Origin of the sequence: Azospirillum tabaci, assembly GCF_014596085.1 — a bacterium.
Taxonomy (GTDB): domain Bacteria; phylum Pseudomonadota; class Alphaproteobacteria; order Azospirillales; family Azospirillaceae; genus Azospirillum; species Azospirillum tabaci.
On record NZ_JACCJY010000017.1, the window covers coordinates 113362 to 155026 of the forward strand.

Below are 41665 nucleotides of genomic sequence, written 5' to 3' on the forward strand. Positions count from 1 at the left end.
GGAGCGGCTGCGCCAGAACCTCGCCACGCTGCCGCGCGACAGCGATCTGTTCAAGCGGACCATCGCGAAGATGGGCGAGCAGGAAACCCGCCTGGACGGCCTGTCCCGTGAGCTGGCCACCGCCCGCAAGGAGGCCGAGACCGCCCGCAACACGCTGCGCGATCAGGTGCGCGGCATGACCTTCTGATAGGATGCGGCCTGAACTCCGGCGGGTTGACGGACCGTCACCAGGGCAGCGGCGACACGCCGAATAGCATCCGGTGCAGGTGCAGCAGCCCGCCATAGGCCACCAGAGCCACCGCCGGGCGCCACCAGCCGATCTCCTTCCAGACAAGGCTTTGGCGCCCGGCCAGGATCGCCGCGAAGGGCAGGTTGGAGGTGCGCGCGGCGTAGCGGTCCCACTCCGCCCCCAGCCGCCGCGCCAGCTTCGCGTCGATCAGGACGCTGCCGCCCAGCGCCAGCAGGGCGAGGGTGCCGAACAGGATCAGCGAGGCGAGATCGCCGTTCGGCACCATATGGGCGACCGCCCACAGCCCGACGCCCCACAGGAACGGGTTCCGCGTCACCCGCAGGATGCCGCGGACCGGCTCCCGGTCTCCGGTCAGCAGCGTCTCCTGCCCGACCGAGGTCGGATTCGGGGTGGTGAGCCCGGCGACGAGCAGGACCAGCGCGACCGGCACCAGCAGGACCGCCACCCAGGCCAGCCCGCCGGCGGGCGGCCACAACGGCACATGGGGCGCCGCGTTGTAGGCCGCCACCAGCCACCAGAAGGCCAGCGCGGAAACCACCGAATAGAGGCCGAGATAGGGCTTCTCGCCCAGCCGTCCGACCAGCGCGGCGCGCAGCGGCGTGCTGGAAATGCCGAAATGCGTCAGCAGCAGGAACAGCCCCGCGGCGGACAGATGGGCGATGGTGCCGGTCATGCGCGGTCTCCCGGTCGCGAAGCCTCTCGTCAGGCGCCCTTGTCCAGCGTCGTGCCGCTGCAATAGGCCCAATCGTCGCCGTGCAGGCCGAAGAACAGGGCCACCGGCTGCTTGCCAGAGCGGTCGATCACCACACGGAAGCGGTTGCCGGTGCAGGCGCCTGCCGCCTGCTTCTGGTAGGGCAGCTTGACGCTCTTGGATTTCAGGCAAGAATCGGCGGCCTTGGGCGGGTTGGCCGAGGCGTCGACGCGCTTGCCGTTCAGCACCATGTAGTAGTTGGTCGCCTGCCCGCCCTTCACCTCGGCCTTCACCTCGATCTTGCCGAATCGGGACTTGTAGAGGCCGGCGTCGGTTTCGCCGTCCGGCGCGCCGGGGGCGATGGCGCGGAAGGACACGGCACCGCAAGCCGGCGGCTCCTTCTTCTGGGCGAAGGCCGGCTGGGCCAGGGCGACGGTGGCGGCGCTCGCGATCAACGCGGCACCGAAAAGACGCGACAGCGGCATGCGAACCTCCTGGATCGGATGGAAGGGGTTGGGGTGGGTCAGGCGGGGGCTTGGCAGAACAGGGTCTGCTGCATGATGGCGCAATCCTTCTCCACCCCGCCATCGAGCATCGAAATCTCGACGCTGGTGACGGTCAGGGTGCGGCCCGGCTTCAACACGCGGGCGCGGGCGATCATCACCTCGCCCTTGGCCGGCGACATCAGATTGACCTTGAACTCCACCGCCAGGACCTCGCTGCCCGCCGGCATCAGCGTGTATCCGGCGTAGCCTCCGGCGTTGTCGGCCAGCGTGCTGACCATGCCCGCGTGGAAGAAGCCGTGCTGCTGCGTCAGGTCGGCACGGAACGGCAGGCGCATCTCGCAGAAGCCGGGCTCCAGCCGCGTCAGCTCGATCCCCAGCGTCTTGCAGATCGGCTGGCGTTCGAAGCCGGCGCGGCAGCGCGCCTCCCAGTCCGGATCGCGCGGTTCGAAGGTCTTGGGCACGTCTCGGGTCTCTCTGATTGTGTTCAGGCGGCCCTTACCCTGCGCCAGCCTTACGTTCCGATCAAGCCGAGCTGCGGGCTCGACGCCTCCGCGAAGGCCCGTTTCGGCATGCGCCCGGCCAGACGGGCCGCCCGCCCCGCCGCCACCGCATCGCGCATCGCCGCGGCCATGCGCACCGGATCGCGCGCCTTCGACACCGCGGTGTTCAGCAGCACGGCGGCGCAGCCCAGCTCCATCGCCAGGGCGGCGTCCGACGCCGTGCCGATCCCGGCGTCCAGGACCACCGGCACCGGGCTGCGCGCGCAGATCGTCTCGATGGCGTGCGGGTTGCGGATGCCCAGGCCAGAGCCGATGAAGGCGCCCAGCGGCATCACCGCCGCGGCGCCCAGATCGGCCAGCTTGCGGCAGGTCACCGGATCGTCGTTGCAGTAGGGCAGAACGGTGAAGCCGTCGGCCACCAGCTCCTCGGTCGCGCGCAGCAGCTCCTCGACGTCGGGATAGAGCAGCTCGCGGTCGCCGATGACCTCCAGCTTGATCCAGTCCACGCCCAGCGCCTCGCGGGCGAGCTGGGCGGTCAGCACCGCCTCCTTGGCGGTCAGGCAGCCGGCGGTGTTGGGCAGCAGCCCGGCGCGGTCGCCGATGACGTCGACGAGGCTCTCCGAATAGCCGTCCAGGCTGATCCGCCGGATGGCCAGGGTGACCAGCTCGCTGCCGCTGGCCTCCAGCGCGTCCAGCATGACCTGCTGGTTCGGGTAGCCGGCGGTGCCGAGAAACAGGCGCGAGCGGAACTCACGGCCCGCTATGGTGAGCGTGTCGTTCATGGATGTTTCCTTGGATGTCGGACCCGCGCTTCGGCGGGTGGGAAGCTCAGCCGCCCTGCGCTCAACCGCCCTGCACGGGGCGAATGATCTCCAGGGCGTCGCCCGCGGACAGGGGCGTCTCGTCCCAGCGGCGGGAGGGCAGAACGGCGCCGTTGAGGGCAACGGCAACCCCGCGCGTGCCCGCGGCGATTCCTCGCCCGGCCAGCAGAGCGGCGACGGTGGGGGCGGCGAGATCCTCCTCCCGCCCGTTCACGCGGATGCGGGCGCTCATGCCGCGGCTCCCTTCGGTTGGGCGAAGCGGTCGAGCGCGAAGGGGCGGATCACCGGATCGGCCTCCCCGGTCAGGACCAGACGCGCCATCGACTCCGCGGTGACCGGGGTCAGCAGGATGCCGTTGCGGTGGTGCCCGGTGGCGTAGACCAGACCTTCCACCTCCGAGAGGCCGAGGATCGGGGCGTCGTCGCGGGTGCCGGGGCGGAAGCCGGCCCACGCCTCCTCGATGGGCAGTTCGGCGATCCCCGGCAGGGCGCGCCACGCCCCTTCCAGCAGGGCGAACTGGCCCCCGGCGGTTAGCCGGTCGTCGAATCCGCGCTCCTCCGTCGTGGCGCCGACCAGCAGCCGCCCGTCCAGCCGCGGGATCAGGTAGGTGCCGGGGGTCCACACCACATGGCGCAGCAGCGGCAGGCGGGCGTCCATGCGCAGGCAGAGCATCTGCCCCTTCACCGGGCGCACGGGCGGACGCACCGTCGGGGACAGCCCGTCGATCCAGCCCGACCAAGCCCCGGCGGCCAGAACCACCCGGTCGGCCTCGACCAAACGGTCGCCAACCTGGACGCCGACGGCCCGGCCACCGCGGATCTCGATGCGGGAAACCTCGGCGTACTCGTGCACCACGGCACCGGCCCGCAAAGTGGCGGTGTGCAGGGCGGCGGCGACCTTGCGGTTGTCCACCTGATGATCGCCGGCGCAGAACAGCGCGCCGGCCACGCCCGGCTGGAGATAGGGCTCGCGCCGCCGCACCTCCGCCCCGCTCAGCCATTCCACCGGCAGGCCGAGCTTGGTTTGAAAGTCGTGCAGGAAGCGCACCTTGGCCGCGTCGTCGGCGTTCAGCGCGATGACCATCGTGCCTTCGCCGCGCAGGTCCACCGCCATGCCGGAGGCGGCCTCCAGCTCCGCCGCGAAGGCGGGCCACATATCCTGCGAGGCGCGGGTCAGCGGCAGAAGGCTCTCTTCACCGGGTTCGGTCTCCACGCAGGCGGCGAGCATGCCGCCCGCGGCGTGGCTGGCGCCCCGGCCGGCGGCGCCGCGGTCGAAGACCTCGACCCGACAGCCGGCGGCGGCCAGCCTCCAGGCGATGGACAGGCCGATCACCCCGGCGCCGATCACGGCGATGGAGGGCTTCTTGGATTCAGAATGGAATAAGGGCGCGGATACCATGCGGCGGCTCCCTTCGCTGGCATTATCCAGACAGGTTCGATGGGTGTGATCTCAGCCGCGCGGGCTCATCCCGCACGGCACCCCAGCCAATGCCCGGATCATCCGGAAGAGGACCGCCTTTGGCAAGTCCCTTTTCGTTGGTCACAACAACAAAAGCGATGCCAGCCCCAGGAAGGACAGGAACCCGATGACGTCGGTCATGGTGGTCAGGAAGACCGAACTCGCCACCGCCGGATCGACGCCCAGCCGGTCCAGCCCGATGGGGATCAGCACCCCGCACAGCCCGGCGACGAACAGGTTGATGACCATGGCGCAGCCGATCACCAAGCCGATCATCGGCTCGAACCACGTCGCGGCGATGGCCCCCACCAGCGTCGCGAAGACGGCGCCGTTGAGCAGCCCGACCAGCACCTCCTTCCCCACCACGCGGGCGGCGTTGGAGGACGACAGCTCGCGCGTCGCCAGGGCGCGCACCGCCACGGTCAGCGTCTGGGTCCCGGCGTTGCCGCCCATCGAGGCGGTGATCGGCATCAGCACGGCCAGCGCGACGATCTGTTCGATGGTCGCCTCGAACAGCGAGATGACTCCCGCCGCCGCGAAGGCGGTGAACAGGTTCACGCCCAGCCAGGAAATGCGCGAGCGCGAGGTTTCCAGCACCGAGCGGTAGATCGAGGTGTCGCCGACGCCGCCCAGCTTGCCGATGTCGTCCTCGGCCTCCTCGTCGATGATGTGGACCACGTCGTCGACGGTGATGACGCCGATCAGCCGCCCGCCGGCGTCCACCACGGGGGCGGAAACCAAGGCGTATTGGCGGAACAGGTTCGCCACCTCCTCCTGGTCCATGGTGGCGGGGATGGTGTCCACCTCCTCCGTCACCAGATCGGCGATGCGGACGGACCGCTTCTGGCGCAGCAGGCGCGACAGCGGCACCGCGCCGACCACCCGGTGCATCGGATCGACGACGAAGATGTCGTAGAAGTCCTCCGGCAGCTCGTCGGTGGCGGCGCGGACGTAATCGATGGTCTTGCCCACCGTCCAGAACTGCGGCACCGCCACCAGATCGCGCTGCATCAGGCGGCCGGCGGTATACTCGTCGTAGGTCAGATTCTCCTGGACCAGCGCGCGGTCGGCGGCCGGCAGATTCTCCAGAACCTCGCGCCGGGTGTCCTCGTCCAGATCCTCGATCACGTCGACGGCGTCGTCGGTGTCCAGCTCCGCGACGGCGGCGGCCAGCTCCTTCGGCTCGAACAGCTCGACGATCTCCTCGCGGAGATCCGGGTTGAGGTAGCTCAGCACCTCGCCGTCGAAGTCGGGGCGCAGAATGCCGACCAGCGCCTCCCGGTCATCGTGGCCGAGCTGCTCGATCAGGTCCGCGACGTCGGCGGGGTGCAGCCTGTCCAGCTCGGCGCGCAGATCGTCGCGCCGCCCAGCGTGCAGCCGTTCGACGATCTCCTCCACGAACTCCGGCTCCACACCATAGGCGCGCTCCTCCTCGCCGTCCTCGCGGGGCGGGTCGGGGCGTTCGGCCGGGTGCGGCACATCGTCCTGGATACGATCCGGTTCCTGGCGGTCGGTGTGCATGGCGGCACCCTCCCTTCACGATGGCAATGCGGCGTGACGGCATGGTCCTGCGATCGGCCGACCATGGCGCACCGGCGTTTGCGGGTTGGTGGGGAGCCCTCGCGGGTTCCCGCCGGGGCGCCCACCGAATATAGGTGTGCCGCCGTTTTGTCCAGCGCGGCGGTCCGGGGCCTCCAGTTCTGCGCGCAATTGCTTGCGTGGGCTGCACAATTCGTGCACCCATAATGTGCGCGGGGCTTTTCACCTCGCGCAGCCCGAGAAGAACCGACACCACCGGCCAGCGGATGTGACGATGGAGTACGCCTACACCGACATCGACGGTCAGGAGGGGATCATGCTGTCGGGGCGTTTCACCTACGACGACAGCCGCAAGTTCCACGACCTGCTGGCGGACTGGGACATCGGCGCGCGGCCCGACGTGCGGCTGGACCTGCGCTATCTGACTTTTCTCGACTCCGCGGCGATCGGCATGCTGTTCGTCCTCGCCAACCGCTGCCGCGACGCAAAGGGGCTGGTGACGGTGCACAACGCGCAGCCTTACATCGTGCAGACCATGCGCCGCGTGGCGCTCGACCAGTATGTGGAGTTCCGCTGAGGGGGACCGTCCTGGTTGCTTTGGCCCGAAAACGAAAAAGCCCGCTGTGGTCCGACGGACCGGCGGGCTTTTCGTTTGTTTGCCTGATCCCCCGGATCAGAGGGGATGGTGCGGTCGAGAAGACTCGAACTTCCACGGCATCTCTGCCACAGCGACCTCAACGCTGCGCGTCTACCAATTCCGCCACGACCGCACAAGGCTGGTAGAACCGACGGCGGGATCGCTCCCGTCATCGGGTGGAGCGGGGGAATAGCAGATCCCCAACGCCCGATCAAGCGGCGTCTCGCGTTTTTGCCAAAGAAAGTTCATAACGTCGGCATGACCGACCTCACAGCCCCCATTCCGCCGTCCGCCGATGCCGCTCCCGCCGTTCCCACCCCTGCCCGGGCTGTGGAATGGCGCATCAGCGACACGCCCGTCCCCTACCCCGACGCGCTGGCCGAGATGGAAGCGCGCGTCGAGGCCATCCGCGCCGGCACCGCGCCGGAGCTGGTCTGGCTGCTGGAGCATCCGCCCCTCTACACCGCCGGCACCAGCGCGCGGGAGGAGGACCTGCTGGAGCCGGGCCGCTTCCCCGTCTATCAGGCCGGGCGCGGCGGGCAGTTCACCTATCACGGGCCGGGGCAGCGCGTGGCCTATGTGATGCTCGACCTGAAGACGCGCGGCGCCGACATCCGCGCCTTCGTCCACGACCTGGAGGAATGGCTGATCCGCACGCTGGCCGCCTTCAACATCCGCGGCGAGCGGCGGGAGGGCCGCGTCGGCATCTGGGTGGACAAGCAGCCCTACGGCGGCGCCCCCGACCAGGAGGACAAGATCGCCGCCATCGGCGTGCGGGTGCGCCGCTGGGTCAGCTTCCACGGCGTTGCCCTGAACGTCGAGCCGGACCTGTCCCACTTCGCCGGCATCGTCCCCTGCGGCATCAGCGAGCATGGGGTGACCTCCATCGTGGCACTCGGCCATCTCGTCGCCATGGAGGATGTGGACGCCGCCCTGATCGCCAGCTTCGCGGAGGTCTTCGGCGGCGGCCCGGACGGGGAATGACGGCTACCGCTTTGGTGACCCGGCGGGCTGCGCGTCGTTGAGGACGCGCAGATCCTCGTTGGTGATCGACACGATGGTGCAGCCGGTGCTGTCGCCGTTGCGGAACAGGTAGATCAGCTTGCGGTTCGCCTGCTTCTTCGGGTCGTGCAGGTTCAGGCCGTGACCGAAGGCGACGCCCAGAACCTCGCCCTTGAAGATGGCGCGGTAGCGCATGGGCATCTGCTCGCGGAACTGGCGGGAGGCGCAGGCCTTGCTCAGCTCTTTTTCGAAGGTGCCGGCGTGCCGCCAGTCCTGGGTGGAGCGGATGGTCACCCATTGCGGCGGCAAGGGGTACTGGACCACCGGCGGCGCCAGCGGCAGGTCGTAGCCGCCGGGCGGCACCGGCGACAGGTGCCCCGGCTCCGTCCGGTCGAGCGGTCCCTTGGCCCAGGCGGCTCCTGTCGTCAGCAAGCCGAGCGACAGAAGCGTGCCGCGCAGGAGCCGGAGCGCTGATTTTGGCCTTTTGCCGCTCATCCCGACCCGAGTGCCCCCTCCCTAACCCTCCCCCGCTTCGCAGGGGAGGGGACCATCCTCCCTCCCCTGCGAAGCGGGGGAGGGCCGGGGTGGGGGCAAGGCGATCCGCCCCTCATCCACACCGGTCAGCCTAGCCCCCGCATGGCTAACAGAACGCTAACCATCGCGCCCGGCCATCCCACCCGCGTCACTGCGTCGAGCGCTGCTCGAACACGCCCGGGCCGGGATCGCGGGTCGGTTCGACGGCGATGTCGCTGACGATGGCGGCGGAGGGGCCGCGGCGGCAGGCCTCCAGCATACGGTCCACGGCGTCCGCCGGGCCGGCGAACAGCGCCTCCACCGTGCCGTCGCCGCGGTTGCGCACCCAGCCGTCCAGCCCCAGCCGGTTCGCCGTGTCCACCGTCCAGCCACGGTACCACACGCCCTGCACCTTGCCATGAATGCGGGCCAGCACGGCCTTGCGGTCTTCCTTTTCCGCCATTCCCATCCCCGGTGTCGTCTCCATACGGTCAGAACAATAGGACAAGCGCCGGTTCCGGAAAACCCGGCGTCGCCCTGCGCCCTCCCCTCCCCCAATGAACAATCCCGCCGACCATTCGTCGGCGTATCATCCTTGCATGGCGGGGCGCGGGAACTCCTGTGACCGTCGGGCCGCGACAGCGAAGGCCGCGACCGGGCACGGGCGGGCTCGCGCACCCTGAACGAACGGTTCGGGAGGAACGGACATGACCATCCGAAACCCTGCGGAATGGGGAGCGGCCCATTTCAAATCCTGGTCCCATGGCTTGGCCGAAGCGGGCCACGCCATCGCCCCGCCGGCGCAGGAACGGGCGGCGCTGGAGCCGACCGTGCGGCGCATCCGCAGCGACGACCTGCGCGACGCGCTGAGGAAAGGGCTCCATGATTTCATGGCCTGCCGCACCGACGTCCTCTTCATCGCCCTGATCTACCCGCTGGTCGGGCTGCTGCTGGCCGAGGTGGTGTTCGACGAGAACGCGCTGCACCTGCTGTTCCCGCTGGCCTCCGGTTTCGTGCTGATCGGCCCCTTCGCCGCGGTCGGCCTCTATGAGATGAGCCGCCGGCGCGAGCGGGGCGACCCCGTGTCCTGGGTGGATGCCTTCGGCGTGGCCCGCTCCCCGGCCTTCGGGGCGATCCTGGCGATGGGGGCGATCCTCACGGCGGTGTTCCTGCTGTGGCTCGTGGCGGCGCAGCTCATCTACATGGCGACCCTTGCCCCACTGGCGCCGGAGGGCTGGAGCGCCTTCGTCCAGGCGCTGTTCACCACCCGCGCTGGCTGGGCGATGATTGTGCTGGGAATGGGTGTTGGCTTCCTGTTCGCCGTTCTGGCGCTGGCGATCAGCGTGGTCAGCTTCCCGCTCCTCATGGACCGCCGGGTCGGCGTGGCGACGGCCATCCGCACCTCCGTCCGTGCCACGCTGAGGAATCCGGAGCCCATGGCGCTCTGGGGCCTGATCGTGGCGGGCGGGCTGCTGCTCGGCTCGTTGCCCGCCTTCGTCGGGCTGGTGATCGTCATGCCGGTGCTCGGCCACGCCACATGGCATCTCTACCGACGCCTGATCCCGGAATGAGACAGCCGGGTTAGCCGCAGGCCGGTACCTGCAGGGCAGGAAGCCCGTTCCAGAGGATGGCGACCAGCGATCCCGCGGCGGCGAGCCCGGTGAACAGGCGGATGAAGCGCCGCGGGTCCTCGCTGGTCCGCCGGCCCGGAGCGGCGCCCCACAGCGCTGCCGCCAGGACACCCGCGGCCAGCAGCAGGGCGACTCCCGTGGCGCCGAGGATCAGAACCACCGCGACGGGGTGGCCGTACAACTCCACCCCGTCCCATGCACGGGCGCAGATCAGGCCGTTGATGCCGTAGACCGCCGCGAAATGGACCGCCCAGATCAGGAAGGCCGACATCATCCCGGTGAAGGTCGCGGTGAACGCCGTTTTCTCCATGGCACGCCTCACACGGCCAGACGCGGGAACAGATACACCAGCAGGAGCGACACCACCCCCTGCCCGCAGGTGTAGAGCCACACCAGCATCACGTTGTCGAAGGTGACCCGGCGCTGCGCGTGCAGCAGCCCGGCGAAGGAGCGCGCCAACGCGTAGCCGGTCATCAGCAGCAGGATCACGACGTGGAAGACCTGCCAGGAGGCCAGCATGTAGACGATGGCGCCATAGGCGCTCTCCGACGCCACGAGGCCGCTGCCGATGTGGTTGTAGGGCTCGGCCGCCGCGGCGGCCATCATCAGCAGGAGACCAACAAGCAGGGCGCCCCGCATCGTCCAGGAGCGGTTATGGGCCACGGCGCGGCTCGCCAGCAGCATCGCCCCCGCCGCCACGATCCAGAGCCCCGCCTCGCCGAACAGCCACCCGAGCCCCGGCAGGGCGTCGGTGCCCGTCGGCCAGACGTCCGGGCTGACCGTCCACAGAAAGACGTAGGTGAAGCACAGGCAGGCGAAGGCCGTCCCGTCCACCAGCAGCAGGACCGCCGTCCCCCACCAGGAGTGATTCTCCGATCCCTGAAGATAGACCGGCACGCGCCACCCGCCGCCGACGTCCTGCGGCGGATGGTCGGCCCCCTTGTCCAGGCCCCACACCCACCAGAAGACCGACGCGATGGCCAGCACCCCCGGCACCAGCGACACCCAGTAGAGCTGCACCGCCAAACAGATGAAGTGGGCGGCGGTGAACAGCCCGGCCAGGAAATGGCTCCAGTGCGGGCCGGGCATCGGCATCAGATACTGGGGCTTGGCCTCGATCGGGCTGGTCACGATGGTCTCGCGCCGGCGGGTCGGCGCGCCGGGCAGGTAGTGGGCGCCCTCCTGCACCTCGCGCGACAGGTTCGGGTTGTCCCACAGCGGGTAGAGCGAGCGGACGTGCGGGATGCTGCGCGTCGCGTAGTTGTCGTTCGGAATCCACTCCAGCGTCCCCGCCTTCCACGGATTCTCAGCCGCCGGACGCCCCCGGCCGAAGGCGTCGCGCGCCATGTCGATCAGCACCAGCAGGACGCCGAAGGCCATCACGAAGGCCCCGACGGTCGAGATCATGTTCAGGACGTTCCAGCCGAGATCCCCCGGGTAGGTGTAGACCCGCCGCGGCATGCCCATCAGCCCGCTGACATGCATGGGGAAGAAGGCGACGTTGAAGCCGATGAACATCATCCAGAAGGCCCAGCGCCCCAGACGCTCCGACAGCATGGTGCCCTTCAGCGTCGGCCACCAGTGATACAGCCCGGCGAAGACCGGGAAGACCATGCCGCCGATCAGCACGTAATGCAGGTGCGCCACCACGAAGTAGCTGTCATGCGCCTGCCAGTCGAAGGGAATGACCGCCACCATCACGCCGGTCAGGCCGCCGGCCACGAAGATGAACAGGAAGCCCAGCAGGAACCACGTCGCCACCGTCCATTGCAGCCGCCCCTTGCCCAGCGTGGCGATCCAGGCGAAGACCTGGATTCCGGCGGGTACCGACACGGCCATGCTGGCGGCGGAGAAGAAGCTGAGGCTCAGCGGCGGGATGCCGGTGGCGAACATGTGGTGCACCCACAGGCCGAAGCTGAAGAAGCCCGTGCCGACCAGCGCCACCACCACCCAGTCGTGGCCGACCAGCGGCCGCTGCGCCAGCGTCGGCACCATCATCGACACCAGCCCCGCCGCCGGCAGGAAGATGATGTAGACCTCCGGATGGCCGAAGAACCAGAACAGGTGCTGCCAGAGCAGCGGGTCGCCCCCCCGCTCCGCGATGAAGAAGGGCCAGTCGAAGGCGCGCTCGATCTCCAGCAGCGCGGTCGCGATGATCACCGCCGGGAAGGCGAAGACGATCATCCCCGCCATGACCAGCATCGACCAGCAATAGACCGGGATCTTGTCCAGCGTCATGCCGGGCGGGCGGGTGCGCAGGATGCCGACGATGATCTCGATGGCCCCGGCGATGGCCGAGATCTCGATGAAGCCGATCCCCAGCAGCCAGAAATCGGCGTTGATGCCGGGCGAGAACTTCATGCTGGTCAGCGGCGGGTACATGAACCAGCCGCCGTCCGGCGCCACCTCGAAGATCAGCGAGCAGAAGAAGGCCAGCCCGCCGAACAGATAGGCCCAGAAGGCGAAGGCCGACAGCCGCGGAAAGGGCAGGTCGCGCGCCGCCAGCATGGACGGCAGCAGGAAGACGCCGATGGCCTCGACGATGGGCACGGCGAACAGGAACATCATGCCCGTGCCGTGCACGGTGAAGAACTGATTGTAGAGGCTGTGCCCCAGCACGTCGTTCTCCGGCACGGCGAGCTGCGTCCGCATGACGAGCGCCAGCGTGCCCGAGATGACGAAGAACAGCAGCGCCGTGCCGATGTACATCACGCCGATGATGTTGTTGTTCACCTCCTTCAGCAGACCGAGACCGGAGGTCGGCTTCCAGGCCCGGTTCAGCGTCTCCAGCTCTTCCTTCGGGCGCGGCAGGCGGTTGGGCAGGGCGGCATCGTCGAGTGGTGGGGTCATTTCAGGCTCTCCAGCCAAACGGCGATGGCGTGCAGATCGTCGCCGCCCAGGATCGGGAAGGACGGCATGCGGTTCTCCGGCTTGATGTGCTGCGCCCCGGCGATCCAGCCGGCCAGGGCCTCCGGCGTGTTGGGCAGCGTCCCGGCGGCCAGCGCGCCGCGCCCGCCGACATGGGTCAGGTCCGGCCCCGCCGCCCCGTTGGCCGGCGTCCCGCGCACCGTGTGGCAGGACCCGCAGCCGGCGCGCAGGAAGGCGTCGCGCCCGGCGGCTTGCTGCGGCCCGTTGGGTTCGGCGGCGGGGCGGCTCTCGGCGGCCAGCCATTCCTCGAAGCGGTCGGGCGGCTCCACCACCACGTCGAAGGCCATCAGCGCGTGCTGGGCGCCGCAGTACTCGGCGCACTGGCCGCGGTAGGTGCCGGGCCGCTCCCCGACCAGGATCAGCCGGTTCTCGTGGCCGGGGATCATGTCCATCTTGCCGCCCAGGCTGGGCACCCAGAAGCTGTGGATCACGTCCGCGGCGGTCACCACCACCTCCACCGGCCGCCCGGCCGGGATGACGAGGCGATTGGCGGTGCGCAAGACCTCCCCGCCCTCCCCGGCGCCCCCCACCCTCACGTCGGGATAGCGGACCTCCCACCACCACATATAGCCGGTGACCTCGACGCGCAGCGGCTCCACCCCGCCGGTGTCCGACAGCTGCCGGGCCACGGCGAACTCGTAGACCTGAAGCGCGGTCAGCGTGACGATGGGAAAGACGACGCCGCCGCCGATGATCCAGGCGCGGCTTCCGGGAAAGCGTTCCGGCCGGGCGATGACGGCGTACCCCGCCAGCGCCATGACGAAAAGAAAGATGACTCCGCCCCCGGCGACCAGGATCAGCGTCAGGTCGAGGATCGCCTCCGCGTTGCGCCCGGCGGGGTGGAGCGCGGATTGCGGACCCCGCTCGCAGGCCGCCAGGAGCCCCAGTCCGCCGGCCAGGGCCGCCCCCCGCCAATCCCGTCTGCGTCCTTCGCTGCGGCCAGACCTGCGGTCCATGCACCCCCCTCGCGGCGTTGGCCCGCGGCAGCGGGCGGCGTCGTTGCACGGCTAAACTCACGGCATCGCCACAGGTTCCGCCGGAACTCCGGTCATCGGGTGAGCATTCATTCGGGGGAGATCACTCACAACCGCCGGAGCGTCCCATCCATGCGCAGAGTTCTGACGATCATCGGGCTGGTTCTGGGCGCCCAAGCGGTGGGGGGCTTCCTGTTCGCCTGGTCGGGGCTCTACAGCATCGCCGCCAGCAAGGAGCACTGGCCGCCGGTCCACTGGTTCTTCAGCATGGCGATGCGCAGCTCCATCGAGACGCACGCCGCCTTCGTGAGCGATCCGCCCGACCTGGACGACCCGGCGCTGATCCGGCGCGGCGCCGGCCATTACGAGGACGGCTGCGCCCCCTGCCACGGCGCGCCGGATGCCGGGCGCAACCCGATCTCGCGCCACATGCTGCCCACCCCGCCCTTCCTGCCGGGCCATGCCGGGGACTGGACGGACAAGCAGCTCTACTGGATCACCTACAACGGCATCAAATACGCCGGCATGCCCGCCTGGCCGGCGCAGGCGCGCGATGACGAGCCGTGGGCCGTGGCCGCCTTCCTGCGCCGGCTGGACGGCATGAGCGCCGAGGAGTACCGCCGCCTCGCCTTCGGGGGGACGCCGCCGGACGGCGACCGATCGACGCTGGCCGATCTGCAGATGCTGGACGATTCCGCCCGCGAAGTGCTGGACAACTGCGCCCGCTGCCACGGCTATGACGGCGCCGGGGGCGGCCCCGCGGACAGCACCGCCGCCTTCCCCCGCCTGTCCGGCCAGAACGCCGAGTATCTCTTCCACGCGCTGAAGGCCTACGCCGAGGGCGGGCGACACAGCGGCATCATGCAGCCGGTGGCTGCCGGGCTGGACGATTCGATCCTGCGCCGTCTGGCCGACCACTATGCGGGGCAGACGACGGCGCCCTACCCGCCCCCGCCCGCCGACGCCGATCCGGCCCTGCTGGAGCTGGGCGCCCGGCTGGCCGACTCCGGCGACCGCGACACCGGGGTGCCGGCCTGTTCCGGCTGCCACGGCGAGGACCGCGACCCGCGCTACCCCCGCCTCGATGGCCAGCACGCGAGCTACATCGCCGACCAGCTCCGCCTCTGGCAGAGGGATGCGCACGGCGACACGCCGTTGTCCAGGATCATGGGCGCCGCGGTGCGCAACCTGACGGAGGAGCAGATCCGCGCCCTGGCGCTGCATTACGCGCAGAGCCGTCCGCGGGAGACGGCGAGCGAGGAGGGGCGGCGCTGAGCTCCGCCCGGGCATGGCCCTGGAGGACATTTAACAAGTCATAATGACTGTATGTGCATTTTCACAGATTCAATTCACTTTCCGCCTTGACCGAATGCCCACCATCATTGTAGATAAAAACCCGGACGCCCAAGGGGGGCGCCCCGCGGCAATTTGATCGCCAGCTTGCGCCGCGTCACCAAACGCTAAAGCGCCACGATACCGGTCGTGGAACTCTGGAAGGAGTGACCGGAATGACCATGATGACCCTCCCCTCCCCAGCCGATCGGACCGGCACCGTGACGGGCCTGTGTTGCCGAATGCGCAACGCCTCGTGTCGCCGCTGACCTCAGCGCGCCAAGCCGTCCAGCCCAGCATCCGATCCGCATGAAACCCGCGCGCCGCAGCGCCGCGGGCCGAGGGAGAACACGTCATGAGCACCTCCAACGCCTACGCCATCGAGGTCCAGGGCCGGTCTGCCGGCATCGTCGTCGCCGGCCAGGGCGGCTTCACCTTCTTCGTGTCCGACTGGTCCTTCAAGGACCTCGACCGCCAGACCTTCCGCAACGTCGGACAGGCCGAGCGCGCCGCCCATCAACTGGCAGCCCGGCGCTCCGGCGTGCGGCGGCGCTGATCCCGCACCCGCATTTCACATGCCCCCGTCGCTCGACAAAGCCATTCCACACCGCGCATAGAGGACCCGTTCCGTGAAAGCCTTTCTGACGTCCATTGTCACCGCCGCCCTGCTCACCGTCTCCAGCGGCGCCGGCGCCGCGGCCCTCAAGCTCGGCGTGTCCGCCGGCCCCTATGGCGAGATCCTGGAATACACGGCGAAGATCGCCGCCAAGGAGGGCCTGAAGGCGGAGGTGATCGAGTTCACCGACTGGAACATGCCCAACGCAGCCCTCCAGTCCGGCGACATCGACGCCAACAACTTCCAGCACCAGCCCTTCCTGGACAACCAGATCAAGCAGCGCGGCTACGACATCGTGCCGGTCGCCAAGAGCATCGTGGTGCCCATGGGCATCTACGCGAAGAAGGTGCAGTCGCTGGCCGACCTGAAGGAGGGAGCCAGCGTCTCCATCCCCAACGACCCGACCAACGGGGCCCGCGCGCTGTTCCTTCTGGCCAAGGCGGGGGTGATCGGGCTGAAGGACGGGGCGGGCCTGAACACCAGCATCGCCGACATCGCGTCCAACCCGAAGAAGATCAAGCTGGTGGAGCTGGACGCCGCCCAGCTTCCCCGCTCGTTGGACGACGTGGACGCCTCGGTCATCACGCTGAACTACGCGGTCCTGGCCGGGTTGAGCCCGAAGACCGCCCTGGTTCTGGAGGACGACCAGTCGAAATGGCACCTCGTCTGGGCCGTCCGCAAGGACCGTGCCGAGGACCCGGCGATCAAGCGCTTCATCGAGCTGTACCGCTCCGCCGAGGTGCGCGACTTCATCAACACGCGCTTCAACGGCACCATCATCCCGACCTGGTGATTGCCCTCTGCCCATCCCCTCTCCCCGCCTGAAGGGGAGAGGGGCCTTTCTTTTCAGGAAGCTCCGTCATGACCGGCCCGTTCAGCCGCACCGCCTCGATCTTCGACCGCGGCCTCGCCCCCGACCCCGCGAACCACGTCCCGCTCAGCCCGCTCAGCTTCCTGAAACGCGCGGCGAAGGTCTATCCGGACAAGCCGGCCATCCGCCACGGCCACCGGACCATCACCTACGCGCAGTTCCTCGACCGGGTGCGGCGCTTCGCCGGAGCGCTGCTCCGGGCCGGGGTGGGACGCGGCGACACGGTGTCGGTGCTGGCGCCCAACGTCCCGGCGCTGCTGGAGTCCCATTACGCGGTGCCGCTGGCCGGCGCGGTCCTGAACGCGCTGAACACGCGGCTGGACGCCGCGGCCATCGCCTTCATCCTGGACCACAGCGAGACGAAGCTGCTGATCGTGGACCGCGAGCTGTCGCCGGTCGCCAAGGCCGCGCTCGCCCGGACCGAACGCCCCATCACGCTGGTGGAGATCGCCGACGATCAGGTTCCCGACGCGCCATCGCTGGGTGCCGTGGAGTATGAGGACTTCCTCGCCGCCGCCGACCCGGCCCCCTGGCGCGGGCCGGACGACGAGTGGCAGGCCATCGCGCTGAACTACACGAGCGGCACCACCGGCAACCCCAAGGGCGTCGTCTACCACCACCGCGGCGCCTATCTGAACGCGCTGGGCAACGCCTTCACCCTGAACGTCCGGCCCGAGAGCGTCTTCCTGTGGACGCTGCCGATGTTCCATTGCAACGGCTGGACCTACAGCTGGGCGGTCACCGCCGCGGGCGGCACCCACGTCTGCCTGCGCCGGGTGGAGCCGGCGGCGATCTTCGACGCCATCGCCGAACTGGGCGTCACCCATCTGTGCGGTGCGCCGATCGTGCTGAACATGCTGATCCACGCCCCGGCAGCGGTGCGACGGGCCGCCCCCCGCCGGGTGATCGTGGGCACCGGCGGCGCCGCCCCACCGTCGGCCGTCCTGGCCGGCATGGCGGCGCTGGGCTTCGAGGTGGTGCACATGTACGGGCTGACGGAATGCTACGGTCCGGCCACCGTCTGCGCGCCCCAGGACGGCTGGGAGGATCTCGACGCCGACGGGCTGGCCCTGCAATTCGCGCGGCAGGGGGTGAACCACGTCGCGGTGGAGGACGCCACCGTGCTCGACCGCGAAACCGGCAGGCCGGTGCCCGCCGACGCCCAGACCATCGGCGAGATCGCGCTGCGCGGCAACACGGTGATGAAGGGCTATCTGAAGAACCCCGCGGCGACCAAGGAGGCGCTGAAGGACGGCTGGTTCCGCACCGGGGATCTGGGCGTGCTGCACCCCGACGGCTATATCGAGGTGAAAGACCGCAGCAAGGACATCATCATATCCGGCGGCGAGAACATCTCGTCCCTGGAGGTGGAGGAAGCGTTGTACCGGCATCCCGCCGTTCTGGAGGCCGCCGTGGTCGCCCGCCCCGACGACCGTTGGGGCGAGAGCCCCTGCGCCTTCGTGACGGTGAAGCCCGGCGCGGCGCGCCCCTCTGAGTCCGACATAATTCAATGGTGCCGGGACCGCATTGCGCACTACAAGGTGCCGCGCACCGTTGTGTTCAGCGATCTGCCGAAGACATCGACCGGCAAAATCCAGAAGACCGTCCTGCGCGACGCGGCCCGCGATCTGGGCGCACGTCGGGAGGCCAAGAGCGTATGATAACCTTCGAACAGCTTCAGAAAACCTACCCGTCCCGCGGCACCGGCCAGCCGGTCCAGGCGCTCGCCGACATCGATTTGACCATCGGGCGCGGCGAGATCTACGGAATCATCGGGCGTTCGGGCGCCGGCAAATCCACGCTGCTGCGCACCGTGAACCTGCTGGAGAAGCCGACATCGGGCCGCGTGCTGGTCGACGGGGTGGACGTCACCGCCCTGTCATCGCGCGAGCTGCGCGCGGCACGGCACAGCATCGGCATGATCTTCCAGCACTTCAACCTGCTGTCCTCGCGCACGGTGTTCGACAACGTCGCCCTGCCGCTGGAGCTGGCTGGGGTGGCGAAGGCGCAGATCCGCGCGACGGTGGAGCCGCTGCTCGACCTCGTCGGCCTCACCGACAAGCGCGACCGCTACCCGGCGGAGCTGTCGGGCGGGCAGAAGCAGCGCGTCGGCATCGCCCGCGCGCTGGCCAGCAAGCCCAAGGTGCTGCTGTCGGACGAGGCGACCTCCGCCCTCGATCCGGAAACGACGACCCAGATCCTCCATCTGCTGGCCGACATCAACAAGCGGCTGGGGCTGACCATCGTCCTCATCACCCACGAGATCGCCGTCATCAAGGAAATCTGCCACAAGGTGGCGGTGATGGAGAACGGGCGGATCATCGAGCAGGGGCCGGTCTTCGACATCTTCGCGCACCCCAAGCACGAGACGACGAAGACCTTCGTCGATCCGGTCATCAACCGCGGCATCCCGGACTCCTTGCGCGCCCGCCTGTCGGCGACGCCGGTTCCGGGGTCGAACATGGTGCTGCGCATCACCTTCACGGGGGAACGCGCGACCTCCCCGGTGATCAGCGCGATCAGCCGCAAGCTGAACCTGGACCTGAACATCTGGCACGGCCAGATCGACGAGATCCAGGGCGCGCCCTTCGGAACGCTGGTGGTGGAGGCCATCGGCAATCCGCAGTCCATCGAGGCGGCCATCAGCCTCCTGAACGTCAACAAGCTCGGTGTCGAGGTGCTCGGTCATGCTGTCCCCGGAAATCTACGCGCTGCTGTTTAAGGCGCTTCTCGACACGCTCTACATGGTGGCGGTGTCGGGCCTTCTGGGCACGGCGCTGGGCCTTCCGCTGGGCGTGCTCCTGGCCGTCACCGGCCGGGGGGAGCTGCTGCAGAACCTCGCCTTCAACCGGGTCGCCGGCGTGCTGGTGAACATGACGCGCTCCACCCCCTTCATCATCCTGGTGGTGGCGATCATCCCCTTCACCCGCCTGATCGCCGGCACCTCCATCGGCACCGCGGCGGCCATCGTGCCGCTGACGGTCGCCGCCGTGCCCTTCATCGCCCGCATCGTCGAGGGCGCCGTGCGCGAGGTCGACCGCGGCCTGATCGAGGCGGCGCAGTCCATGGGCGCCACGCCCTTCCAGATCATCCGCAAGGTCCTGCTGCCGGAGGCGATGCCCGCCATCGCGCTGGGCCTGACGCTGTCGGTGGTCAGCCTGATCGGCTATTCGGCCATGGTCGGTGCGGTCGGCGGCGGGGGCCTGGGCGACCTCGGCATCCGCTACGGCTACCAGCGCTTCCTGCCGGAGGTCATGCTGGCGGTGGTGATCGTGCTGATCGTGCTGGTGCAGATCGTTCAATCGACGGGCGACTGGATCGCCCGCCGCGTCAACAAACGCAACCTGAAGTCCTGAGGAGTTGGAGATGTTCCGTACCCGTGTGCTCGGCGCGGCCTTTGGTCTGGTGGCCGGCATCGCGACCCTGGCGACCGCCGTCGGCGCGTCGGCCGAAGCCCTGAAGATCGGCGTCACCCCCGGCCCGCACGGCCAGATCCTGGAGAAGGTGAAGCCACTGGCCGCCAAGGAAGGCCTCGACCTGACGGTTCTGGAGTTCTCCGACTACGTCATCCCGAACCAGGCGCTGGCTCAGGGCGACCTGAACGCCAACTCCTTCCAGCACCAGCCCTACCTGGACAACCAGGTGAAGGACCGCGGCTACGAGCTGGTCAGCGTCGCCAAGACGGTGATCTTCCCGATGGGCGTCTACTCGAAGAAGGTGAAGAGCCTGGACGAGCTGCCCGACGGTGCCAAGATCTCCATCCCCAACGACCCGACCAATGGCGGCCGCGCCCTGCTGCTGCTCCAGGCCAAGGGGCTGATCAAGGTGAAGGAAAGCGCCGGCCTGAAGGCCTCGCCGCTCGACATCTCCGACAACCCGAAGAAGCTGCAGATCCTGGAGCTGGACGCCGCCCAGCTCCCGCGCTCGCTGGACGACGTGACCGTGGCGGTCATCAACACCAACTTCGCCATGGAATCCGGCCTGGACCCGAACAAGGACGCCATCGCCCGCGAGGCCAGCGAGAGCCCCTACGCCAACGTCATCGCCGTCCGCAAGGCCGACCAGGGCAAGCCGTGGGTCGCCACGCTGGTCAAGGTGTACCAGAGCGACGAGGTGAAGCAGTTCATCCTCGACCGCTTCAAGGGCGCGGTGGTCCCGGCTTGGTAACCGCCGGATAGGACAGTCCCTTCCTGCGTCTTGGAAGAGGCCCGGCCCGGTCGACGGGCCGGGCCTCTTCCGTTCTGGGTTTCCCCATCGGGCACAGGCACTCCGCCTGCGGCAAAAACGCCCGCCTTGGCCATGGCCCCGGATTGCCCTTTCGCCTGGAAAACTGATATATTAATATATCCGATATCCTTCCGGCATCCTCCGGTCCAAGGGGCACCCACGCCATGACGCCTTATGCCGACCTCCTGCGCGAGGATTTCCGCGCCACCATCGACGGCACGCCGACCGACCTGTTCACCCTGCGAAACAGCCGGGGCATGGCCGTCCGCATCACCAATTACGGCTGCAAGATCGTCCAGATCCTGGCACCCGACCGCGACGGCGCCCTCGGCGACGTGGTGCAGGGCTACGAGACGCTGGAGCAAACGATGGCCGGCCAGCCCTCCATGGGCTCCTTCATCGGGCGCTATTGCGGGCGCATCGGCGGCGGACGCTTCACGCTGGACGGAGTGGAGCACCGCACCGCCGTCAACGCGCCGCCCAACACGCTGCACGGCGGCCAGCGCGGCTCGCGCTTCCGCACCTTCGCCGCCCGGCAACTGGACGAGACGAGCCTGGAGCTGACCTACGTCTTCCAGGACGGAGAGGAGGGCTTTCCCGGCACCCTGCCCGTCCGGCTGGTCTATGCGCTGGACGAGGACAACGCCCTGACCATCGCCTGGACCGCCGTGGCGGCGGACAGGGCGACCGTGGCGAACTTCACCGACCACACCTTCTTCAACCTGTCGGGCGACGCCGGGTCCTGCATCCTCGACCATGTGGCGACGGTCAACGGCGGTCGCTATCTGGCGCTCGACGCCACCGCCGTCCCCACCGGGGAGCTGGTGGACGTGACCGGCACGCCCCTCGATTTCCGCAGCCCCGCCGCCTTCGGCGCGCGAATCGGCGCCGACCACCCGATGCTGGCGCTCGGCAAGGGCTACGACCTGCATTACGCGGTGGACAAGCCGGAGGATGCGCTGGGGCTGCACGCCCGCGTGGTCCATCCGGGCAGCGGGCGCATGCTGGAGGTCCTCTCCACGGAACCCGGCCTGCAGGTCTACACCGGCAATTTCCTCGACGGCCAGACGCCGCGCGACCTCGGCAAGGGCGGCACGCTCTACACCCGGCACAGCGCCTTCTGCCTGGAGCCGTCGCACTTCCCCAACGCCGTCAACATCCCGTCCTTCCCCTCCACCACGCTGGCCCCCGGCCAGTGGTATGCGGGCCGCATCGTCTACCGCTTCGGCGTCGCCTGAACTCCGATTCCCAAAGGACCTTCCGTCATGCCTCATCTTTCCCGTGAATCGCTCGCCGCCGGCGCCTTCGATGTGGCGCACACGGCGGGCGCCCCGCGGCTGCCCGTCACCGTCCTTCAGATCGGCGACGGCAACTTCCTGCGCGGCTTCGTCGATTGGATGGTGGACGTCGCCAACGGCGCCGGGCTGATGAGCGCTGGCGTCGCCGTCGCCCAGCCGCTGGACCAGGGCGTCGCCGGCCTGCTGAACGCGCAGGAGGGGCTCTACACCGTCCTGCTGCGCGGCATCGAGCAGGGCAAGGAGGTCGAATCCCGCCGGGTGGTCAGCTGCGTGTCCGACGCGCTGAACCCCCACGCGGAGTGGGACCGCATGCTGGCCCTCGCCACCGCTCCGGCGCTGCGCTTCCTGGTGTCCAACACGACGGAGGCCGGCATTGCCGACGTGGCGGAGCCCTACACCCCCGGCACCTGCCAACAGAGCTTCCCGGCCAAGGTCGCGGCGCTGCTGCACGCCCGCTTCACCGCGCTGGGCGGCACGCCGGACAGCGGCCTCGTCCTGCTGCCCTGCGAACTGATCGAGGCCAACGGGGCCAAGCTGAAGCGGATCGTCCTGGCCCACGCCAAACGCTGGGGCCTGGAGTCCGGCTTCGCCGCCTGGGTCGAGGCGCACAACCACTTCCTGAACACGCTGGTCGACCGCATCGTCCCCGGCTATCCGCGCGACGAGGCCGCCGCTCTGGCCGCCAAATGGGGCTATGAGGACCCGCTGGCCGTGGCCGGCGAGCCCTTCCACGTCTGGGTCATCGAAGGCCCGGCGGCCCTGGCCGAGGAGTTCCCGCTGCACAAGGCCGGGCTGAACGTGGTCTGGACCGACGACCTGCAGCCCTACCGCACGCGCAAGGTGCGCATCCTGAACGGCGCCCACACCGCCAGCGCGCTCGCCGCCTTCGTGGCGGGGGTGGACACGGTGAAGGGCATGATGGACGACGCCACCCTGTCCGCCTACCTGAACACGGTGATGTTCGGGGAGATCGTGCCCTTCGTGCCCCTGCCGGACGCCGAGCGCCAGGATTACGCCCGCACCATCATGGAGCGCTTCGGCAACCCCTACATCCGGCACGAGCTGATCGCCATTTCGCTGAACTCGGTGTCGAAGTGGCAGGTGCGCGTCCTGCCCAGCCTGAAGGACTACGCCGCCGCCCATGGCGAAGCGCCGGACGGCCTGTCCTTCTCGCTGGCCGCCCTGCTGCGCTTCTACAAGGGCACGCGGACGGCGGACGGCGCCTGCACCGGCAGCCGGGACACCGGCCCCTACCCGATCCGCGACGACGCGGCGGTGCTGACGGCGCTGTCCGGCGCCTGGGCGGCGCATGGCGACGCCCCGGCGGCTCTGGTGGACGCGGTGCTGCCCAACGCCGCCCTGTGGGGGGAGGACCTGACCCGCATCCCCGGTCTGGCCCACCGCACCGCCGCCCATCTGGCGGTGATCGAGGAGCGCGGCATGCGCGGCGCTTTGGAAGCGCTGGTGAGCTGAGTCCCAGCCCTCTCCCGCCCCGGGAGAGGGAGGAACCCGCCGCGACAGCGGCGGGAGGATGAGGGTGCCGCCAAGGATGGATTGCCGATCCTCGGACGCCCCTCACCCGCCCGCTTCGCGGGCACCCTCTCCCGGGGCGGGAGAGGGAAAGAACTCAGCCTCACAACCGCTATATACCTTCGCGTACAACGGCCTGTTGACAGCGCCCAGCCATCGCAGTATCCGAACCGATACAGCGTCGGGCGAGTCACCATTCCGCAACGAACCGAAGGGACCATGTCCATGCGTTTGAAAGCCCTCGCCCTCGCCTTTGGGCTGCTGGCCCTCCAGACCGCCGCCCAGACCGCCCCGGCGGCGGCCCAGGACCTCCACGCCTATGTCGGCGCCGGCCTCCGCCCGCCGGTGGACGCGCTGATCGAGGATTTCCGCAAGGAGACGGGAATCACCGTGACGGCCGAATACGGCGGGTCGGGCCAGTTGCTCGCCCGCTTCGCCGAGACGAGGACCGGCGACCTGTTCATCCCCGGCACGACCTTCTACACCGACAAGCTGAAGGAACTGGACGCCGTCGCCGGCCTGACGGTGCTGGTGGTGCACGGTCCGGTCCTGGCCGTGGCGCCGGGAAAAGCCGAGGCGATCCGCAGCATCGCCGACCTTGCCAAGCCGGGCGTCCGCGTCGGGCTGGGCGACCCGCAGGCCATGGCGCTGGGCCGCGCGGCGGAGGGCATTTTGGACAAGTCCGGCCAGGGCGAGGCGATCCGCCGGAACGTCACCGTCCGCGCCGCCACCGTGAAGCAGCTCGCCCTCTATGTGCTGGACGGCAACGTGGACGCCGCCATCATCGGCGCGTCGGAGGCGGCGCAGAATCCCGGTAAGCTCTCCGTCATCGCCATTCCGCCGGCGTGGTACGAGGCCGAATACGCCCCCGTCGCCGTGCTGAAGACCAGCGCCGCGCCGGACGCCGCCAAGCGCTTCGCGGATTTCCTGGCTTCGGACGCCGGTCTCGCCACCTTCCAGCGCTTCGGCTTCCCGCCCGCCCCGAAGATGTGACGGATGGGCTTCGCCACCCTGCTGGCCCTGCCGCTCGCCGTCGTCGCCCTGATGATCGCGGGCGTGCTGGGCGCCCTGCTGGCCCGCTTGCCCCCGGGCGATCTCTGGGCCGCCCTGGCCGCGGCGGAGACGCTGTTCGCGCTGCGGCTGTCGGCGCTGACCTCCGTCGCGGCGCTGGGAATCGCGCTGGCCCTCGGCCTGCCCGCGGCCTACCTGATGGCGCGGCGGCGCTTTCCGGGGAAGATCCTGCTCGACACGCTGCTGGACGTGCCACTGGTCATGCCGCCGCTGGTCGCCGGGCTGGGGCTGCTGTTCCTGCTCGGGCGCAACGGGCCGTTCCCGGCGCTGGGAATGACGTTGCTGTTCTCCCCCGCCGGCGTGGTGGTGGCCCTGGCCTTCGTGTCCACCGCCGTGGTGGTGCGCACCGCCACGGCGGCCTTCCGATCCGTCGACCGGAGCTACGCCGTCGCGGCGCAATCGCTGGGCGCGGCCCCTTGGGCGGTGTTCTGGCGGGTGGAGCTGCCGCTGGCCGCCAAGGGCATCGCAGCGGGCGCCGTGCTCGCCTGGGCGCGGGCACTGGGCGAGTTCGGCGCCACGCTGATGGTCGCCGGGGCCACCCGCCTGAAGACCGAGACGCTGCCCATGGCCGTCTTCCTCAACATCGCGACCGGGGAGACGGGCATTGCGGTGGCCTGCGCCATCCTGCTTCTGGCGGCGGCGCTGCTGATGCTGGTGGCGATGCGGCTGCTTGGCGCGCGGCGGGACGACCGAGTGCGAAAGGGCCGGTTCAGCCGCGGGCCCGCAGCCGGTTGCGGACCCGCTTGAGCGGCTGCTTCAGCTCCATCGCGTCGAGCAATCCCACCGCCGCCTGCCGCAGCGACGCGGCGGCGCCCTTCATCGCCCGGACAGGACGGGGCTCGGGAGAGCCAAGATCGGATTGGCCAAGATCGGATTGGCCAAGGTCCGGCTGGATGGCGCGCACCCGCTCCTTCAGCCGCTCCAGCCACTCCCCCTCCACCGCGTTCTGGCGGGCGTAGTCGAGGATGGAGCGGAGTTCCGCCGCCTGCGGCTCGTTGCGCACGGGGATGCCGGCGATGCGGGTCGGGTCCAGCGGCCCGTCGAAGCAGTCCGGGGCGAGCACCCCGGCGGCGGCGAAGTTCATCCGGGTGCGCACGCACTTCTCGCACACGCCACAGTTCCGGAACTGCTCCGCCCCCTCCCAGCAGACGCGCAGGGAGCGCACCGCCTCCGGATGGGCGGCGACCGCCGCGGCCTTCTCCGTCCGGGAATAGGCGGCCCCGTCATGCACGATGGAGAAGCCGTCGCCGGACAGCAGATGGTCGGCGATGGGCGTGGTGCCGTAGGGGATGACCAGCGCGTCGTAGGGTTTGGTGCTGCCGATCAGCCCGAACTCGAACTCCGCTTCGTAGAGATGCAGGCACGCCGCCAGTTCCGCCGCGTGGGAATCCTGCCAGTTCTGAAGATGCAGCTCCTTGCTGTTGGTGCGCACCACGCGCAGGTCCAGACCGACCAGATCGCGAAAGGGCCGGGTGCGCTCGACGAGCCGCTCGAAATCCTCGGGGCGGTCCAATTCCACGTCGAAGCCGTGCACCATGAGGAGCGCGCCGACGGTGTGGCGCCGCTCCGGCGGCAGGAGAAGCCGGTGGCGCAGAATGGTGAAGGTGCTGTCCAGCCCGCTGGAATAGGCGGCGATGGCCCGGCGCCCCGGCTTAGGCGCGGTGCGGTCGACGACCGTCTCCGGGATGATCTCCACCGTCCGGTAGCGGTCCGGACGCCAGCGCCGCCACACGCCCTGGAGCGTGTCGATGTTGTGCAGCGCCGTGCGGGTCAGAGGACCATGCACATGGACGGGAAGGCCCCGCTGCATGGCGTGGAACAGAACAGCCATGACCGTCCCGTCCATTGGCCGGTCCGCCGTCCCGGCCGGGTCCTCGAACTCGTAGACCACGCGGTGCCGGCGGCGGGCGCCGTCCTCGGACAGCAGGACGGTGCGGCGGACCAGACCGCCGCTCGCCGTCTCCTCGATGCCGATGTGCAGCCCCTTGCCCGCCATGCGTCCCGACGCCCTCTTCAGCCCGTGTTCCGGGATGAGAGACGGATGCCGGCCGCAATCGTTCCCGATAATCGTTTCCCGGCGCCTTATCGTTTGCAGCCGGTGAGCCAGCTGTCGATGTAGTTGGTCAGCTTGCCGTAGGAGTTGTCGCGCACCTGCACCGGCAGTCCCATCATCAGGGCCAGCAGCATCCCGTGCAGGCGGTTGGTGACCACGGCGTTGGCCGCGCCGAAATGCGCGACGGCCTTGCGGACCAGCCGGTCGCGGATGGGATACCAGCCCCGCAGCGGATCGGCGGGAAGCGGCACCGCGTCGTCCAGCCGGATCAGCCGGGCGGCCAGCGCGAAGCCGGCGAAATCCTCCGGCCCGCACAAATCCTCCCAGTCGAAGACCGGCGAGTCCTGGCGCAGCCAGTGACGCCCCGCGCATTCCTGGTCGCGCCGGGCCATGACGAGCAGGGTCGTGTCGTGAGCCGGGCGCACCGGCGTCAGCCGCGTCGGATAGCGCGTCAGGTAATGCGCGAGGTCCGGCACCTGGATCGCCCGCTCCCCCAGAAAGGGCCGCACCAGTTCGAGCGACGGCGCGTCGCGCGCCATGAAGACCAGATTGCGGTGGACCGCCCAGCGCTTCATGTCGTGGCGCAGCCGGTCGTGGTCGCGGTAATAGACGGTCTGCGGCAGCAGCACGATGCGGCTGGACGGGAAGCTCTCCAGCACCTTCTGCCGAAACGTCTCGTGATGGGGGTAGAGGTCGCCGAAATTGCCGCCGCCGTGCAGGAGGATCGCCGCCTGACCGTCGCGCTGGCGACGCAGCAGGCGCCGGGCGTTGCCCAGCGTCACCCGCTCCCGGATGTCCACACCGCCGTCGGTGAACAGGGCTTCCGCCGCCTGGTTGATCAGCAGGTCCCCGACGTTCAGATGGACCGGGATGTCCGCATAGACAGCCGGCCCGCTGCCCAAATGCGGCAAAACCGCGTCCCGCACCCTCAGCGACAGCGCCTCCAGGGCCGCAAGGTCCGGATCCAGCCAGAGGTCCGCCGCACCGGCGGCGGCACCACCGGCAGACCCACCACCAGACCCGCCAACAGATTCTCTGGTCGAGCGCCCCCCGGCACCGCCGTCATAACACCACGTATCCATGGCCAATGGCCGCCCCCGCAGAAGATTGGTCCCGGAACATTGGTCGCCGCCCCCGGAGATGGAAGAGAAGTGACACGTCCCGGTCCAATGTGAATGGGAGTGATGCGTGAAAGTTCGCTCCCAAAGGAATGCGCCTGGATTTGCCGGTTTCATCCGTCCGAACCGGCACGGAGCTTTTGCGGTAACCGTTCCGGCGCGGTCGGGCCGCGCCGGAATATTCGTGTTCATATAGTTTGTTCGCACACCAACTCGGTCATCATCCCCGTCGCCATGTGCAGAAGGTTGTGGCAATGCAACGGCCAGCGCCCCGGATTGTCGGCGTCGAAGGCGATGGTGGCGGAACCCTTCATCGGCACCAGCACCGTGTCGCGCACCGCCCCGGCCAGCGCCGTCCCGTTGAGCGCGGTCACCTGGAAATGCTGGCCGTGCAGGTGCATCGGGTGGGCCATCGGGCTTTCGTTGACCATGGTGACGGTCACGCGCTGCCCCTTGCGGACGGTCAGCGGCCGGTGTTCGCCGAAGGGACGGTCGTCGATGGTCCAGACATAGGGGGCCATGCCGCCGGTGAGACGGATGGTGAAGGCCGCATCCGTGGGGCGCGGCGCCAGAGGGTCGAGCGCCGTCAGCCGCCGCTCCAATGACAGGTCCACCGGCCCGGCGGCACTGTCGGCAAGGCCGGCGGTCTTGCCCACCGTGGCGCCGGGGGTGGCGAGGATGATGCCAGTGCGCTGGCGCTCCCCTTCCCGCTGCGCCAGGATGGGGAAGGCGCCACCCTCGGCGGGAAGCTGGAGGAGGATGTCCAGCCGCTGGCCCATGACCATGCCGAAGCGCCGCCCGGTCACCGGCTGGACCGGGTTGCCGTCCGCCGCGACCACCATCCCATCGAGGGCGCCGAGGTCGATGTGGAAGGCCGTCGAGGTCGCCCCGTTGATCAGGCGCAGCCGGACCCGTCCGCCGCGCTCCGCCCGCACCACCTCCGGATCGTCGAGGGTCCGGTCGTTGGCGAGGTAGGCGTCGTACTCCACGTCGTTGAGGTCCATAGCGGCCATGGTCGTGCCGCCCATCCCCTTCATGTCCATGGAATGGGTCATCATCGGCATGGCACCGCCATGGCCCCCGTGGCCGCTTCCATGTCCCCCGCCATGTCCCCCGCCATGCCCGCCCCCGTGATCCATCCCGCCATGATTCATGGTGCCGCCGGTCAGCCCGGCGAGCACCTCGGCGGGGTCCTTGAAGGTGAAGTCATGCAGCAGCACGGTGACCTCCTGCGCGTCCTCGCGCCGGTCTTCGGCGGTGCGGACGATCAGGGGGGCCGCCATCAGCCGCTGTTCCTGGAGGCCATGGTGCGAGTGCATCCAGTGCGTGCCGGGCCGCGGTTCGAAATCATAGCCCTGGCTGGCGCCGTCGCGGATCAGCGGGCGGTTCGCGTCGGCCACGCCGTCCTGGGCGTAGGGCGGGGTCATGCCGTGCCAATGGATGACCGCGTCCTCCCCCGCCCGATTCGCCAGATCAACCAGGAAGCGCTGCTCCGGATCAAGGAACAGGCCGGAGGTGCCGTCCGGCTGGCGGATGCCGAAGACGGAGGCGGGCTTGCCCATCACCTCCAGCACGCGCCGCTCGACGGCGAGGCGGTGGGGAGCCCCGGCCCAAGCGGGGCGCGCGACGGCGGGAAGGAAGGAGGAAACGCCGCCCAGCGCGGCGACCGAAGCCGCGGACGCCAGGAAACGGCGGCGGGTCTGAAGAATCGTCATGATGCGATGTCCGTTTTCTGGGAAATGCCGGCCCTTGGCGCGCGGTGAAGGCGCAGTTCGGGCTTGGACGTCCGGTCAAACGGCCATGCGCGGTGGTCTGAGGGCCGGCGGCGGGCCGATTCCCTCCGGCAACAGGCCGGCGGGCCGGAAGGGCGCGGAAGCCCGGAGCGGCGTCGGAAAGTCCGCCGTGGTGGCGATGCCCGACAGCATCATCGGACAGGCGCCGCCGCAGGACAGCCCATTCTTGCCCGCGCAGGCGTCGTCCGCCGGAGGCGCGTGGTCGGCATCGCCCACCCAGACGATCCCGGCCGGCGTTGGAGCCGAGGATGCGGCATGGCCTTGAGCATGAGCGCCGGCATGGGCGCCGGCATGAACGTGCGCCTGCGCGGCGGACGGCACGAACAGCGCCAGCGTGGCGAGCATCAGCAGCCCCGCCACCAGCCGCCCGACCGGCACCATCCCGCCAAGGGTGCATCCACCCCGCGCCATCGCCGTTTCCCGTTCCTGCATCGGCATCACACCGCACAGTCTCCACCTTCCAGCGGCGGGAAGGTCAAGCGCAAATTCGCGCCCGGATCACCACCCTGGACAGTCCGAACGCAACGTGGTATCTCCAGCCCGAACAAGGTGAGTTAGTACTCACTTATGCTATAAGGTTAATCATGGGACGGCTGGACAACTCGGCCCGGCGCGCGGCGATCATCGACGCGGCCCTTCCGCTGTTCGCGCGCAAGGGATTTGCCGCCACCACGACCAAAGAGATCGCGCAGGCCGCCGGTGTGTCGGAAGCGCTGATCTTCAAGCATTTCCCCAGCAAGGCCGCCCTGTACGAGGCGATCTTCCGCTCCTGCGTGGACGGGGACGAGAATCTGGCGAAGCTCCTGGCGATGCCGCCCAGCACGAAGACGCTCGTCGCCTATGTCCAGGCGATGGTGAGCTGCTACGCCAACGACCTGCCCAGCGACCGCGACACCATGCTCCCCCGCTACCGGCTCTACTTCATGAGCCTGCTGGAGGACGGGGAATTCGCCCACATGGTGCGCCGCTGGATGTCGGAGCACATCGCCCCGCCCTTCGTGGCCTCGTTGCGCGCCGCCCGCGACTCAGGCGACCTCATCCCCTCGGTCCCGGTGAATGAGAACGCCTTCTGGCTGTCCGAAATGCTGGGCTCCACCCTGGCCACCATTCACCTGCCGCCGACGCCGCTCGTCCCCTCCCTGGCCGAGCCGCGGCGCACCGTTCGCGACGCGGTCGCCTTCATCCTGCGCGGCCTCGGCCTGAAGGAGGAGGCGGTCGCCCTTTACACGTCATCATTGCATTGCACCCAATCAACAGAACCAGAACCGACCCGTTCGAGAGAGGCTGATCGTGACGAGTGACATCCACCATTCCGCTCACGCGCCAGAGCGGACCACCGCACGCCGTCCGGTCACCCGCGGGCGGCTGGCGTTCCGCATCATCATCATGGCCGTCATCCTGGCGGTGCTGTTCGGCGGCCTGTACGCCTTCAACAACTTCCGGAACAAGGCCATCGCCGACTTCTTCGCCGGCAACAAGCCGCCGCCGACCCCCGTCTCGGTCGCCCAGGCGACGGCGCAGTCCGTTCCGAAATACACCACCGCCATCGGCACCCTGACCGCCAGCCGGCAGGTCACCGTGGCGCCGGAGGTGGTCGGGCGCGTGACCCAGATCTTCTTCGAGTCAGGCGCCCGCGTGAAGGCCGGCGAACCGCTGGTGCAGCTCAACGACGCCACCGAGCAGGCCGACCTGCTGGCCTTCCGCGCCCAGGCGAAGCTGGCCGAGAACAACCTGCAGCGCGCCCGCAACCTGCTGCGCAACCAGGCCGGCCCGCAGGTCACCGTGGACCAGAACCAGGCCCAGCTCGACGAGGCCAACGCCAACATCAAGAAGACCGAGGCGCTGATCGCCCAGAAGCTGATCCGTGCCCCCTTCGACGGCGAGTTGGGCATCCGGCAGGTGAATGTCGGCGAGTATGTCAGCGCCGGCGGCCCTGTCGTCACGCTGACCGACCTCGCCAACCTGTTCGTCGACTTCACCCTGCCGGAGCAGGCGCTGAGCCAGATCCGCGTCGGCCAGCCGGTGCTGATCTCCGCCGACGCCGCCCCCGGCGCCAGCTTCGACGCCGTGATCTCGACCATCGAGCCGCAGGTCAGCCCGGACACCCGCGCCATCAAGGTGCGCGCGACGCTGCAGAACCCGGAACGCAAGCTGCTGCCCGGCATGTTCGCCAACATCCGCGTCGTCCAGCCGCCGGCCGCGAACCGCATCGTCGTTCCGGAAACCGCGGTGGACTACACGGTCTACGGCGACAGCGTCTTCGTCGTCGCCGCCCAGAAGGATGCCGAGGGCAAGGAAGGCCATGTCGCCAACCGTGTTCCGGTGAAGACCGGCGACCGCTTCGACGGCAAGGTGGAGATCCTCGACGGGGTGAAACCCGGCGACCGGGTGGTGTCCTCCGGCCAGCTCAAGCTGAACAACGGTGCCGCCGTGGTGCCGACGGAAGCGAGCGCGCTGGTGCCGCCGCAGACCGTTCCGCGCAACTGAGGACCCGGCCATGTCATTCACCGACATCTTCATCCGACGGCCGGTCCTGGCTCTGGTGGTCAGCCTGCTGATCCTGCTGGTCGGCGTCCGGTCGCTGACGGATCTGCCGATCCGGCAGTATCCGGAGCTGCAGAACACCGTCATCACCATCACCACCTCCTACCCCGGCGCCTCCCCCGACCTGATGCAGGGCTTCATCACGACGCCCATCGAGCAGGCGGTGGCGACGGCGGAAGGCATCGACTACATCACCTCCTCCTCCACCCAGGGGGTGAGCCTCGTCACCGCCTACATCCGGCTGAACTTCAACCCCAACGTCGCGATGACCGACGTGATGTCGAAGGTGCAGCAGGTCAAATACCAGCTTCCGCGCGAGGCCAACGACCCCGTGATCCTGAAATCCACGGGCGAGACGACCTCCATCCTCTACATGGGCTTCGCCAGCCCGGAGCTGTCCGGGGCGGCCATTTCCGACTATCTGACGCGCGTGGTGCAGCCGCTGCTGTCCACCGTGTCCGGCGTGGCCGAGGCGCAGATCCTGGGCGGCCAGACCTTCGCCATGCGCGTCTGGCTCGACCCGGAGCGGATGGCCGCGCGCAACATCGCCGCCGCCGACGTGCGGGCGGCGATCCAGGCCAACAACTACCAGTCCGCCCCCGGACAGGCGAAGGGCGTCTTCGTCGTCTCCAACATCACCACCAACACCGGCCTGACCGACGTCGAGCAGTTCCGGCAGATGGTGGTGAAGTCCAAGGACGGCGCGCTGGTCCGCATGAAGGACATCGCCGAGATCGAGCTGGGCGCGCAAAGCTCCAACGCCAGCGTGTCGATGAACGGCCAGCAGGCGATCTTCATCGGCATCAACTCCACGCCGACCGGCAACCCGCTGACCATCGTGGAGGACATCCGCAAGCTGGTGCCGGAGCTGGAGCGCAACCTGCCGCCGTCGCTGAAGATGGAGATCGTCTACGATTCCACCCGCTTCATCCAGGCCTCCATCGACGAGGTGCAGAAGACGCTGCTGGAGGCGGTCGGCATCGTCATCGTGGTGATCTTCCTGTTCCTGGGCTCCTTCCGCTCGGTGCTGATCCCCATCGTGACCATCCCGCTGTCCATCGTGGGTGCGGCGACGATCATGCTGGCGATGGGCTTCAGCCTGAACCTGCTGACGCTGCTCGCCATGGTGCTGGCCATCGGCCTCGTGGTGGATGATGCCATCGTGGTGGTGGAGAACGTCCACCGCCACCTGGAGGAGGGAAAGTCGCCCGTCGAATCCGCGCTGATCGGCGCGCGGGAGATCATCGGGCCGATCATCTCGATGACCATCACGCTGGCCGCCGTGTACGCCCCCATCGGCTTCCTCGGCGGGCTGACCGGCGCGCTGTTCCGTGAGTTCGCCTTCACGCTGGCGGGGTCGGTCATCATCTCCGGCGTGGTGGCGCTGACGCTGTCGCCGATGATGTGCTCGCTCCTGCTGACCCGCGACATGAACGAGGGCCGCTTCGCCCGCTTCGTCGACCGGACCTTCGAGAAGCTGTCCGGCTGGTACGGGCGGCGTCTGGGCGGCGCGCTGGACTACCGGGCAGCGACCCTGCTGTTCGGCTTCGGCGTGCTGCTGAGCGTCGGCTTCCTCTTCGCCAACACCATGTCGGAGTTGGCGCCGGAAGAGGACCAGGGCATCCTGTTCGGCATCACCAAGGGGCCGCAGTACGCCAACCTCGACTACATGGACGCCTACGGCCGCGAGATGGACGAGGTGTTCACCCACTATCCGGAGACCGACACCCGCTTCGTGCTGAACGGCCTGCCGACCCTGACCCAGGGCTTCGCCGGCATGATCCTGAAGCCGTGGGACGAGCGCACCCGCAGCGCCAAGGAGCTTCAGCCGCTGGTCCAGGCCGACCTCGGCAAGGTGTCCGGCACGCAGGTGTTCCTGGTGTCGCCGCCGGCCCTGCCCGGCTCCACCGGCGGCCTGCCGGTGCAGATGGTCATCAACAGCCCCGGCGACTACCAGACCATCTTCAACGCCATGGAGCGCATCAAGACCGCGGCCATGGAAAGCGGCATGTTCATCGTCACCGACAGCGACCTGCAGTTCAACAGCCCGGTCGTCCGGCTGCATGTCGACCGCTCCAAGGCGGCGGACCTCGGCCTGTCCATGCAGTCGATCGGCGACACGCTGGCGGTCCTGGTCGGCGGCAATTACGTCAACCGCTTCAACCTGAACGGCCGCTCCTACGAGGTCATCCCGCAGGTCCCGCGCGACAAGCGCCTGACGCCGGAGACGCTGACCCGCTACTACGTCACGGCGGGCAACGGCGCTCAGATCCCGCTGTCCACCGTCGTCTCGATCGAGATGGCGACGGAGCCGAACGCCCTGACCAAATACAACCAGCTTCCCTCCGCGACCTTTTCCGCGGTGCCGATGCCGGGCGTGACGATGGGTCAGGCCGTGGAGTTCCTGGAGCGGCAGGCCCGCGAGGTCCTGCCCGCCGGCTTCGGCCACTCCTACCTGTCGGAATCGCGCCAGTACGTGACCGAGGGCAGCCAGCTCATGGTCACCTTCGTCTTCGCGCTGGTGGTCATCTATCTGGTGCTGGCGGCGCAGTTCGAATCGCTGCGTGATCCGCTGGTGATCCTGATTTCGGTGCCGATGTCGATCTGCGGGGCGCTGCTGCCGCTGTTCTTCGGCCTGTCCACCATGAACATCTACACGCAGGTGGGTCTGGTGACGCTGATCGGCCTGATCAGCAAGCACGGCATCCTGATGGTGGAGTTCGCCCGCGAGATGCAGATCAACGAGCGGGTGGACCGCCGCACCGCCATCGAGCACGCGGCCCGTGTCCGCCTGCGCCCGATCCTGATGACCACGGCGGCGATGGTGGTGGGCCTCCTGCCCCTGCTGACCGCCGCCGGGGCCGGTGCGGCCAGCCGCTTCTCCATCGGTCTGGTGATCGTGTCGGGCATGCTGATCGGCACGCTGTTCACGCTGTTCGTCCTGCCGGCGGTCTACACCGTGCTGGCGAAGGACCACTACGCGGCGTCGGTCTCCCGCCGCGCGCGGGAGATCGCAGCGGCCTCGCAGTAAGCGTCGTCAGACCGTAGCCTCTCAAAGAAGGACCCCCTCGCCTTGCACGGGCGAGGGGGTCTTTTTCTTTGTCGACCAGCCCGCCTTTATCGGGGCAAAGCGGCGGCCACGGCGGCGGACAGCGGCGTGGTCGGGCGCCCGATCAGCGCCGACAGCTGGCGCCCGTCGTCGAACAGCGCGCCCTTCGACGCGTCGACGTCCCAGGAGGCGATGCCCTTCGCGAAGGCTTCCGGAAGACCGAATCCGGCGAGAATGGCCGCGTAGTCCGCTTCCGGCAGGTTCCGGTAGGGAATGTCCTTGCCGGTCTGGCGGGAGATTTCCGCGGCCAGGTCGGCCAGCGTCACCGCCTCGTCGCCGGCAAGTTCGTAGGTCTTGCCCTCATGGCCGCTGCCGGTCAGCACCGCCACCGCCGCGTCGGCGTAATCGGCGCGCGTGGCCGAGGAAATCCGCCCGTCGCCGGCGCTGCCGATGAAGGCGCCCCCGGCCAGCGCCGCGCCGACCGAACCGGTGTGGTTCTCCGTGTACCAGCCGTTGCGCAGGATGGTGAAGGGGATGCCCGACGCCGTGATGTCCGCCTCCGTCGCCCGGTGCTCCTCGGCGAGGCTCAGGGGCGAGCGGTCGGCGTGGAGCAGGCTGGTGTAGACGATCCGGCCGACGCCCGCCGCCTTCGCGGCGTTGACGACGTTGCGGTGCTGCGCCGCCCGCTGCCCGATCTCGTTCGACGAGATCAGCAGAAGCGTGTCGACGCCGGCCAGCGCGCGGGCGAGCGCGTCGGGGTTGCCGTAATCGGCTTCGCGGGCCTCGACCCCCAGATCGGCGGCCTTGGCGGGGGAACGCACCAGGGCGACGATGCCGGAAGCCGGAAACGTCTCCTTCAGGCGGGCGATGACGAGGCGGCCAAGCTGGCCGGTGGCACCGGTGACGGCGATGGTCATGGTCGGGTGTCCCGTTTGCGGTTAGGTGGTGCCCACCTACCTAAACCACTTGCTTACTTTTCGTAAGTACGTACATAAATGTAAGTATGGAGTTTTTCATTGGGAGAGCCGCCATGCCGGAACCGGACGATGACTACATTCCGCTGCCGCTGTCGGAGCGGATGCAGCGCGGCGACCTGATGGCCGCAGCCTGTCCGTCGCGGGAGGTGCTGAAACACGTCACCAGCCGCTGGGGCGTCCTGGTCCTGATCGCGTTGGAGGGCGGAACGCTCCGCTTCAGCGAACTCCGCCGCACCATCGGTGGAGTCAGCGAGCGGATGCTGGCCCAGACGCTGCAATGGCTGGAGGGCGATGGGCTGGTCAAGCGCACCGCCCACGACGTGGTGCCGCCCCATGTCGACTACAGCCTGACGCCGCTGGGGCGGGAGGCCGCGGAAAAGGTTCGCCTCCTCGCCGACTGGATCGAGTTCAACCTGCCGCGGATCGCCGAGGGCTGGGCGAACCGGCAGGACGCCACCGCCGACTGACCCACCCCACAAAAAAAACGCCGGACGCGAGGGGGGTGCATCCGGCGGTGCCAAGTGTTCGGGCGTTGGGCTCAGCCGGCCACGGCCGCCTCTTCGGTCGCCGCGGCCGCCGTCACCCCCAGCCGCTTCGCGATGCCCGCGCCATAGGCGGGGTCCGCCGCGAAGAAGTGCCTCAACTGGCGCCGCTGGATGAAGCCCGGCGCTTCTCCCAGCGAGTTGGCGATGTTGTCCATCAGCCGCTCCTGCGCCTCCGCCCCGATCAGGCGGAACAGCGCGCCGGCCTGGGCGTAGTCGTCGTTGCCCTCGCGGTGGTCGTAGCGGGCGGCGTCGCCGGAGATGCGCAGCGGCGGCTCGGCCACCGCACGGTTCTGCACCGGCCCGCCGAAGCTGTTCGGCTCGTAGTTCGGGCTGCCTCCGCCGTTGCCGTCGAAGCGCATGGCCCCGTCGCGCTGGTGGTTGCGGACCTCCGCGGCGTGCGGGCGGTTGACCGGCAGCGCCTGATGGTTCGCGCCCAGCCGGTAACGGTGCGCGTCGGCATAGGCGAACAGCCGGCCCTGCAGCATCTTGTCCGGGCTGAAGGAAATGCCGGGCACCACGTTGGCCGGACTGAAGGCGGCCTGCTCAACCTCGGCGAAGAAGTTCTCCGGGTTGCGGTTCAGCACCAGCTCGCCGACCTCGACCAACGGGTAATCGGCGTGCGGCCACACCTTGGTCAGGTCGAACGGGTTGATGCGGTAGGCGTCGGCCTCCACCTCCGGCATGATCTGCACCGAGACGGTCCAGGCCGGGAAGTCACCGTCGCGGATGGCGGCGAAGAGGTCGCGGGTGGCGTGGTCGGGATCGACGCCGGCCATGCGCACGGCCTGCTCCGCCGTGAAGTTCTGGATGCCCTGGCGGGTCTTGAAATGGTACTTGACCCAGAAGCGCTCACCCGCCGCGTTGATCCACGAGAAGGTGTGGCTGGAGAAGCCGTCCATGTGGCGGTAGCCACGCGGCGTGCCGCGGTCGCTGAACAGAATCGTCAGCTGGTGCATCGTCTCCGGCGACAGCGAGAAGAAGTCCCACACCGCCGTCGGGTCCTTCAGGTTGGTCGCCGGGTTGCGCTTCTGCGTGTGGATGAAGTCCGGGAACTTCAGGGGGTCGCGGATGAAGAAGACGGGCGTGTTGTTGCCGACCAGATCGTAGTTGCCGTCCTCGGTGTAGAACTTGACGGCGAAGCCGCGCGGGTCGCGCTCGGCGTCGGCGGAGCCCTTCTCGCCGCCGACGGTGGAGAAGCGCAGGAACACTTCCGTCTCCTTGCCCACCGCCGACAGGAACTTGGCCGCGGTGTAGGGCGTCACGTCCTTCGTCACCCGGAAGACGCCGTAGGCGCCGGCCCCCTTGGCGTGGACCACCCGCTCCGGAATGCGTTCGCGGTTGAAGTGAGCCAGCTTCTCGATCAGGTGGAAATCCTGCATCAGCACCGGACCGCGCGGGCCGGCGGTCAGCGAATTCTGGTTGTCGGCGACGGGGATGCCGGCGGCAGTGGTCAGGGTGCTCATGGCTCAACTCCTTGCGTTTCTTATCAGTTGTCGCGTCCGCTTTGCCCCCTGGTTATCCCGCCGCTTCGTTGATATATCCAAGACATCGTTTCAAATGCTTCGATAGCTTGATCCTATGAATCTCGCCGGTCTGTCCCTTCGCGATCTGGAATATGTAGTGGCGGTGGCCGAGCAGCGTCATTTCGGCAAGGCGGCGGAGCGCTGCTCGGTCAGCCAGCCGTCGCTGAGCGCGCAGATCCGCAAGCTTGAAGACCTGCTCGGCATCCCCCTGTTCGAGCGGACGAGCCGCCGCGTGCTGCCCACCCCGCAGGGGGAGGCGGTGATCCGCCAGGCCCGCGTCGTCCTGGAGGAGGCGCGCCGCCTGCTGGCGCTGGCCCGCGGGACGGAAGGGGCCTTGCATGGTCCGCTCTCCATCGCGGCGATCCAGACGCTGGGACCGTACCTGTTTCCCCACGTCCTGCCCGCGATGCGCCGGCACCTGCCCGACGTCCAGCTCGTCCTGTCCGAGGGGCGCACCGACGGCCTGCTGGAGGAACTGCGGGAAGGCCGGTTGGACGCCGTTCTGCTCGCCCTGCCCGTCGAGGCGGAGGGGCTGACCTGCGACGCCCTGTTCTTCGAACCCTTCGTGCTGGCCCACCCCGCCGGCCACCGGCTGGAAAGCCTGCCCTCCATCGCCCTGGCCGACCTCGACCCCGGCGAACTGGTGCTGCTGGAGGAGGGGCATTGCCTGCGCGATCAGGCGCTGGCCGCCTGCGGCGCCGCCACCCGCGGCATGCGCCACGCCACCGGGCTGGAGACGCTGCGCCATATGGTCGCCAGCGGCACCGGCTACACGCTGATGCCGCGGCTGGCCACCGGTGATGGGGAGGCGGCGACGGTGGGTGGCTTGGTCACCTACCGCGACTTCCAGGGCGATCCGCCCGGTCGCATCATCGGCTTGGTCTGGCGGGCCAGCGACCCGCGCGCCGCCGGCTTCCGCGCGCTCGCTCAGAGCCTGCGCGACGCCACCCCGCCCGGCCTGCGCCGGATTGAGTGCTCAGCCGACGCCTGAGTCCGGCTCCGCCATGAAGGCGAGATGGTGCAGGACGATCCCGCTGGTCGTGGCGACGTTCAGGGAATCGAAATCCGGCGCCATGGGGATGCGCACCGTCCGCGTCCGCGCCAGGACGGAGGCTGGCAGCCCCGGCCCCTCCGACCCCAGAAGCAGGGCCGCGCGCTCCGGACGGCGCAGGCCCGCCAGGGTGACCGCTCCCGCCGGGCTCAGCGAGAGGACGGCGAATCCATGCCGCTCCAGCAGAGCGACCGGATCGGTTCCCGCCGGAATCCGGACGAAGGGCACCCGCAGCGCCGCCCCGACCGACACGCGGATCGCCTTGCGGTAGAGCGGGTCGCAGCAGCCGGAATCAAGCAGCACCGCGTCCACCCCGAAGGCCGCGGCGTTGCGGAAGATCCCTCCCACATTGTCGTGGTTGCCGATCCCGCAGAGCACCAGCACGGTCGCCCGCTGTCCCAGCGCAGCCAGCAGCGCGTCCGGCTCCGGCATCGGTGCCGCCCGCCCCAGGCCCAGGATGCCGCGGTGCAGCGGGAAGCCGGCGATGGCGTCCAACACCTCCTGCCGGGCGCTGTAAACGGGCACCGCGGCGGGCAGTGCCTCCAGCATCGGCGCCAGCCCCGCGATCCTCCTGTCCGCGATCAGCAGAGACACAGTTTCGTGGCGCGAGGCAGTCAACAACGTCCGCAGCACCACCGCCCCTTCGGCGATGAAGCGCCCCTCCCGCCCCACGAGGTCGCGCTCCTTCACGTCGCGGTAAGCGGCGATCCGCGGGTCGTCCGGGTCGTTTATGGGAATGACGGAAGGGGGAGTGATGGAGGGCATAGGCGACTGTGTAGCGCCCCCGGCGCTCCGCCGAAAGGTCGTAAAGCGCGGGGCCGGTGTGAAGGGCGCCACTTCCATACCGGCCAAAGCCCGTTAGACAGGACCGGCAACGCGGGGCGGCAGTCCCCGCCTGAACGGAGGAACCGCCCATGCCGACCCTGTCCGCCGTCCGCGCTTTCGGCGCAATCCTGCCGAAATCACTCACCGCCGCCCTGCTGGGAGTCTGCCGCAGCTTGAAGGAACGCCGGAAGCAACGGGCCGCCACCCCCGACCGCCTTGACGACCGATTGCTGAGGGACATCGGCGTCAGCCGCTGCGACCTCATGGCTGCCGAACTCCTGAAAAAGCCGCGCCGGCGCGACGAGGGCCGCTGAACCGGAGCTTACGGCTTGCCCGCTGGGGTCACCCGCAGGATCTCGCCCCGGTTCTCGTCGGTCAGCAGATAGAGCGCCCCGTCCGGCCCCTGGCTAACCTGCCGGATGCGCTTGCCCAGATCGCGGAACATGCGCTCCTCATGCTTGACCTTGTTGCCGTCGAGTTCGAGCCGCACGACCTCCTTGGTCGCCAGCCCACCGTTGAACACGCTGCCCTTCCAGCCGGGCAGCGTGTCCGCCGTGTAGAAGGTCATGCCCGAGGAGCCGATGACCGGAGTCCACTGGTACACCGGCTCCTCCATCCCGGGCGCGCTCGACTTGCCCGTCCCGATCGGCGTCCCGTTGTAGTTCACCCCGTAGGACACCACCGGCCAGCCGTAATTCTTCCCCGCCTCCGGCACATTGACCTCGTCGCCGCCGCGCGGGCCATGCTCGTTGATCCACAGCGCGCCGGTCTGCGGATTCAGCGCGGCGCCCTGGATGTTGCGGTGACCGTAGGACCAGATTTCAGGCAGCGCGCCGGAGCGGTTCACGAAGGGGTTGTCGGCGGGCACGGAGCCATCGCGGTTGATCCGCACCACCTTGCCCAGATGCGAGTCGAGATCCTGGGCCTGCGTCCGGAACCGCTCCAACGAGCGTTCGCCCAGCGTCACGTACAGGTGTCCCTGGCGGTCGAAGACCAGCCGGGACCCGTAATGCATGCGGCTTTCGACCTTGGGCTTCTGAGAGAAGATCACCCGGACGTCGGTCAGGGCGGTTTCATCGGCGTTCAGCGCGCCGCGCGCCACGGCGGTGGAGTTGGTGCCGTCCTGCGTCCCGGGTTCAGAATAGCTGAGATAGACGAACCGGTTCTGCGCGAAGTCCGGGTCCAGCGCCACGTCGAGCAGACCGCCCTGCCCGCGGTCGTCGACCTTCGGCACGCCCTTCACCGGGGCGGACACCGTGCCGTCCTGCGCCACGATGCGCAACCGGCCGTCCTTTTCCGTCACCAGCATCCGCCCGTCGGGCAGAAAGGCCAGTCCCCAGGGATGGCTGAGGCCACTGGCGACGGTCTTCACCGACACCATCGCTTTTTCGGTTTTGAACACCTTGTCCACGGCGCTCGCGTCCGTGACGCTCAGGCAAGCCGCAAGGGTGGTGGCGGTCATCAGGGCGGCGGTTCGGCCCATGCGCATTCCTCGTCCTCCCGCATCGTCGCTGTCGATGGGTAGGTGGGGGCGCCACGGCCACGAACAAGACGCCCAGCCCCTAGTTTCCCTCCTTGATCCCCTCCCCGCCTGCGGCGGGGGAGGGTCAGGGAGGGGGCCCGCGCCAACACCCCGGACACGACTAAAAACCGGCGTTTCCCACAGGGGAAAGCGCCGGCTTTGTCGTTCATGAAGCCGATTGTCGAGTGTGACTGACGCCTGCTGCGTCCACTCCGGTGTGGTGTGGCGTGTGCCGTGGTGACCTGGCGGCGACCTACTCTCCCACGTCTT

Annotated in this window: 41 protein-coding genes, 1 tRNA gene and 1 riboswitch (1 of these 43 cut by a window edge); of the genes, 21 read left to right on the plus strand and 21 right to left on the minus strand. The window is 69.0% G+C overall.

From position 1 onward, the window contains the following. Nucleotides 1-187: the 3' portion of a hypothetical protein gene (locus H0B54_RS16405; RefSeq protein ID WP_188261216.1), read on the plus strand. Its footprint begins 1925 nt before the window's first position; the window shows 187 of its 2112 coding nt (coding positions 1926-2112); its start codon lies off the left edge, out of view; its stop codon occupies nt 185-187. Between the two features lie 37 nt (nt 188-224). Here H0B54_RS16405 and H0B54_RS16410 read toward each other — a convergent pair whose 3' ends face one another. From H0B54_RS16410 to mgtE, 7 genes are all read right to left on the minus strand, one after another. Beyond that, nucleotides 225-923: an NnrU family protein gene (locus H0B54_RS16410; protein ID WP_188261217.1), complete on the minus strand. Its 699-nt coding sequence runs from the start codon at nt 921-923 to the stop codon at nt 225-227. A gap of 29 nt (nt 924-952) precedes the next feature. Then, nucleotides 953-1426 (minus strand): hypothetical protein, encoded by a 474-nt coding sequence (locus tag H0B54_RS16415; protein ID WP_188261218.1) that lies wholly within the window; start codon nt 1424-1426, stop codon nt 953-955. Between the two features lie 38 nt (nt 1427-1464). Further along, nucleotides 1465-1908 (minus strand): PaaI family thioesterase, encoded by a 444-nt coding sequence (locus H0B54_RS16420; RefSeq protein ID WP_014199887.1) that lies wholly within the window; start codon nt 1906-1908, stop codon nt 1465-1467. A gap of 50 nt (nt 1909-1958) precedes the next feature. Further along, nucleotides 1959-2729 carry a thiazole synthase gene (gene thiG / locus H0B54_RS16425; protein ID WP_014199888.1) on the minus strand — a complete coding sequence of 257 codons (771 nt, stop codon included), beginning with the start codon at nt 2727-2729 and terminating at the stop codon, nt 1959-1961. A 61-nt stretch (nt 2730-2790) separates the two neighbouring features. Beyond that, on the minus strand, nt 2791-3000 hold the full coding sequence (gene thiS, locus H0B54_RS16430; RefSeq protein ID WP_014199889.1) for a sulfur carrier protein ThiS: 210 nt from the start codon (nt 2998-3000) through the stop codon (nt 2791-2793). Beyond that, a complete protein-coding gene (gene thiO / locus H0B54_RS16435) occupies nt 2997-4166 on the minus strand; it encodes a glycine oxidase ThiO (RefSeq protein ID WP_188261219.1) in 1170 nt (389 codons plus the stop codon). Before thiO ends, thiS begins: the two co-directional genes overlap by 4 nt. After that, a riboswitch (TPP riboswitch) is annotated at nt 4158-4261 on the minus strand. It overlaps the preceding gene by 9 nt. A gap of 46 nt (nt 4262-4307) precedes the next feature. Then, the gene (gene mgtE, locus H0B54_RS16440) at nt 4308-5747 is read right to left on the minus strand and encodes a magnesium transporter (protein ID WP_188261220.1); all 1440 of its coding nucleotides are present in this window, start codon (nt 5745-5747) and stop codon (nt 4308-4310) included. A gap of 292 nt (nt 5748-6039) precedes the next feature. Between mgtE and H0B54_RS16445 the strand changes: the two genes are divergently transcribed. Then, entirely contained in the window at nt 6040-6342 is a 303-nt protein-coding gene (locus H0B54_RS16445) for an STAS domain-containing protein (RefSeq protein WP_040138053.1), read from the plus strand. Nucleotides 6343-6448: 106 nt separating this feature from the next. Here H0B54_RS16445 and H0B54_RS16450 read toward each other — a convergent pair. Then, a tRNA-Leu gene (locus tag H0B54_RS16450) sits at nt 6449-6535 on the minus strand. A 125-nt stretch (nt 6536-6660) separates the two neighbouring features. Between H0B54_RS16450 and lipB the strand changes: the two genes are divergently transcribed. Next, complete coding sequence (gene lipB, locus H0B54_RS16455; RefSeq protein WP_188261221.1) at nt 6661-7386, plus strand: lipoyl(octanoyl) transferase LipB; 726 nt, start codon at nt 6661-6663, stop codon at nt 7384-7386. Nucleotides 7387-7389: 3 nt separating this feature from the next. Here the strand turns inward: lipB and H0B54_RS16460 are convergent, their stop codons facing one another. Both H0B54_RS16460 and H0B54_RS16465 read right to left on the minus strand, forming a co-directional pair. Further along, nucleotides 7390-7899 carry a hypothetical protein gene (locus H0B54_RS16460; RefSeq protein ID WP_246472559.1) on the minus strand — a complete coding sequence of 170 codons (510 nt, stop codon included), beginning with the start codon at nt 7897-7899 and terminating at the stop codon, nt 7390-7392. A gap of 187 nt (nt 7900-8086) precedes the next feature. Then, nucleotides 8087-8380: an acylphosphatase gene (locus H0B54_RS16465; RefSeq protein ID WP_188261222.1), complete on the minus strand. Its 294-nt coding sequence runs from the start codon at nt 8378-8380 to the stop codon at nt 8087-8089. Between the two features lie 244 nt (nt 8381-8624). Here H0B54_RS16465 and H0B54_RS16470 point away from each other — a divergent pair, with 244 nt between their 5' ends. After that, complete coding sequence (locus H0B54_RS16470) at nt 8625-9488, plus strand: DUF2189 domain-containing protein (RefSeq protein ID WP_188261223.1); 864 nt, start codon at nt 8625-8627, stop codon at nt 9486-9488. A gap of 10 nt (nt 9489-9498) precedes the next feature. Here the strand turns inward: H0B54_RS16470 and H0B54_RS16475 are convergent, their stop codons facing one another. Genes H0B54_RS16475 through coxB form a run of 3 tightly spaced genes read right to left on the minus strand, consistent with a single transcriptional unit; the run spans nt 9499 to nt 13432 of the window. After that, nucleotides 9499-9858, minus strand: a complete 360-nt coding sequence (locus H0B54_RS16475) for a hypothetical protein (protein WP_094304178.1) — start codon at nt 9856-9858, stop codon at nt 9499-9501. A gap of 8 nt (nt 9859-9866) precedes the next feature. Next, nucleotides 9867-12398 (minus strand): cytochrome c oxidase subunit I, encoded by a 2532-nt coding sequence (ctaD, locus tag H0B54_RS16480; RefSeq protein WP_188261224.1) that lies wholly within the window; start codon nt 12396-12398, stop codon nt 9867-9869. Further along, nucleotides 12395-13432 carry a cytochrome c oxidase subunit II gene (gene coxB / locus H0B54_RS16485; RefSeq protein ID WP_188261225.1) on the minus strand — a complete coding sequence of 346 codons (1038 nt, stop codon included), beginning with the start codon at nt 13430-13432 and terminating at the stop codon, nt 12395-12397. Before coxB ends, ctaD begins: the two co-directional genes overlap by 4 nt. 150 nt (nt 13433-13582) lie before the next feature. Here coxB and H0B54_RS16490 point away from each other — a divergent pair, with 150 nt between their 5' ends. The 11 genes from H0B54_RS16490 (at nt 13583) to H0B54_RS16540 (ending at nt 25142) form a co-directional block, all read left to right on the plus strand. Continuing rightward, a complete protein-coding gene (locus H0B54_RS16490; protein WP_188261226.1) occupies nt 13583-14725 on the plus strand; it encodes a c-type cytochrome in 1143 nt (380 codons plus the stop codon). A 412-nt stretch (nt 14726-15137) separates the two neighbouring features. Further along, entirely contained in the window at nt 15138-15338 is a 201-nt protein-coding gene (locus tag H0B54_RS16495) for a hypothetical protein (protein WP_188261227.1), read from the plus strand. A gap of 73 nt (nt 15339-15411) precedes the next feature. Then, nucleotides 15412-16191 carry a MetQ/NlpA family ABC transporter substrate-binding protein gene (locus H0B54_RS16500; protein WP_188261228.1) on the plus strand — a complete coding sequence of 260 codons (780 nt, stop codon included), beginning with the start codon at nt 15412-15414 and terminating at the stop codon, nt 16189-16191. A 68-nt stretch (nt 16192-16259) separates the two neighbouring features. Then, nucleotides 16260-17930: an AMP-binding protein gene (locus H0B54_RS16505; protein ID WP_188261229.1), complete on the plus strand. Its 1671-nt coding sequence runs from the start codon at nt 16260-16262 to the stop codon at nt 17928-17930. Further along, on the plus strand, nt 17927-18991 hold the full coding sequence (locus H0B54_RS16510; protein ID WP_188261230.1) for a methionine ABC transporter ATP-binding protein: 1065 nt from the start codon (nt 17927-17929) through the stop codon (nt 18989-18991). Before H0B54_RS16505 ends, H0B54_RS16510 begins: the two co-directional genes overlap by 4 nt. Continuing rightward, entirely contained in the window at nt 18957-19625 is a 669-nt protein-coding gene (locus H0B54_RS16515; RefSeq protein ID WP_104675398.1) for a methionine ABC transporter permease, read from the plus strand. The genes H0B54_RS16510 and H0B54_RS16515 overlap by 35 nt, the downstream gene beginning before the upstream one ends. A gap of 10 nt (nt 19626-19635) precedes the next feature. Then, nucleotides 19636-20436: a MetQ/NlpA family ABC transporter substrate-binding protein gene (locus H0B54_RS16520; RefSeq protein WP_188261231.1), complete on the plus strand. Its 801-nt coding sequence runs from the start codon at nt 19636-19638 to the stop codon at nt 20434-20436. 224 nt (nt 20437-20660) lie between these two features. Next, a complete protein-coding gene (locus tag H0B54_RS16525; RefSeq protein WP_188261232.1) occupies nt 20661-21734 on the plus strand; it encodes an aldose epimerase family protein in 1074 nt (357 codons plus the stop codon). A gap of 27 nt (nt 21735-21761) precedes the next feature. Continuing rightward, the gene (locus H0B54_RS16530; protein WP_188261233.1) at nt 21762-23267 is read left to right on the plus strand and encodes a tagaturonate reductase; all 1506 of its coding nucleotides are present in this window, start codon (nt 21762-21764) and stop codon (nt 23265-23267) included. A 282-nt stretch (nt 23268-23549) separates the two neighbouring features. Beyond that, on the plus strand, nt 23550-24317 hold the full coding sequence (modA, locus tag H0B54_RS16535) for a molybdate ABC transporter substrate-binding protein (RefSeq protein ID WP_188261234.1): 768 nt from the start codon (nt 23550-23552) through the stop codon (nt 24315-24317). A gap of 3 nt (nt 24318-24320) precedes the next feature. After that, nucleotides 24321-25142: an ABC transporter permease gene (locus tag H0B54_RS16540; RefSeq protein ID WP_188261235.1), complete on the plus strand. Its 822-nt coding sequence runs from the start codon at nt 24321-24323 to the stop codon at nt 25140-25142. Here H0B54_RS16540 and H0B54_RS16545 read toward each other — a convergent pair. The 4 genes from H0B54_RS16545 to H0B54_RS16560 all read right to left on the minus strand — a co-directional run bounded on the left by H0B54_RS16545 (nt 25105) and on the right by H0B54_RS16560 (nt 29797). Beyond that, entirely contained in the window at nt 25105-26391 is a 1287-nt protein-coding gene (locus tag H0B54_RS16545) for a hypothetical protein (protein WP_188261236.1), read from the minus strand. The two genes, H0B54_RS16540 and H0B54_RS16545, sit on opposite strands and share 38 nt — an antisense overlap. Nucleotides 26392-26477: 86 nt before the next feature. Continuing rightward, complete coding sequence (locus tag H0B54_RS16550; protein ID WP_188261237.1) at nt 26478-27530, minus strand: polysaccharide pyruvyl transferase family protein; 1053 nt, start codon at nt 27528-27530, stop codon at nt 26478-26480. 224 nt (nt 27531-27754) lie between these two features. Next, a complete protein-coding gene (locus H0B54_RS16555) occupies nt 27755-29281 on the minus strand; it encodes a multicopper oxidase family protein (RefSeq protein ID WP_188261238.1) in 1527 nt (508 codons plus the stop codon). A 75-nt stretch (nt 29282-29356) separates the two neighbouring features. Continuing rightward, nucleotides 29357-29797 (minus strand): hypothetical protein, encoded by a 441-nt coding sequence (locus H0B54_RS16560; protein WP_246472560.1) that lies wholly within the window; start codon nt 29795-29797, stop codon nt 29357-29359. Nucleotides 29798-29943: 146 nt separating this feature from the next. On the opposite strand from H0B54_RS16560, the gene H0B54_RS16565 reads away from it, so the two are divergent. From H0B54_RS16565 to H0B54_RS16575, 3 genes are read left to right on the plus strand one after another with little or no spacing between them, the layout of a single operon-like run. Next, nucleotides 29944-30660: a TetR/AcrR family transcriptional regulator gene (locus H0B54_RS16565; RefSeq protein WP_188261239.1), complete on the plus strand. Its 717-nt coding sequence runs from the start codon at nt 29944-29946 to the stop codon at nt 30658-30660. Beyond that, nucleotides 30650-31846, plus strand: a complete 1197-nt coding sequence (locus H0B54_RS16570; protein WP_188261240.1) for an efflux RND transporter periplasmic adaptor subunit — start codon at nt 30650-30652, stop codon at nt 31844-31846. The genes H0B54_RS16565 and H0B54_RS16570 overlap by 11 nt, the downstream gene beginning before the upstream one ends. Before the next feature lie 10 nt (nt 31847-31856). Beyond that, entirely contained in the window at nt 31857-34934 is a 3078-nt protein-coding gene (locus H0B54_RS16575; RefSeq protein WP_094304210.1) for a MexW/MexI family multidrug efflux RND transporter permease subunit, read from the plus strand. 86 nt (nt 34935-35020) lie between these two features. Here H0B54_RS16575 and H0B54_RS16580 read toward each other — a convergent pair whose 3' ends face one another. Continuing rightward, complete coding sequence (locus H0B54_RS16580) at nt 35021-35869, minus strand: SDR family oxidoreductase (protein WP_188261241.1); 849 nt, start codon at nt 35867-35869, stop codon at nt 35021-35023. A gap of 113 nt (nt 35870-35982) precedes the next feature. On the opposite strand from H0B54_RS16580, the gene H0B54_RS16585 reads away from it, so the two are divergent. After that, on the plus strand, nt 35983-36396 hold the full coding sequence (locus H0B54_RS16585; protein ID WP_094304214.1) for a winged helix-turn-helix transcriptional regulator: 414 nt from the start codon (nt 35983-35985) through the stop codon (nt 36394-36396). A gap of 71 nt (nt 36397-36467) precedes the next feature. Here H0B54_RS16585 and H0B54_RS16590 read toward each other — a convergent pair whose 3' ends face one another. Next, entirely contained in the window at nt 36468-37937 is a 1470-nt protein-coding gene (locus H0B54_RS16590; RefSeq protein WP_188261242.1) for a catalase, read from the minus strand. A gap of 115 nt (nt 37938-38052) precedes the next feature. On the opposite strand from H0B54_RS16590, the gene H0B54_RS16595 reads away from it, so the two are divergent. Next, nucleotides 38053-38988, plus strand: coding sequence for a LysR substrate-binding domain-containing protein (locus tag H0B54_RS16595; protein WP_188261243.1), 936 nt, complete (start codon nt 38053-38055; stop codon nt 38986-38988). Here H0B54_RS16595 and H0B54_RS16600 read toward each other — a convergent pair. Then, a complete protein-coding gene (locus H0B54_RS16600) occupies nt 38974-39813 on the minus strand; it encodes a TrmH family RNA methyltransferase (RefSeq protein ID WP_188261244.1) in 840 nt (279 codons plus the stop codon). The two genes, H0B54_RS16595 and H0B54_RS16600, sit on opposite strands and share 15 nt — an antisense overlap. Before the next feature lie 149 nt (nt 39814-39962). On the opposite strand from H0B54_RS16600, the gene H0B54_RS16605 reads away from it, so the two are divergent. Beyond that, nucleotides 39963-40187, plus strand: a complete 225-nt coding sequence (locus H0B54_RS16605) for a DUF1127 domain-containing protein (RefSeq protein ID WP_188261245.1) — start codon at nt 39963-39965, stop codon at nt 40185-40187. 8 nt (nt 40188-40195) lie between these two features. Here H0B54_RS16605 and H0B54_RS16610 read toward each other — a convergent pair whose 3' ends face one another. After that, the gene (locus H0B54_RS16610; RefSeq protein ID WP_246472561.1) at nt 40196-41362 is read right to left on the minus strand and encodes a PQQ-dependent sugar dehydrogenase; all 1167 of its coding nucleotides are present in this window, start codon (nt 41360-41362) and stop codon (nt 40196-40198) included. Nucleotides 41363-41665 lie beyond the last annotated feature (303 nt).

Coding starts and splice junctions, on each gene's coding strand:
- H0B54_RS16410 (WP_188261217.1), bottom strand. CDS start 923: ATGACCGGCACCATCGCCCATCTGTCCGCCGCGGGGCTGTTCCTGCTG.
- H0B54_RS16415 (WP_188261218.1), bottom strand. CDS start 1,426: ATGCCGCTGTCGCGTCTTTTCGGTGCCGCGTTGATCGCGAGCGCCGCC.
- thiG (WP_014199888.1), bottom strand. CDS start 2,729: ATGAACGACACGCTCACCATAGCGGGCCGTGAGTTCCGCTCGCGCCTG.
- thiS (WP_014199889.1), bottom strand. CDS start 3,000: ATGAGCGCCCGCATCCGCGTGAACGGGCGGGAGGAGGATCTCGCCGCC.
- thiO (WP_188261219.1), bottom strand. CDS start 4,166: ATGGTATCCGCGCCCTTATTCCATTCTGAATCCAAGAAGCCCTCCATC.
- mgtE (WP_188261220.1), bottom strand. CDS start 5,747: ATGCACACCGACCGCCAGGAACCGGATCGTATCCAGGACGATGTGCCG.
- H0B54_RS16445 (WP_040138053.1), top strand. CDS start 6,040: ATGGAGTACGCCTACACCGACATCGACGGTCAGGAGGGGATCATGCTG.
- lipB (WP_188261221.1), top strand. CDS start 6,661: ATGACCGACCTCACAGCCCCCATTCCGCCGTCCGCCGATGCCGCTCCC.
- H0B54_RS16460 (WP_246472559.1), bottom strand. CDS start 7,899: ATGAGCGGCAAAAGGCCAAAATCAGCGCTCCGGCTCCTGCGCGGCACG.
- H0B54_RS16465 (WP_188261222.1), bottom strand. CDS start 8,380: ATGGCGGAAAAGGAAGACCGCAAGGCCGTGCTGGCCCGCATTCATGGC.
- H0B54_RS16470 (WP_188261223.1), top strand. CDS start 8,625: ATGACCATCCGAAACCCTGCGGAATGGGGAGCGGCCCATTTCAAATCC.
- H0B54_RS16475 (WP_094304178.1), bottom strand. CDS start 9,858: ATGGAGAAAACGGCGTTCACCGCGACCTTCACCGGGATGATGTCGGCC.
- ctaD (WP_188261224.1), bottom strand. CDS start 12,398: ATGACCCCACCACTCGACGATGCCGCCCTGCCCAACCGCCTGCCGCGC.
- coxB (WP_188261225.1), bottom strand. CDS start 13,432: ATGGACCGCAGGTCTGGCCGCAGCGAAGGACGCAGACGGGATTGGCGG.
- H0B54_RS16490 (WP_188261226.1), top strand. CDS start 13,583: ATGCGCAGAGTTCTGACGATCATCGGGCTGGTTCTGGGCGCCCAAGCG.
- H0B54_RS16495 (WP_188261227.1), top strand. CDS start 15,138: ATGAGCACCTCCAACGCCTACGCCATCGAGGTCCAGGGCCGGTCTGCC.
- H0B54_RS16505 (WP_188261229.1), top strand. CDS start 16,260: ATGACCGGCCCGTTCAGCCGCACCGCCTCGATCTTCGACCGCGGCCTC.
- H0B54_RS16510 (WP_188261230.1), top strand. CDS start 17,927: ATGATAACCTTCGAACAGCTTCAGAAAACCTACCCGTCCCGCGGCACC.
- H0B54_RS16515 (WP_104675398.1), top strand. CDS start 18,957: ATGCTGTCCCCGGAAATCTACGCGCTGCTGTTTAAGGCGCTTCTCGAC.
- H0B54_RS16520 (WP_188261231.1), top strand. CDS start 19,636: ATGTTCCGTACCCGTGTGCTCGGCGCGGCCTTTGGTCTGGTGGCCGGC.
- H0B54_RS16525 (WP_188261232.1), top strand. CDS start 20,661: ATGACGCCTTATGCCGACCTCCTGCGCGAGGATTTCCGCGCCACCATC.
- H0B54_RS16530 (WP_188261233.1), top strand. CDS start 21,762: ATGCCTCATCTTTCCCGTGAATCGCTCGCCGCCGGCGCCTTCGATGTG.
- modA (WP_188261234.1), top strand. CDS start 23,550: ATGCGTTTGAAAGCCCTCGCCCTCGCCTTTGGGCTGCTGGCCCTCCAG.
- H0B54_RS16540 (WP_188261235.1), top strand. CDS start 24,321: ATGGGCTTCGCCACCCTGCTGGCCCTGCCGCTCGCCGTCGTCGCCCTG.
- H0B54_RS16545 (WP_188261236.1), bottom strand. CDS start 26,391: ATGGCGGGCAAGGGGCTGCACATCGGCATCGAGGAGACGGCGAGCGGC.
- H0B54_RS16550 (WP_188261237.1), bottom strand. CDS start 27,530: ATGGATACGTGGTGTTATGACGGCGGTGCCGGGGGGCGCTCGACCAGA.
- H0B54_RS16555 (WP_188261238.1), bottom strand. CDS start 29,281: ATGACGATTCTTCAGACCCGCCGCCGTTTCCTGGCGTCCGCGGCTTCG.
- H0B54_RS16560 (WP_246472560.1), bottom strand. CDS start 29,797: ATGCCGATGCAGGAACGGGAAACGGCGATGGCGCGGGGTGGATGCACC.
- H0B54_RS16565 (WP_188261239.1), top strand. CDS start 29,944: ATGGGACGGCTGGACAACTCGGCCCGGCGCGCGGCGATCATCGACGCG.
- H0B54_RS16575 (WP_094304210.1), top strand. CDS start 31,857: ATGTCATTCACCGACATCTTCATCCGACGGCCGGTCCTGGCTCTGGTG.
- H0B54_RS16580 (WP_188261241.1), bottom strand. CDS start 35,869: ATGACCATCGCCGTCACCGGTGCCACCGGCCAGCTTGGCCGCCTCGTC.
- H0B54_RS16585 (WP_094304214.1), top strand. CDS start 35,983: ATGCCGGAACCGGACGATGACTACATTCCGCTGCCGCTGTCGGAGCGG.
- H0B54_RS16590 (WP_188261242.1), bottom strand. CDS start 37,937: ATGAGCACCCTGACCACTGCCGCCGGCATCCCCGTCGCCGACAACCAG.
- H0B54_RS16595 (WP_188261243.1), top strand. CDS start 38,053: ATGAATCTCGCCGGTCTGTCCCTTCGCGATCTGGAATATGTAGTGGCG.
- H0B54_RS16600 (WP_188261244.1), bottom strand. CDS start 39,813: ATGCCCTCCATCACTCCCCCTTCCGTCATTCCCATAAACGACCCGGAC.
- H0B54_RS16605 (WP_188261245.1), top strand. CDS start 39,963: ATGCCGACCCTGTCCGCCGTCCGCGCTTTCGGCGCAATCCTGCCGAAA.
- H0B54_RS16610 (WP_246472561.1), bottom strand. CDS start 41,362: ATGCGCATGGGCCGAACCGCCGCCCTGATGACCGCCACCACCCTTGCG.